This window comes from Microbulbifer maximicatervae (SeqCode), assembly GCF_052467305.1.
Genome location: NZ_CP174306.1, coordinates 4,573,761 through 4,631,431, shown reverse-complemented (window position 1 = coordinate 4,631,431; position 57,671 = coordinate 4,573,761). Strand labels below are relative to the sequence as shown.

56 protein-coding genes (2 of these 56 cut by a window edge) are annotated in these 57,671 nt (G+C 53.2%); 35 read left to right on the top strand and 21 right to left on the bottom strand.

The genetic code is table 11. The features are described from left to right. Positions 1–119, top strand: partial view of an amidohydrolase gene (locus ACJJI4_RS20220; RefSeq protein WP_444926273.1) — the 3' end only. The gene continues 1,474 nt to the left of window position 1, outside the view; only the last 119 of its 1,593 coding nucleotides appear in the window; its start codon lies off the left edge, out of view; its stop codon occupies positions 117–119. Between the two features lie 46 nt (positions 120–165). Here the strand turns inward: ACJJI4_RS20220 and ggt are convergent, their stop codons facing one another. The 3 genes from ggt to rsmD all read right to left on the bottom strand — a co-directional run bounded on the left by ggt (position 166) and on the right by rsmD (position 3,106). Further along, a complete protein-coding gene (gene ggt, locus ACJJI4_RS20215) occupies positions 166–1,890 on the bottom strand; it encodes a gamma-glutamyltransferase (protein WP_444926272.1) in 1,725 nt (574 codons plus the stop codon). 62 nt (positions 1,891–1,952) lie between these two features. Further along, positions 1,953–2,429, bottom strand: coding sequence for a pantetheine-phosphate adenylyltransferase (coaD, locus tag ACJJI4_RS20210; RefSeq protein WP_282930647.1), 477 nt, complete (start codon positions 2,427–2,429; stop codon positions 1,953–1,955). A gap of 86 nt (positions 2,430–2,515) precedes the next feature. Then, a complete protein-coding gene (gene rsmD, locus ACJJI4_RS20205; protein WP_444926271.1) occupies positions 2,516–3,106 on the bottom strand; it encodes a 16S rRNA (guanine(966)-N(2))-methyltransferase RsmD in 591 nt (196 codons plus the stop codon). A gap of 265 nt (positions 3,107–3,371) precedes the next feature. Between rsmD and ftsY the strand changes: the two genes are divergently transcribed. The 6 genes from ftsY to trmB all read left to right on the top strand — a co-directional run bounded on the left by ftsY (position 3,372) and on the right by trmB (position 8,739). Next, positions 3,372–4,586, top strand: coding sequence for a signal recognition particle-docking protein FtsY (gene ftsY, locus ACJJI4_RS20200; RefSeq protein WP_444928249.1), 1,215 nt, complete (start codon positions 3,372–3,374; stop codon positions 4,584–4,586). A 36-nt stretch (positions 4,587–4,622) separates the two neighbouring features. After that, positions 4,623–5,309: a cell division ATP-binding protein FtsE gene (gene ftsE / locus ACJJI4_RS20195; protein ID WP_282930649.1), complete on the top strand. Its 687-nt coding sequence runs from the start codon at positions 4,623–4,625 to the stop codon at positions 5,307–5,309. Next, positions 5,290–6,306, top strand: coding sequence for a permease-like cell division protein FtsX (gene ftsX, locus ACJJI4_RS20190; protein WP_444915170.1), 1,017 nt, complete (start codon positions 5,290–5,292; stop codon positions 6,304–6,306). The genes ftsE and ftsX overlap by 20 nt, the downstream gene beginning before the upstream one ends. Before the next feature lie 222 nt (positions 6,307–6,528). After that, entirely contained in the window at positions 6,529–7,383 is an 855-nt protein-coding gene (rpoH, locus tag ACJJI4_RS20185) for an RNA polymerase sigma factor RpoH (protein WP_282930650.1), read from the top strand. Between the two features lie 108 nt (positions 7,384–7,491). After that, complete coding sequence (locus tag ACJJI4_RS20180; protein ID WP_444915171.1) at positions 7,492–7,869, top strand: DUF423 domain-containing protein; 378 nt, start codon at positions 7,492–7,494, stop codon at positions 7,867–7,869. An 84-nt stretch (positions 7,870–7,953) separates the two neighbouring features. Further along, the gene (trmB, locus tag ACJJI4_RS20175; RefSeq protein ID WP_444915172.1) at positions 7,954–8,739 is read left to right on the top strand and encodes a tRNA (guanosine(46)-N7)-methyltransferase TrmB; all 786 of its coding nucleotides are present in this window, start codon (positions 7,954–7,956) and stop codon (positions 8,737–8,739) included. A gap of 73 nt (positions 8,740–8,812) precedes the next feature. Here trmB and ACJJI4_RS20170 read toward each other — a convergent pair whose 3' ends face one another. Continuing rightward, positions 8,813–9,823, bottom strand: coding sequence for a hypothetical protein (locus ACJJI4_RS20170; protein WP_444926270.1), 1,011 nt, complete (start codon positions 9,821–9,823; stop codon positions 8,813–8,815). Between the two features lie 203 nt (positions 9,824–10,026). Here ACJJI4_RS20170 and ACJJI4_RS20165 point away from each other — a divergent pair, with 203 nt between their 5' ends. Next, complete coding sequence (locus ACJJI4_RS20165; RefSeq protein WP_282930654.1) at positions 10,027–10,965, top strand: outer membrane beta-barrel protein; 939 nt, start codon at positions 10,027–10,029, stop codon at positions 10,963–10,965. 86 nt (positions 10,966–11,051) lie between these two features. On the opposite strand, the gene ACJJI4_RS20160 is transcribed toward ACJJI4_RS20165, so the two are convergent. Beyond that, complete coding sequence (locus ACJJI4_RS20160) at positions 11,052–12,971, bottom strand: ABC-F family ATP-binding cassette domain-containing protein (RefSeq protein WP_444906861.1); 1,920 nt, start codon at positions 12,969–12,971, stop codon at positions 11,052–11,054. Between the two features lie 108 nt (positions 12,972–13,079). On the opposite strand from ACJJI4_RS20160, the gene ACJJI4_RS20155 reads away from it, so the two are divergent. Continuing rightward, positions 13,080–13,574, top strand: a complete 495-nt coding sequence (locus ACJJI4_RS20155; RefSeq protein ID WP_413663807.1) for a TIGR02444 family protein — start codon at positions 13,080–13,082, stop codon at positions 13,572–13,574. A gap of 115 nt (positions 13,575–13,689) precedes the next feature. On the opposite strand, the gene ACJJI4_RS20150 is transcribed toward ACJJI4_RS20155, so the two are convergent. Continuing rightward, positions 13,690–14,652 carry a histidine kinase gene (locus ACJJI4_RS20150; RefSeq protein WP_444926269.1) on the bottom strand — a complete coding sequence of 321 codons (963 nt, stop codon included), beginning with the start codon at positions 14,650–14,652 and terminating at the stop codon, positions 13,690–13,692. A gap of 457 nt (positions 14,653–15,109) precedes the next feature. Between ACJJI4_RS20150 and bamJ the strand changes: the two genes are divergently transcribed. Beyond that, a complete protein-coding gene (gene bamJ / locus ACJJI4_RS20145) occupies positions 15,110–15,898 on the top strand; it encodes an FKBP-type peptidyl-prolyl cis-trans isomerase (protein ID WP_444906864.1) in 789 nt (262 codons plus the stop codon). Positions 15,899–16,032: 134 nt separating this feature from the next. Here the strand turns inward: bamJ and rsd are convergent, their stop codons facing one another. The 9 genes from rsd to rpmE form a co-directional block, all read right to left on the bottom strand. Then, complete coding sequence (gene rsd, locus ACJJI4_RS20140) at positions 16,033–16,500, bottom strand: sigma D regulator (RefSeq protein ID WP_413663804.1); 468 nt, start codon at positions 16,498–16,500, stop codon at positions 16,033–16,035. A gap of 169 nt (positions 16,501–16,669) precedes the next feature. Further along, positions 16,670–17,356, bottom strand: coding sequence for an LrgB family protein (locus ACJJI4_RS20135; RefSeq protein ID WP_444926268.1), 687 nt, complete (start codon positions 17,354–17,356; stop codon positions 16,670–16,672). After that, positions 17,353–17,739: a CidA/LrgA family protein gene (locus tag ACJJI4_RS20130; RefSeq protein WP_444926267.1), complete on the bottom strand. Its 387-nt coding sequence runs from the start codon at positions 17,737–17,739 to the stop codon at positions 17,353–17,355. Before ACJJI4_RS20130 ends, ACJJI4_RS20135 begins: the two co-directional genes overlap by 4 nt. Before the next feature lie 36 nt (positions 17,740–17,775). Beyond that, positions 17,776–18,267 carry a disulfide bond formation protein B gene (locus ACJJI4_RS20125; protein WP_282930663.1) on the bottom strand — a complete coding sequence of 164 codons (492 nt, stop codon included), beginning with the start codon at positions 18,265–18,267 and terminating at the stop codon, positions 17,776–17,778. Then, a complete protein-coding gene (locus ACJJI4_RS20120) occupies positions 18,264–18,866 on the bottom strand; it encodes an acyl carrier protein phosphodiesterase (protein ID WP_444892361.1) in 603 nt (200 codons plus the stop codon). The genes ACJJI4_RS20125 and ACJJI4_RS20120 overlap by 4 nt, the downstream gene beginning before the upstream one ends. Before the next feature lie 34 nt (positions 18,867–18,900). Next, positions 18,901–20,529, bottom strand: coding sequence for a glutamate--cysteine ligase (gene gshA / locus ACJJI4_RS20115; RefSeq protein ID WP_444926266.1), 1,629 nt, complete (start codon positions 20,527–20,529; stop codon positions 18,901–18,903). 40 nt (positions 20,530–20,569) lie between these two features. After that, entirely contained in the window at positions 20,570–21,001 is a 432-nt protein-coding gene (locus ACJJI4_RS20110) for a hypothetical protein (protein ID WP_413663799.1), read from the bottom strand. Between the two features lie 130 nt (positions 21,002–21,131). Further along, positions 21,132–22,385, bottom strand: coding sequence for a malic enzyme-like NAD(P)-binding protein (locus tag ACJJI4_RS20105; RefSeq protein ID WP_108734997.1), 1,254 nt, complete (start codon positions 22,383–22,385; stop codon positions 21,132–21,134). A 382-nt stretch (positions 22,386–22,767) separates the two neighbouring features. Further along, the gene (rpmE, locus tag ACJJI4_RS20100; protein ID WP_108734996.1) at positions 22,768–22,980 is read right to left on the bottom strand and encodes a 50S ribosomal protein L31; all 213 of its coding nucleotides are present in this window, start codon (positions 22,978–22,980) and stop codon (positions 22,768–22,770) included. A 330-nt stretch (positions 22,981–23,310) separates the two neighbouring features. Between rpmE and ACJJI4_RS20095 the strand changes: the two genes are divergently transcribed. The 7 genes from ACJJI4_RS20095 (at position 23,311) to ACJJI4_RS20065 (ending at position 32,039) form a co-directional block, all read left to right on the top strand. Further along, entirely contained in the window at positions 23,311–25,524 is a 2,214-nt protein-coding gene (locus tag ACJJI4_RS20095; RefSeq protein WP_444926265.1) for a primosomal protein N', read from the top strand. Between the two features lie 82 nt (positions 25,525–25,606). Then, positions 25,607–26,185 (top strand): SPOR domain-containing protein, encoded by a 579-nt coding sequence (locus ACJJI4_RS20090; protein WP_444926264.1) that lies wholly within the window; start codon positions 25,607–25,609, stop codon positions 26,183–26,185. 165 nt (positions 26,186–26,350) lie between these two features. Further along, a complete protein-coding gene (hslV, locus tag ACJJI4_RS20085; RefSeq protein ID WP_108734993.1) occupies positions 26,351–26,890 on the top strand; it encodes an ATP-dependent protease subunit HslV in 540 nt (179 codons plus the stop codon). A gap of 73 nt (positions 26,891–26,963) precedes the next feature. Continuing rightward, the gene (hslU, locus tag ACJJI4_RS20080; RefSeq protein ID WP_282930670.1) at positions 26,964–28,280 is read left to right on the top strand and encodes an ATP-dependent protease ATPase subunit HslU; all 1,317 of its coding nucleotides are present in this window, start codon (positions 26,964–26,966) and stop codon (positions 28,278–28,280) included. 4 nt (positions 28,281–28,284) lie between these two features. Continuing rightward, a complete protein-coding gene (locus ACJJI4_RS20075; RefSeq protein ID WP_444926263.1) occupies positions 28,285–28,659 on the top strand; it encodes a gamma-butyrobetaine hydroxylase family protein in 375 nt (124 codons plus the stop codon). A 265-nt stretch (positions 28,660–28,924) separates the two neighbouring features. Then, entirely contained in the window at positions 28,925–30,460 is a 1,536-nt protein-coding gene (locus ACJJI4_RS20070) for an alkaline phosphatase (protein WP_444926262.1), read from the top strand. A gap of 16 nt (positions 30,461–30,476) precedes the next feature. Then, positions 30,477–32,039 (top strand): alkaline phosphatase, encoded by a 1,563-nt coding sequence (locus ACJJI4_RS20065; protein ID WP_444926261.1) that lies wholly within the window; start codon positions 30,477–30,479, stop codon positions 32,037–32,039. Positions 32,040–32,094: 55 nt separating this feature from the next. On the opposite strand, the gene ACJJI4_RS20060 is transcribed toward ACJJI4_RS20065, so the two are convergent. Next, entirely contained in the window at positions 32,095–32,907 is an 813-nt protein-coding gene (locus ACJJI4_RS20060; RefSeq protein WP_444926260.1) for a CHAD domain-containing protein, read from the bottom strand. Between the two features lie 123 nt (positions 32,908–33,030). Between ACJJI4_RS20060 and ubiE the strand changes: the two genes are divergently transcribed. The 8 genes from ubiE to tatC all read left to right on the top strand — a co-directional run bounded on the left by ubiE (position 33,031) and on the right by tatC (position 38,583). Then, positions 33,031–33,780 (top strand): bifunctional demethylmenaquinone methyltransferase/2-methoxy-6-polyprenyl-1,4-benzoquinol methylase UbiE, encoded by a 750-nt coding sequence (ubiE, locus tag ACJJI4_RS20055; RefSeq protein ID WP_108734987.1) that lies wholly within the window; start codon positions 33,031–33,033, stop codon positions 33,778–33,780. Between the two features lie 55 nt (positions 33,781–33,835). Then, positions 33,836–34,465 carry a ubiquinone biosynthesis accessory factor UbiJ gene (locus ACJJI4_RS20050; RefSeq protein WP_413663791.1) on the top strand — a complete coding sequence of 210 codons (630 nt, stop codon included), beginning with the start codon at positions 33,836–33,838 and terminating at the stop codon, positions 34,463–34,465. A gap of 2 nt (positions 34,466–34,467) precedes the next feature. Then, positions 34,468–36,078, top strand: coding sequence for a ubiquinone biosynthesis regulatory protein kinase UbiB (gene ubiB / locus ACJJI4_RS20045; protein ID WP_444911796.1), 1,611 nt, complete (start codon positions 34,468–34,470; stop codon positions 36,076–36,078). Positions 36,079–36,129: 51 nt separating this feature from the next. Further along, positions 36,130–36,522, top strand: coding sequence for a phosphoribosyl-AMP cyclohydrolase (gene hisI, locus ACJJI4_RS20040; RefSeq protein ID WP_282934621.1), 393 nt, complete (start codon positions 36,130–36,132; stop codon positions 36,520–36,522). Between the two features lie 7 nt (positions 36,523–36,529). After that, complete coding sequence (locus tag ACJJI4_RS20035) at positions 36,530–36,862, top strand: phosphoribosyl-ATP diphosphatase (RefSeq protein ID WP_282930677.1); 333 nt, start codon at positions 36,530–36,532, stop codon at positions 36,860–36,862. 88 nt (positions 36,863–36,950) lie between these two features. Beyond that, on the top strand, positions 36,951–37,214 hold the full coding sequence (tatA, locus tag ACJJI4_RS20030) for a Sec-independent protein translocase subunit TatA (RefSeq protein ID WP_282930678.1): 264 nt from the start codon (positions 36,951–36,953) through the stop codon (positions 37,212–37,214). 29 nt (positions 37,215–37,243) lie between these two features. Beyond that, a complete protein-coding gene (gene tatB, locus ACJJI4_RS20025; protein ID WP_282930679.1) occupies positions 37,244–37,837 on the top strand; it encodes a Sec-independent protein translocase protein TatB in 594 nt (197 codons plus the stop codon). Next, positions 37,834–38,583 (top strand): twin-arginine translocase subunit TatC, encoded by a 750-nt coding sequence (gene tatC / locus ACJJI4_RS20020; RefSeq protein ID WP_444926259.1) that lies wholly within the window; start codon positions 37,834–37,836, stop codon positions 38,581–38,583. Before tatB ends, tatC begins: the two co-directional genes overlap by 4 nt. Before the next feature lie 311 nt (positions 38,584–38,894). Here the strand turns inward: tatC and ACJJI4_RS20015 are convergent, their stop codons facing one another. Both ACJJI4_RS20015 and ACJJI4_RS20010 read right to left on the bottom strand, forming a co-directional pair. Beyond that, positions 38,895–39,068: a DUF3149 domain-containing protein gene (locus ACJJI4_RS20015; RefSeq protein WP_282930681.1), complete on the bottom strand. Its 174-nt coding sequence runs from the start codon at positions 39,066–39,068 to the stop codon at positions 38,895–38,897. Positions 39,069–39,178: 110 nt separating this feature from the next. Next, a complete protein-coding gene (locus ACJJI4_RS20010) occupies positions 39,179–39,412 on the bottom strand; it encodes a hypothetical protein (protein ID WP_444926258.1) in 234 nt (77 codons plus the stop codon). A gap of 71 nt (positions 39,413–39,483) precedes the next feature. On the opposite strand from ACJJI4_RS20010, the gene ACJJI4_RS20005 reads away from it, so the two are divergent. After that, positions 39,484–40,620: an aminopeptidase gene (locus ACJJI4_RS20005; protein ID WP_444926257.1), complete on the top strand. Its 1,137-nt coding sequence runs from the start codon at positions 39,484–39,486 to the stop codon at positions 40,618–40,620. A 143-nt stretch (positions 40,621–40,763) separates the two neighbouring features. Here ACJJI4_RS20005 and gap read toward each other — a convergent pair whose 3' ends face one another. Together gap and tkt are read right to left on the bottom strand one after the other, a co-directional pair. Beyond that, positions 40,764–41,774, bottom strand: coding sequence for a type I glyceraldehyde-3-phosphate dehydrogenase (gene gap, locus ACJJI4_RS20000; RefSeq protein WP_444926256.1), 1,011 nt, complete (start codon positions 41,772–41,774; stop codon positions 40,764–40,766). A gap of 109 nt (positions 41,775–41,883) precedes the next feature. After that, positions 41,884–43,884, bottom strand: a complete 2,001-nt coding sequence (gene tkt, locus ACJJI4_RS19995; protein WP_444926255.1) for a transketolase — start codon at positions 43,882–43,884, stop codon at positions 41,884–41,886. A 258-nt stretch (positions 43,885–44,142) separates the two neighbouring features. Here tkt and ACJJI4_RS19990 point away from each other — a divergent pair, with 258 nt between their 5' ends. From ACJJI4_RS19990 to ACJJI4_RS19970, 5 genes are all read left to right on the top strand, one after another. Beyond that, a complete protein-coding gene (locus ACJJI4_RS19990; RefSeq protein ID WP_108734975.1) occupies positions 44,143–45,099 on the top strand; it encodes a metalloregulator ArsR/SmtB family transcription factor in 957 nt (318 codons plus the stop codon). A 72-nt stretch (positions 45,100–45,171) separates the two neighbouring features. After that, a complete protein-coding gene (gene metK, locus ACJJI4_RS19985; RefSeq protein ID WP_282930687.1) occupies positions 45,172–46,392 on the top strand; it encodes a methionine adenosyltransferase in 1,221 nt (406 codons plus the stop codon). Positions 46,393–46,499: 107 nt separating this feature from the next. Further along, a complete protein-coding gene (gene ahcY, locus ACJJI4_RS19980; protein WP_369974263.1) occupies positions 46,500–47,876 on the top strand; it encodes an adenosylhomocysteinase in 1,377 nt (458 codons plus the stop codon). Positions 47,877–47,940: 64 nt separating this feature from the next. Further along, positions 47,941–48,771 carry a methylenetetrahydrofolate reductase [NAD(P)H] gene (metF, locus tag ACJJI4_RS19975; RefSeq protein WP_108734972.1) on the top strand — a complete coding sequence of 277 codons (831 nt, stop codon included), beginning with the start codon at positions 47,941–47,943 and terminating at the stop codon, positions 48,769–48,771. 151 nt (positions 48,772–48,922) lie between these two features. Further along, on the top strand, positions 48,923–49,588 hold the full coding sequence (locus ACJJI4_RS19970; protein ID WP_444926254.1) for an RluA family pseudouridine synthase: 666 nt from the start codon (positions 48,923–48,925) through the stop codon (positions 49,586–49,588). 64 nt (positions 49,589–49,652) lie between these two features. Here the strand turns inward: ACJJI4_RS19970 and ACJJI4_RS19965 are convergent, their stop codons facing one another. After that, positions 49,653–52,007: a Tex family protein gene (locus tag ACJJI4_RS19965; protein WP_444928248.1), complete on the bottom strand. Its 2,355-nt coding sequence runs from the start codon at positions 52,005–52,007 to the stop codon at positions 49,653–49,655. A gap of 294 nt (positions 52,008–52,301) precedes the next feature. Between ACJJI4_RS19965 and ACJJI4_RS19960 the strand changes: the two genes are divergently transcribed. The 4 genes from ACJJI4_RS19960 to ACJJI4_RS19945 form a co-directional block, all read left to right on the top strand. Next, positions 52,302–53,552 carry an efflux RND transporter periplasmic adaptor subunit gene (locus tag ACJJI4_RS19960; protein WP_444911788.1) on the top strand — a complete coding sequence of 417 codons (1,251 nt, stop codon included), beginning with the start codon at positions 52,302–52,304 and terminating at the stop codon, positions 53,550–53,552. Then, entirely contained in the window at positions 53,552–56,683 is a 3,132-nt protein-coding gene (locus ACJJI4_RS19955) for an efflux RND transporter permease subunit (protein ID WP_444926253.1), read from the top strand. Before ACJJI4_RS19960 ends, ACJJI4_RS19955 begins: the two co-directional genes overlap by 1 nt. A gap of 131 nt (positions 56,684–56,814) precedes the next feature. Beyond that, positions 56,815–57,561 carry a 16S rRNA (uracil(1498)-N(3))-methyltransferase gene (locus ACJJI4_RS19950; protein ID WP_444926252.1) on the top strand — a complete coding sequence of 249 codons (747 nt, stop codon included), beginning with the start codon at positions 56,815–56,817 and terminating at the stop codon, positions 57,559–57,561. A gap of 43 nt (positions 57,562–57,604) precedes the next feature. Then, positions 57,605–57,671, top strand: partial view of a hypothetical protein gene (locus ACJJI4_RS19945; protein WP_282930692.1) — the 5' portion only. 299 nt of this gene lie beyond the right edge of the window; 67 of the gene's 366 nt are visible here — the first part of the coding sequence; its start codon is at positions 57,605–57,607; the stop codon falls past the right edge of the window.

Below are 57,671 nucleotides of genomic sequence, written 5' to 3'. Positions count from 1 at the left end.
GGGCGGACTTTATTGTTTTGGACAAAAACCTGTTTTTAATTCCGCAGCGAGATATTGGTAGTGTCCGGGTGATACAGACTTATTACAAAGGTCAGAAAGTCTATGACCGCAGGCGCTAAGGAGAGGAAGAAACCGAGGGGAAGTGCGCCCCTCGGTTGATCAATGTTAACGCCCTTGGGCGCTGCCCTCGCGGCGGGGGTCGGCTCCCCCGTACAGCTTGTTATTTTGCAAAGCAATGGCATGGATACCACTGTTGAGGCCCCTTTCGATAACCTCGTGCCCACGGGCTTCGAGTTTCTCGATAGTATCGGGGCTGAAAAAGCCGGGCTCCAATTCGACCCTCTTACCGATTGCACCGATATTTCCCGCAGAAATCGCTTCGGCAATCGGCATATTCAAGCCCAGGTGGTAGAGAATGGTGCGCGCGGTGTAGTCAATAATTCGTGAGCCGCCGGGGGAACCCACCAGAAGGCGCATGCTGCCATCTTTGTTGAAAACGATGGTGGGGGACATGGAAGAGCGTGGTCTCTTGCGCGCTTGAATGCGATTGGCCACTCGCTCCCCACTACTGTTTTTTGGAGTGAAGGAAAAATCGGTGAGCTGGTTGTTGAGCAGGAAGCCCTTCACCATCAGGCGCGACCCGAAGCCGGTTTCAATACTGGTCGTCATACTGACACCATTACCGTAGCGGTCGACAATCACTAAATGACTGGTGTTGGGCAACTCTGGCGACTGGGCCATCACCCTCTTCACCCCGAGTTCGACTGGGGTACCCGGAGTCGCAGCTGTGGCGGAGTCCGGGTCGATTAACTGCGCGCGGCGAGCCAAATAATCCCTGGACACCAGTGATTTACTGGGTACTTGGACAAAGTCGGAATCACCGGAGTAGGTGTTGCGATCGGCAAATGCCAGTTCCGAAGCTTCGATAAATAAGTGGGTGAGCAGATCACTGCCAGGCTCGAAGCGCTCCAGTGGGAATTGTTGCAGCATGCCCAGAATGCCGCCTACTGTGGTACCTCCGGACGACGGGGCATCGGCACCGCACACACGATATTCGAGAAACTCCGAACACAGGGGCTGGCGCTCCTTGGCCCGGTAGCTAACCATATCTTCGAGGCTCAGGAGCCCTGGGTTGGCACTGTCATAGCGCACAGCTTTGACGATAGCCTTGGCAATGTCGCCGTGATAGAAGGCATCCGCACCGCCCTGGGCAATGGCCTCCAGAGTTTCCGCGTAAGCCAGGTTCTTCAAGTTGTGACCCACCGGCAGGGGCTTGCCATCACTGTTGAAGAAGTAGCTGGCAATTTCCGGTCGAGCAGCCACCTTCGGCATGCGCAGTAACAGCTGGTGAAGGCGCGGTGATATCTGAAAGCCGGATTTGGCCAGGTGTATGGCCGGCTGAAATAACTGCTCCCAGGGTAGCTTGCCATCGCGCTCGTGAGCCATTTCCAGCATTCGCACAACACCGGGAACGCCGACCGAGTAGCCGCCGATTACAGACTCAAAAAATGAACGCGGCTTGTTGTCGCGGATAAAGTAATTTTCGTCTACCTGAGAGGGGGCTGTCTCGCGCCCGTCGTAGTACTTGAGCTTCTTTGCCGCAGCGTCATAGCTGAGCATAAATGCCCCGCCACCAATCCCGGAGGATTGTGGTTCTACCAATCCCAATACCATCTGAGCGGCAATGGCGGCGTCCACAGCGCTGCCGCCCCGGGCGAGAATCTGCTCGGCAGCCCGGCTGGCGTGGGGGTTGGCAGTGACTGCCATATAGAAGTTGGCCGTTGAGGACTTAACGGCAGTGCGACCGGTATCAAACTCCGGTTGTGGTTCATCGGCAAAAGCGAAAGCGGGACTCAGAACCAGTGCAAAGGCGGCGAGAAAGTTGCGCACGTAACACTCCGCGGATTGTGGATAAATCCGCTCGAGTGTATCAGAAATAGCCAGATTCAGGCTTAACGAAATTTCTCTTCCAGCGCGCTTTGTACAGCAGCCGGAACAAACTTGGTGACATCGCCGCCCAGGGAGGCAATTTCACGTACTAAAGAGGATGAAATGTAGGACAAATGTTCCGCCGGTGTCAGAAACAGGCTTTCCATATTGGGCGCTAACTGGCGGTTCATATTGGCCAGCTGGAACTCATATTCAAAGTCGGACACCGCGCGCAGACCGCGCAGTACGCCATAAGCATCTACCTGGCGCACCAGGTCGGCGAGCAGGATATCAAACCCAATGACTTCGACATTGGGCAGGTGACCGAGAACTTTTTGTGAAAGTTCTACCCGCTCCTCTAAGGTGAACAGGGGGTTTTTGCGATTGCTGGCAGCCACAGCCACGATAACGTGGTCAAACAAGCGGCATGCGCGCTCCACCAAGTCCAAGTGACCATTGGTGATGGGATCGAAGGTTCCGGGATAGACGACTTTTTTCATACGCCAAGGCTTAAATGCGGGCCGAATGGGATGCGAATGGTAAACAATTTACGGCTAAGGTCAAAACCGAATCTTTTTATTCTTCCCTAACCTGCCGGGCCAGCGCGACGAAACAAGCGCATACACACCTGTCCCGCACGTTTTTCTTTTTCCTGATCCCAGCCAGGTATTGATGCAACCACTGTGTCTCGCGGTGTTTCCACATAGATTAATGCATCCTGCGAAAGATGGCCGGACAGGGCGCCTAGAGTTGCCTGCCAAAGATTGTCGGCAAAAGGGGGATCGATAAATACGAGGTCGTATTTACTTCCATTACTTCCGAGGAACTCTTCTGCACTACAGTTATGGACTTTGGCTTCCCGGGCGTTTAACTGTTTTAACTGTTCCGCCAGGGTTCGCGCAGCGCGAGTATTCAGCTCGACAAAATCTACCGAGCCGGCGCCTCGGGATAGCGCCTCCAGACCCAGGGCTCCTGAACCGGCAAAGAGGTCCAGGCAGCGGGCGTCGGGCAGGTAGAACTGTAGCCAGTTAAACAGAACCTCCCGCAGTCGGTCGCCGGTAGGTCTCAAGCCCTCCACTGGGGCAAACTGTAATTTTCGCCCGCGCCACTGTCCGCCGATAATGCGTAATTGTGAAAGGTTTTGCGGGCTTTGCTTTCGGGATGAACTTCTGGCCAAGGTAACTCTCTACTGGGGGCTTAGCGATGCTAAGATTAGCGTCTTTCTGCAAGCGGTACATCCGGACATACGAATGATTTTTGACTTCCTGCGCAAAAAGAAGAAGCGCAAGCCCGAACAAAGTGAGCCCCAGCAATCCCAGGCGGAGGTCACTGCTGCGTCTGAAGAGGAATCATCGGCGCAGAGCCCAGAGCCTTCAGCGCTAGAGAAAGAGCCTTCAGCTCTAGATAAAGAGCCCTCAGCGCTGGACAAAACGCCCTCAGACATGGAGGAAAAGTCGCCTGCCCAGGGAGAAACTTCCGCTCTGGAGGAGGCAAAGGCCCCTATCGATGAACCCACTACCCCAGCTTCTGTCCCCCAAGAGGAAAGTGCCGGCTGGGCGCAGCATACTGATGCGACGGGCGAGCCGGAGGCCGTTGTCGAAGCCCCCCAGGTGGTTGCAGCAGCAGAGCCTGTAATAAAAGAAGAGGCCGAGAAGCCAGACCCGATTCAGCCCGAGCCAGCTCCAAAACCCAGAGCCAAAGAGCAGCCGAAACCGGAAGCCAAAAAGAAAGAGGGCTTCTTTGCGCGTATTCGTCGCGGCCTCAGCCGCACCAGCAACCAGTTTGTCGAGGGGATGGGAAATCTGTTCCTCGGGGCCAAGGAAATCGATGAAGATCTGCTGGAAGAACTTGAAACACAGCTGTTAATGGCAGATGTGGGAGTTGAGGCCACCAGCGAGATCGTCGAGCGCCTGACAGAACGGGTATCCCGTCGGGAACTGGCCGATGGCGATGCACTTTACAAGGCATTGCAGCAGGAGCTGGCAGACTTACTCGATAGTGTTGATGCTCCCCTGGAAATCGATATCAGCAAAAAGCCTTACGTCATCCTGGTAGTGGGCGTAAACGGTGTGGGTAAAACCACAACAATCGGCAAGCTGGCCCACCGCTTTCTCGGTGAAGGCAAGTCGGTGATGTTGGCTGCCGGTGATACATTCCGTGCCGCAGCAGTTGAGCAGCTGCAGGTTTGGGGGCAGCGCCACGATGTACCGGTTGTAGCGCAGCATACCGGTGCCGATAGTGCGTCAGTTATTTTCGATGCGGTTCAGTCTGCCCAGGCGCGCGGCGTCGATGTGGTAATTGCCGATACCGCCGGGCGCCTGCACACCAAATCCAACTTGATGGAGGAGTTGTCCAAGGTGCGCCGGGTGATGGGCAAATTGGACCCCAGTGCGCCCCACGAGGTGCTGTTGGTACTGGATGCTGGCACTGGTCAAAATGCGATTAACCAGGCCTCTCAGTTCCGTGAGGCGGCCGGCGTTACTGGCTTGGTGCTGACCAAATTGGATGGTACTGCCAAAGGCGGCGTTATCTTTGCCCTGGCTCGTCGTTTCGGCATCCCGGTGCGTTTTATCGGTGTGGGTGAGCAGGCGGAAGATCTACAGCCATTCCGCGCTCGTGAGTTCGTATCCGCCCTGTTTGGCCGCGATAAGGCCTGATAATTCGCCTAGGAAATAACAAGAACAACAGAAGCCGTGATCACTTTCGATAATGTGAACAAGCGTTACGCATCGGGGCAGGATGCCCTGGTGCGAGTCAGCCTGGAAATCCCCCGTGGCGATATGGTGTTTCTCACCGGTCACTCCGGTGCGGGTAAAAGTACTTTACTGAGACTCCTGACCGCGATTGAGCGCCCTACTAAGGGCAGTATTCTTGTCGCCGGACAGAATCTCAACCGCCTGCGCAATGGCCAGATCCCCTACTACCGCCGCAATCTGGGTATTGTCTTCCAGAATCACCAGCTGCTATTTGACCGCAGCGTTTTTGACAATATTGCCCTGCCCTTGTCTGTTGCTGGTTGCAATAAGCGCGAGGTGGGGCGTCGGGTTCGCGCAGCCCTGGATAAGGTCGGCTTGCTGCACAAGGAAAAGCAAAATCCCATTATGTTGTCTGGTGGTGAGCAGCAGCGGGTTGGGATTGCCCGCGCAGTCGTTAACAAGCCCGCGATATTGGTTGCCGATGAGCCCACCGGCAACCTGGACCCAACACTCTCGCAGGAAATCATGCAGTTATTCGCCGACTTTAACGCAGTGGGAGTTACGGTGCTGGTGGCGAGCCACGACTTGGAACTGATTGCACGGATGCGCCGACGGGTATTGACCCTACAGGCTGGCCAACTGATATACGACGGAGTTCCGAGCCGTGAAGTACACCCAAGCTAAAGCGCAACGGCAGGCCAACCCTGCCGCAGACAAACGTGTGCGCAGCACCGGCGCTGTTGTTGCACAAACAGGGTTGGGCGATCGATGGAATAGCTGGTTGGGGCATCACCGTGAGATGGCCGCCGACTCTGTCAGTCGATTTTTTAGCGCACCCATGGCCAGTGCAATGACGGCGCTGGTGATTGCTATTGCCCTGGCCCTGCCGGCGGCATTGCAATTGGGCCTGTTGAATTTCCAGCGCGCGGTGGCTGGTTGGGATGGGCAGCCACAAATTTCTGTTTTTCTACACAAAGATGCGAGACAGGCTGCGGTTAATTCCCTGGCCGACAAATTGCGCAGTGACCCCGCTATCGCGGAAGTAACTTATGTCTCCCCGGAAGATGCCCTGGCAGAGTTTGAACAGGCCTCGGGGCTTGGGGATGTATTGGTTGGCCTGGATGCCAACCCCCTGCCGGCAGTGCTGTTGCTGCGGCCAAGGGATGCGAAGGACGGCGATAAACTACAGGCTTTGGTGGAGAATCTGAGAGCCCAGGCACTGACGGATTCAGTGGTCTTGGATCTTGCCTGGGTCCAGCGCCTCGCCCAGATCACCGAACTGGGACAGCGTCTCTCCGCAGGTCTAGCCCTGTTATTGGCGCTGGGAGTGGTATTGGTGGTGATCAATACCATACGACTGCATATCGAAAGTCGCCGGGAGGAGATCCTGGTAGTAAAGCTCGTTGGCGGCACTAATGCGTTTGTGCGACGGCCGTTCCTTTACAGTGGCATTTGTTATGGGCTATTTGGCGGGTTGTTGGCGTGGCTGTTGCTTACAGGTGGTGTGGCTATGTTGTCTGGGCCAGTTGAGAGTCTGTCATCAAGTTATGGCAGCAGCTTCGAACTGAGAGGGCCGGGCGCCAGTTACTTCTTTCAATTAACTTTGGGGGCCTCCTCGCTGGGCCTATTAGGGGCTTGGCTTGCGGTAGCGCGACACACTCGCAAGATAGAACCCCGCTGACCAGCGAGTCTGATCAAGAAGGGTAAAGTGTTCTGGCAAAGGGAACCTGAGGCGTAAAAAGCCCCTCTAATTCCGCGAAATACAACAGAATACGGTAGTTGTTGGCGGGCTTTCTTATCTGCCCGTGCAAGTGCTACACTGAGTCCAGCTTGTCGTCGGATACAGTATCCGACGGCAGCGGCCGGTAAGATCGGCCGACTAATAATGACAGGAGAGACCTGAATGGGAACCAGCCTACAGCCAGTGCATACGCTGTCTCCGGGCGCCAACCTGGGAGCTTATATCCAGACCGTCAGTGGTTTTGACGTACTGACCGCTGAACAGGAAAAGCACCTGGCAGAAGACCTCTATTACCGCGAAAATCTCGATGCTGCACGCCAGCTGGTCATGTCACACCTGCGCTTTGTAGTGCATATCGCCAAATCTTATTCCGGCTACGGGCTCAATGAAGCCGACCTGATTCAGGAAGGTAATGTCGGTTTGATGAAGGCCGTCAAACGCTTCAATCCCGAAAAGGGAGTGCGCCTGGTATCCTTTGCGGTACATTGGATTAAAGCTGAAATCCACGAATTTATTCTGCGTAACTGGCGTATTGTCAAAATTGCCACCACCAAGGCGCAGCGCAAATTATTCTTCAACCTGCGCGGTCAGAAGAAAAAACTCGCTTGGTTGACCAATGCAGAAGCTAAGGCCGTCGCCAAAGACCTGAATGTGGATGTCACCCAGGTCCATGAAATGGAAGGCCGCCTGGCTGCACACGATGCGGCTTTTGATGCGGGTGTCGATGACGATGACGATACCGCCTGGCAGGCACCGGCTCACTATCTGGAAGACCGCAGTTTTGATCCGGCCGCCCAGCTTGAGCGGGATAACTGGCAGGAAACCAACTTGACCAGCCTCGCCAGTGCCATGGCACAACTGGATGATCGCAGCCGCGATATTATTCAGGCCCGCTGGCTCAGTGAGGAGAAATCCACATTGCATGAGTTGGCTGATAAGTATGGTGTTTCCGCTGAGCGAATTCGCCAGCTGGAAAAAAATGCCATGAAGAAAGTGCGTGCTGCTATGGAAGCCTAAATCGGCGTTCTGGTACACGGGTAGAAAACCGCGCAGTAGCGCGGTTTTTTTTGTCCCGCCTGTTACAGGCATACCTGTCACCACTGGGTAAAACAAAAAGGGAAGGTAATGGCCAAACTCTATCTGCTGCTGTGCGCACTCTTTGGCGCTAGTGGTGTGGCTCTGGGGGCGTTTGGGGCTCACGGCCTGCGCGGTAAAGTGGCAGAGAATCTGCTAGAGGCCTATAAAACCGGAGTCCAGTACCAGATGATTCATGCCCTGGCGCTGTTTGGTGTGGTGCTGCTAATGCAAAACTGGGGAAACCGTTTATCGCTGACCCTGAGCGGTGCTCTTTTTACTTTCGGTATTATCTTCTTCTCCGGCAGTCTCTATGCCCTGGCACTGGGAGGCCCCCGATGGCTAGGTCCAATCACCCCTCTCGGCGGGCTGATGATGATAGCCGGTTGGGTAGTCCTGTTTTTTGCCGCATGTAATTTCTCTAAGTAGCCACCTTTACTGGGCTTACACTCAGATACCGAGCCCGAACAAAACATCAAGATATAATCCGTTTCGCATAAGAGGTCGCGAACAATGCAAGACGAATCTGCGGAAGATTTTCCCTACCGCACAGAATTTAAGAAGAAATCTATCCGCAGCTATGTGATTCGCGCGGGGCGAATGACAGAGGGGCAGCGCAATGCCTTTGACAATTATTGGGGGCAGTATGGGCTCTCCCTATTTGATGGACCTCTGGATCGCCAACAGGTCTTTGGCCGCGAGGCGCCACTGGCGTTAGAGATCGGTTTCGGTATGGGGGATTCCCTGCTGGCCATGGCTGAAGCCGAGCCAGATAAGGATTTTATTGGTATTGAAGTACACCCGCCGGGGGTTGGCCGGTTGATCAATAATGCAGGCAAGGCAGGTATCAAAAACCTGCGTGTTTACATGGCTGATGCGATCGATGTCCTAAACGATTGTATTGCCGATGGGAGCCTGGATCGTTTCCAGCTGTACTTCCCTGACCCTTGGCACAAGAAGAAGCACCACAAGCGCCGGATAGTGCAGCCGGAATTTGTTCGCCTGATTTGCAGCAAGTTAAAAACTGGCGGTCTTATGCATATGGCGACAGATTGGGAGAATTATGCCGAGCATATGCTGGAAGTATTGCAGGGTGAAAACCTGCTAGAAAATACCGCCAGTGAGGGTGATTATGTTGCCCGGCCAGAATGGCGCCCAGAGACCAAGTTTGAGCGTCGAGGGCAGAGACTGGGGCACGGTGTTTGGGATCTGGTATACCGCAGGTTACCTGGTGAAGCGCTGCCGCTAACTACCACTGACGTAGATGCGTCAACTGTTGAAGAGTCCAAAGGCGAATAATTCGCACTGACGATCGATGTTTGCCACCGGTGCTAACATGGCACCAGTGGCATGCAACAGCCCACCTCTATTGTTAGAAAAACTCATTCCAGTTTTTCTTGGCGGCTTCCCATCGGCGCTTGTCTTCTACAACATTCAGGTTGCGGATGGTGTTACTGTCATAGGACATCCAGTCCGACAGTTCAATATTATTTTGGGTGCCCGCAAAATAACGCATGCGAAAGCGGCGAATAAATTGGTTGGGAATAGCCATAAAGGCAACTTCATGTCCCTGGGTGACAGTGGAAACCTCTACGCATTGGTGGTTTCTTTTATCGAGCTCATAGATAAAACCGGTAGTGGCTAAGTCACCCTCATTTGTTCCATGCACAAAATAATACCTTTTTGGGCAATAAGTTTTGTTGTGCCAGGCAAAGCGCGCAACAATATTTGCATTGGTAGTGGTTGAGATGACTTGGTTAGATGCTCCGGTACCCAGGTGCGGATCAAAGCGGCCATTTTGATTCATCCAGGGAAAGAATCCCCCGGCTTGCCACAGCTTCTGTGGTGGGCGGGTATCGCCACGGTATAACAGCGTTGTCACTGTGTGCAGATTAAAACCACTGCGGCTAAATCGGTAATTAAATAGTGAGAAAGGGACGTCCAAATGGGCTTCGATGTTGGATATTGCTCTCCTCTCAGAGCTGAAAGCTTCACTGGCTTGTCGATACCAGCAGTAAGCTCCACCGAGTAAAGCTAAAACGGCATCTTTACGGCGTGTTATTCCATCGCTATCGAGTAGCTTGGTGGGTGTGGAGGGATCAAATCCAGTAAGCCAGGTATATAGGGTTTCCACTAGTACTTTGGCGACACGGGTAATCCTTCCGTAATCATTTGTTTGAATTTGTACTGCCTGGCTCACTAATTGGTCGATCCGGGTTAGTCCATCACTACTGCGCTTGTGATACCACTTACTGTTGCTATTGGAATTATTTTGGAAGTCCTGTGCGTACTCACGGATACTTTTGGGGACATAGCAGGTGGTTTGTATGTTTTGTGGGTGAACCAAGTTCCTAACATAGTTATCGATATTGGGTGCCAGCAAGGGTTAACTCTCCTGTCTTTATTACTGTTTTTCGCCACTAGCCGTCTATGCTTCTAGTGGTGCTGTGATTATCGAATTTTATTTCCAATAAGAACCGGATTCAGGAAGCATCGCGAAAACAAAACCGAATTATTTTTATTAATAGATATTGATGTTAATAATAATTTGGGGGGTTGATCAAGGAAGGAATCTTGGTGTTTCTAATGAGAAGGCGTGACCCTCTGCTTTCATTTCTCTATAGCCTGCCGTTTATCTTACTCTTTACAGTTTCTGAAGTCCGTGCTGATTTTGTTGGAACTTTAAACCTCTATGTTAATGGGGGTAAGCATTGGTTTGATGGTGACCGCCTACAAGGCACGCCATTTCGCGGTTTTGAAATGCGAGATACCTCAGGTGTCGGTGCCGGTTTTGGCTTTAACATGACAAATCATTGGGCGATGGAAGGGGTTGTCGACTATTTCGTCGTGAGTGTTGCGGATACGCCCGAGAAAGTAGATGTGTATAACTACCGCATAGATCTCCTATATCAATTTGGAGGGCAGTTCTGCGGTAATTTTTGTTGGCAGCCCTATGTCGCGTTTGGCCTGGGTGAAATGCGTATTAATTACGACCGGCGTTACCGTAAAAAACACTGGCATCCAGATGACCCAAAGTATGTCTATGATCCGGATCATCCCTACGACCCATACTATCCCTATCCTTGGGATTGTCGTAAGAAATTCTATGTCCCTGAGGATCGGCCAGACGGCCACCATTATCCCTACCCGCCTTACCATTGTGACTGGCATGACCGGCAAAATATGGTGAATGTGGGAATGGGAATTAAATATCACCTGGGGCCCCGTTGGCAGGCCCGCGCAGATATACGTCTTTTCCAGGGGGTCGAAGAAGGTGGTGTCGATGGTTTTGCCAGCTTGGCGGTCGGCTATCAATGGCTTGAATATCCGGATTTTTGGTATGACGAAGATGCCGATGGTGTTATTGATGCCACTGATCAATGTCCGCAGACCCCAGTGGGAATCGATGTGCAATTAGATGGCTGCCCGCTGGATACAGATTTTGATGGTGTACCCAGCTATATCGATCAATGCCCAAATACACCGATTGGTATTGCAGTGGATGAATACGGTTGTATTCGTTAAGGGCAACTAAAATCGATTTCTTCAGCGGGCGGCAGAAAAGTTCTGAAGCCCGCTGAAGATATTGTTTAAAATGATTTTCTATAAAATTACTCGCTGCGAATTTCTTCGAGCTTCTCAGAAATTTCCAGCCATTCCATTTCCAGTTCTTCCATTAATTCCTGCTGCTCCGACTGCTCTTTATTAAGTCGAGCTATTTCCTCCTGCTGGCCACCGCTATATAGCGCTTCATCGGCAAGTTTTTCCTGTACTGCGACCAATGCCTTTTCTGCCGAAGCCATCTGTCGCTCAATATTCTTGAGTTTGTTGGTCAGGGGTTTCAGTTGTTCGCGTAGAGCGGCGGCGGCGCGCCTTTGGGCCTTCTTATCCTCAGGGGCTTTTTCCTCTGTGCTTGTAACAGTGGAGGCGCTCTCTTCTTTGCGTTTCTTTTCCCGGTTAAAGCCGAGCAGCCACTGTTTGTAGTCATCAAGGTCACCGCTATAGGGTTCGGCGCGGCCATTGGCCACCAGAATAAATTCGTCGGCAGTATTGGCCAGTAGATGACGATCGTGGGAAACCAATATGACGGCACCGGGAAACTCCGCCAGCGCCAGGGTCAGGGCGTGGCGCATTTCCAAATCAAGGTGGTTTGTCGGTTCATCGAGAAGCAACAGGTTAGGTTTTTGCCAGGCCAGTAGTGCCAGGGCTAAACGGGCTTTTTCACCGCCGGAAAAGCCCCCTACCGTTTCGAAAACCCGATCGCCGATAAAACCGTAGCCGCCGAGAAAATCCCGCAGCGATTGCTCCGAGGCATCGGGGCTCAGCCTTTGCAGGTGCAGCAACGGGGAACCGTTGCTATCCAGTGCTTCCAGCTGATGCTGGGCGAAGTAGCCGATGGCCAAGTGTTCGCCACATTGGCGCTCGCCTCTGAGGGGGGCGAGTGTGCCAGCCAGGGTTTTGATTAGAGAGGACTTGCCCGCACCATTGGGGCCGAGCAGGCCGATACGGCGTCCCGGTTGAATGCCCAGCTGAACGTTCTTCACCACTATTTTTTCGGCATAGCCAATATCCGCCTCGCGCAGGTCGATTAACGGATTAGAGGTTTTCTCTGAGGATGGCAAAGTAAAATGAAAAGGGGAATCCACATGGGCTGGGGCAATCAGAGCCATCCGGTCCAGGGCTTTCAGGCGGCTTTGTGCCTGCTTGGCCTTGCTCGCTTTGGCGCGAAAGCGCCGCACAAAGTCTTCCATATGTGCGCGTTCGGCTTGCTGTTTTTCAAACTGTATTTGCTGCTGGGCCAGGCGCTCAGCGCGAGCGCGCTCGAAGGCACTGTAATTGCCGCTGTACAAGACCAGTTTTTGCTGTTCAAAACTGACAATGCCGTCGACCACTGCATCGAGAAAGTCGCGGTCGTGGGAAATAATCAGCAGGGTACCGGGGAAGCGTTGCAGCCACTGTTCCAGCCAAAGGGTGGCATCCAGATCCAAGTGGTTGGTGGGCTCGTCCAATAGCATAAGATCTGCGGGGCACATCAGGGCACGGCCCAAATTGAGGCGAATACGCCAGCCACCTGAGAAGCTGCGAACGGGGCGCTGTTGCTCTTCGTGGGAAAAGCCGAGCCCGTCGAGAAGTTGCGCGGCGCGCGCCGGGCCACTATAGCCATCAATACTGGCCATGCGCTCGTGCAGTTCTGCCAGTTTGTGACCGTCGGTATCGCCGCTCGCTTCGGCCTCTGCCAGTTGCTTTTGCAATAGCCGCAACTCGCTATCGCCGTCTAAAACGTAATCCAGTGCTGACTGCTCACTAGCTTCTACCTCTTGAGCCATATGGGAGATACGCCAGGTGCTGGGGAGGTCTACCCGCCCTGCATCGGTTTCCAGTTGTCCAAGCAGCAGTTTGAACAGAGTTGACTTGCCACAGCCGTTGGCACCGATAATTCCGACTTTGTGGCCGGGGAAGATTCTGCAATCTGCGCTGTCAAGCAAGTCGCGCTCACCTCGGTGCAGAGAAACCCCTTGTAAATTGATCACTGGAAAAACCTCATATGAATAGGCCGATGAATGCTAGGCTATTGAACAGACCCGGACTCCACAGAGACTGGGGCACTATGCCGATCAGCAAAGGGTCGGGATTTTAACGTGACAAATACTTCACCTCCATCTTCCCCCAAGGAAAACCCCCTCTGGCAGTTCAGCTTGGACTTTTATGCCTACCAGGATGTTGAGAAGTTCCTACTCGACTGCCAAGACAGAAATGGCGCTGACGTGTGTCTTCTGCTGTGGGCGAGCTATACAGCCGTTTGTGGCAAGGAAATCAGTGAAGAGGGATGGAGAGTCGCAGATCGAGGCGTTGCGCCGCGCAGGCGAATGATTCGCAGTGTGCGACACCTGCGTCGTTGGTTGGGGAGTTTGCGCCCCCATACCCAGCGGGCCTACGCACTGTGTAAACGCTATGAATTGAAGCTGGAGCAGTTGCAGTTGGCTGCGCTGTGGAAAATTTATGCTGAAGACTGGCCGGGGGATCGTTCTGCACTGGAGCTAGCATCCCAGCAATATGGTTTGCAGCAAAAAGATCAGGCTCGCTGGGCGGGCCTGATCGAAAGCTACTTGGCTCACAGGGGGGCAGCGGGTTAAGCCATTGTGACACCCCTCTGGGCACCGTACTTTTCTGGGGTCGCCGGTAATACAGTCGTGAAAAGTACAGTGCTCAATTAAGCAGCACTATATTTGGCTGCGAGGAGTCCCGAGACTACTCGCCGCTGGGTTGCTCCGAAGAAAACAGGCTGTTTGCCGGAGTGCTAGGAGTAATCGTTGCTGCTGGGCGCGGAGTATCCATCGGTTTCTGCTGCTCAGCTGGAGCCATGGTTTTTGAATCGTCTTTGGGCTTCTCTACGGTTTCTGGCTTGCTGGCAGCCTTAACCTTTGGAGTTTCTGCGCTTGGCTTGACTGTTGCAGGCTTGGCTTCCGTAGAGGGTTTGCTCGCCGCTGGTTTTTTGGCAGCAGCAGTTTTAGCTGGAGCTTTCTTCGCTGGAGTTTTTTTCTCGGCAGTAGAAGCTTTCTTGGCTGGCGCTTTTTTCGCAGCAGTGGAGGCTTTCTTTGCGGGAGTTTTCTTTACAGCTTTAGTGGTAGCGGCGGTTTTTGCCGGTGCTTTCTTGGCACTAGTTTTCTTTTCTGTGGCTTTTTTTGCCACTGTCTTTTTTGCTGTTTTGGTGGTGCTGGTAGTGCTTGCTTTAGTGCGGCTCTTTGCTGCGGTTGCTTTAGGAGCAGCTACTTTTTTTGAGGTGGTAGCTTTACGGGCTTTTGGCTTGGATTTGTTCAGCAGTTTTTCTGCTTTTACACCGGCCTTACGTACAGCTTCGGCAGCTTTCAGCTCGGCTTTTGCCTGGGACTCAGTACCCTTTGCTTCGGCGTGTGATGCCTTTGCTTGCTGGAGTACTTCGTTATGCTTTTCTACATTGGCCTTGGCGGTTTCTACACGCTTTTGAGTGGCAGCTGTCTTTCGTGTCTTGGCTGCAGTTCTAGCGTCTACTAGTTTGGTTTTCGCTTTAGCTAATTTTTCTTTTGCGGAAGTCAGTGCTTTTCCGGCTTTTAAAACACTTTTGCCGGCATCGGTAACTTTCTTGTTGCGGGCTTTGTCCAGCTTGACGGTTAGCTTGGAAATTTGTGCTTCCAGTTCTGCGACTGAATTGACAGCTCTTTGTTTGGCAGCCATGAGTAAATGTCCTGACGTTTATTATCAATTGGAACATCCGGACAGTGTACGGATCAGATCTATATGTAATAGACATATTTAAATCGGGGATCTGAACACTGTAAATTGTTCTGAAACTGAAAAGCACCTCAAACAGTCCGGAACAATAACCGGCGACTGGTCGATAATAGCGCTGTTTTTAAAAAAAATGTATGCCGTAAGCAGCGAAAATAGTGCTGTAAATGTATTTTTTTCTCGCTGGTCCCTGGAACCTTAAGGTGGAATGTGGTGTCCTGCACAGTGTGCGCGTCATCGGTATGCACTTGCAGTCGCCTTAGGTTAGACTTGAGCGGACTGGCGGAAAAGGTGCGCCTGGAGGCTAAGGGCCGAATCAGGATTACTTGATAAGCCGCCGCAGGCATTGACCCAGGGTCAAGCGCGAATCATTCAACGCAATACGGACAAAGAGACAACACCCATGAATAAATACCCTTTGGCTGCAGCAATTGCCCTTGGCCTGGCGCTGACCGGCTGTAACGAACAGGGATCTAAGCAGGAAAAAGAAGTTGCCCTGGACACCCAGGAGAAGAAGGTCAGCTACATCATTGCCGAAGATATGGCGAAGCGCCTTGAAGCTCAGGATGTGAAATTAGATCCCCAAGTGGTGATGATGGCTCTTAAGGATGTCTCCAGCGGCCATGAATCCCGTTTGACTGAAGAAGAAAAGCAGCAAACTATCGCTGCCTTCCAAGAGCAAATGCAGAAGAAGCAGCAGGAAATGCTGGCTCAGCAAGAGAAAGAATTCAAAGAGACTGCTGATAAAAACCTGCAGGAAGGAAAGGCCTTCCTCGAAGAGAATGCCAAGAAAGATGGTGTTGTTACCACTGATTCCGGTCTGCAGTACAAAGTGATTACTGAGGGTTCCGGCGGCCAGCCCAGTGAGAACAGCACTGTTGAAGTGGACTACAAGGGTACCCTGATTAATGGTGAAGAGTTTGATAGCTCTTACGCCCGTGGTGAGCCGGTCCAGTTCCCGGTTAATGGTGTTATCAAGGGTTGGACCGAAGCGTTGCAACTGATGAAAGAGGGTTCCAAGTGGGAGCTTTACATCCCCTCCGAGCTGGCATATGGCCCGGGTGGTGCAGGCGGTAAGATCGGCCCTAACGCAACGCTGATTTTTGAAGTGGAGCTGCACAAAGCCAATGTTGGCAAGGAAGATGGCGCCGAGAAAAAAGAAGAGAAAAAAGAAGAGCCCAAAAGCGAGTAATTAAATTTACTACTTTGGATTCAATAAAGGCGCCCAATGGGCGCCTTTATTTTTTACCATGAAAAATCAACAGCAAAAATATTCGATTAAAGGCGCCGGCTTCCCATCGCCTTTACAGAGATGAATTCAGTTTTTTAGACCAGCTGGTTTTTATGGGCTGTGTGCAAAAGTGCGATCATTCGATCCTCGGAACTAAAGCGGGTTTCCAGTGCTTCCCCCAGCTGTGACAAATCTGGGTTCAGGCTGGATAGATCGTCGGTTTCCTGGTACTTATCATTGAAATCGACAGCGACATCAGTGGTCACATCAATATCCCGATAGAGTTCCCGCGCTTGTTGCAGCCCCTGTTTATCATCAAAAGCCTGGCCTTCAAGTATGAGCTGTTCGTATACCTCAAAGTGTCCCGCAGAGACGTAGTCCACCAGCAACTGGCAAAGATGACGAACACCGTTCTCGGTCTCCGAATCCCCATCGTTAAACTCTTTCTTCTCAGATAGATGGTAGTAACTTACCAGCAGGATTTGTCGGGACTGTAGCCAGCGGTCAATGATTTCACTGACGCCACCCCAGCGCTCGCGCGCAGATTTACAATTTTCCAGCATCTCCAAGAATCCTTTGGTTACTGTTGCCGTGATAGCTAGCTTTATTGCTGATCCCGAAGGCCCTAAGAAGATAGGAGATTCCCCCGCCGACGGCAAGGTGCAGAGTGTGATCTACGCCAGAATACAACGATGCCTGCGGCGATCTTCGGTGGAGCAAATCTAGGGTGTTTTATCCACTGATAATGAGCGGCAAAATCAGCGCTGTGAGCGCACCGCAGGTACCCATCGCCAATGCTGCACAGGCGCCGCACAGGGCGCTGATTTCTAATGCTCGTGCGGTCCCCACCGCGTGGGCATTGATGCCGAGTACGATACCAATAATGCGCTCATCGTGAATATTGAGCCTGCTCATTAAAGCTGGGCCAGCGATAGCACCGACCACCCCGGTCAAGACCACAATAGCTGCAGTGAGGCTGAGAGAAGCGTGGATTGTTTCCGCCAGGGCCAATGCGATGGGTGTGGTAATAGATTTGCCACTCAACGCCAGTAGTACTGACTTGCCTGCGCCAAATACCAAGGCGATTAATACCGCTATAACCGGGGCCAAAATCGCACCCACAAAAATAGTGACAAGTAGCGGCCAACCGGCTTTGCGGATAATCACTAGGTTTTGTTTGAGAGGGACAGCTAGGGCAACAACTGCTGGACCTAACAAACTGTACAGTAATGCACTGGAGCCCTGATAACTCTCATAGGGGATATGGAGAACACTCAATGTTATTGCGGTCAAAATGCTAGCGCTGATGATAGGGTGCAGCAGAACAGTCTTGTAGCGCCGGTAAAGGGTAACGCCGACAAGAAAAGCGATGACATTCAAGGGCAATACAAAGATTGGGCTCGCCAGAAATTCATTCACTCCCCATTACCCCCAGAACGAATCAGCAATTTCTTTAGTAGCTGTGCGCAAATAGCGATACTGATCAGTGTGCCAATCACAATAGCGGCGATTAAGGCTAGCCAGTCGGATAGAGTCAGGCCCTGGAAAAAAAATACCCCGACAGCCGCCGGTAGCAATAACAGCGGCAGTAGATAAAGCAGTTGTGAGCTGACTTTGGCAAGGCCTGCGGGAGCACCACCATTGAACACGAGAATCACCAGTAGCATCAGCATCCCTATGACAGATCCCGGAATGGGTAGTGACAGGCTTGAGCTGGTGAAATTGCCCAGCCAGGTACAGGCAACCAGAATGGCAGCTCCCCCCAGCCAGCGGAGTATGTTGTGCAGCGTGGATTTTGACATGTAGGAAATGGCGGCCGGTAAAGCCGCCGGAGATTGTTAAGCTCTGCGGAATGCTTGCCAGCCACCGAACAGGATCAGACCGGCAAAACCGATAGCGGCCCAACCGGGGATACTCAGGCCCATCATGGTCCACTGTACTTCAGCACAATTGCCATCGCCGCTCAGCAGTGCCTTGAGCACATCGGCCATCGGGAAAACTTCAATCATATAGCTGACGCTTGGACCACAGGCCGGCACTTGGTCTTCCGGCAGGCTTTGCAGCCACAGTTGGCGACCGGCAAAGTAGAGACCGCCCATTGCCCACAGGGATACCAGCAGGCCGTAGACACGACGGCCAATGGTGGCAGGGTTGTGCAGGAATGCGATCAACGAAACTACACCAACACCCAATAGCATTACCCGCTGGGTAATACACAATTTGCAAGGCTCCAGCCCCTGCACGTACTCGAGATAAAAGGCGGAGCCGAGTAAAAAGGCCACCATTAGGAAGACCAGAAGAAAAGTGATGCGCGGGTTGGGTAAGGTCATGGTAATTCGGGTCCTGAATAGTGCTGTCGAAAGCGGTTCGCTTCGAGATTCAAGTCGGTTAATAGTTTATTGAAATTGCTTTCCAGTTTGTTCCGCCCGGCGATAAGTTCAGGCAGTAGCTCCTGCAGTGCTACCGGGCGGCGCAACCGCTGTCCAACCCGCTCCAGGGTCAGCTCGATTACCCGCTCCTCGCGGTAACTTTGCAGCAGTTTAATTTGCTCGGCGCGCTCAATAAATGCCATTGCGCGTGGCGGAATATACCGGCTGTCGAAATGAAAGTCTCTCCAACAGCGCCGGCAAAACTCATCCAGCGCTTCAGGGTGCCACTGCTGCCAGTTTTCTGCCAACAGGTGATCAAACCATATATCCAGTGCGATACCGGCATAGCGACGCCAGCGCGGGTCCAGTTGTGACAGGGCATCCCGGTAGGCCGGGTGAGCATCGGTGATGGCATCGATGCGACGGTGCAGGCGAATACCATGCTCAATATCCGTTGGCCAACTGTCATCCAGGGGACCTTTAACAAAGTCCCCCAGGAGCCCGCCCAGTCGCCAGCGCGGATTGGGCCCGGACAGTAACAGGTGTGCCAGATAGTTCATAAGCCTCGCTCAGGCTGCGGCACTGTATCAGCCGCTAGTCCTGGCAGCAGTTGTATTGGGCATAGTAACGGCTCAGGAATGTTTCAAAAGTACCGCTATCCTGCGCTTCAATTTCTTTTTGCTTGAGCAGTGAGGTTTCTGCCTGTTGTAAGAAGTCTTGCAGATAGTCGCTGTCCAGAGGGCGCTCCAGGAAGTAGCGGCGGTGCTGTTCGGCTTTATCCATAGCCCACTGGGAAAAGGTAATGTTTTGTTCGCGCATCTCTGCCAGTATCTGCTGTGCCGGTGTGAGGATATCCCCTTTCACCTTGGCCTTCTGCACGCCCACTGAGCCGCGGTATTGCGAGCCGCCCCAGGCGTTATCCAGCAGTTCTGCCACTGAGTCGACCTCTTCCAATAATTGGGTGGCCCAGTCGCTCAGTTTACGCTCGCCACCGTTATCCAGCAGTGTTAGTTCCGGTTCGTGACCCCGGTAGACGATACGCTGTTGGTTCTCCTGGGTACTGCGGTAATCGGCATCACTGGTTTTGGGGCTGTCAGTGAGCAGGCAGTGCAGCAGGAAGCTATCGAGAAAGCGCATCTGCTGGGCGTCAATTCCCAGGGGGGCGAAGGGGTTCAGGTCGAGACAGCGCACTTCAACATATTCAACACCGCGATTATCCAGGGCAGACAGCGCTGTTTCGCCGCGTTTGGCGGGGTTTTTGGGACGGATCGGTGAGTAAAACTCATTCTCGATTTGCAGTATGCCTGTGGACAATTGCTGGTAGTCGCCGCCTTTATTTTTAACCCCCATTTCCTGGTAGGGACCGTAGGAACTGCTGATCGCTGAACAGAGCGTGGATAAATAGCTGCGCAGGTCGTTGTAGCAAACCACTAGTGACTGCTGCACGTTGCTGTTGTAGCCCAGGTCGCCCATACGCAGGGACGTAGCGTGGGGCACGTGCAGAGTGTGGTCATCCCCATTGAAGGGCTCAAGACTGTGCTCGCGGCCATCGACAAAAGAAGCGCATACCGCAGGTGCGGCGCCAAACAGGTAAATCAGCAACCAGTAATTGCGGCGGAAATTACGAATTAGATCGAAGTAGCGACGGGTTTTAAAACTTTTTAAATCCTCACTGCTGCCTTCGATTTCATGCAGCCACAGCCAGAACTCTTCAGGAAGCGAAAAGTTGTAGTGGATACCGGCGATAGTCTGCATGGCGCGGCCGTAGCGCAACCCCAGGCCCAGCCGGTAAATAGTTTTCATTGTGCCGCTGTGAGAGCTGCCGTAGCGGGCAACGGGAATATCTTTATCTTCGCCAATCGCACAGGGCATGCTGTTAACCCACAGGCGCTCGTCACCGATTTGGTTGTAGGTGTAGCGGTGGATACGGTCCAAGACCTGTAACGCTTCCTCTGGGGTCGCTACTGGCGGCGTAATAAATTCCAGTAGGGCCTCAGAGAAGTCGGTAGTAATACTTTCATGGGTAAGTGCGGAGCCCAGTGCTGTGGTATGCGGCGTTTGCGCAAGGGCGCCATCGGGAGCGACACGCAGGCTCTCTTTCTCGACACCGCGGAGGATGCCTTTGAGCAGTTGGGCTGGTTTGGCTTGCGATAGCGCGGCCAGGTGGGAAATGGGCACTCGAATCTCCTTGGTACTACCGGAACGCTTCTTTATCGCTGCCATCTCGGGCGACTCTCTGTGCCGGTGCTGAATGTTCTGGCGCTCAGGCGGCGGATTCAGATTTGTTTTCGTCAGGCTGTGCGGGCGTTTCAGCGGGCGCTGGTTCCGGGGCAACCTCAGGCGCTTCTTCCGGTGCGGCTTCAGGCGCAGGCTGGGGTTCTATCTCCGGGTTGGCCTGCTCTGGCAGTTCCTCAGGTGTTGAGGGGGTGATTTCAGGGTCACCCTGACTCACATCACTGGATACCGGTGCCAGAGCTTCCTCGGGGATCTGGGGCTGCCCCTTAATGCTGAGTTCGCACAGTAGCAATTCAATGCGTAGGCTCACATTGCGAGTATTAGCCTCGAACATCTGGTTGATAGCGACGTCTTTATGCTCGCTGCGAAACAGTTTGTTCGGCTCGCGGCCATCGGTCCATTCGCCGCTTTTACTCAGGAACTGCTGGTGCTGATTGGTCAGCACGTACACATGACTCATTATGTTGGGCAACTTTGATGCTGTGACAGAAAGGCAGTTTAGCGACGGGGGCTTTATGGCTCAAGAACTCCGTTAGAGCGAAAGCGGTAAATGCCTGCTCTAACGGGTTAAGTGAGGAAATCTGTGATCTTTACAGGGTTTCCAGGGGATAGTTGTCCGGGTAGGGCAGGCGCGCACAGCCACTGTCTACGGCTGCTCGAGCTACGGCCGAAGCCACCTCAGGCAGTAAACGCGGGTCGGTTGGCTTGGGCAGGATATAGTTGGGCCCGAAGCTGAGCTCGATACCGCCATAACCTTCGCGCACTGAATCCGGTACCGGCAGGTGGGCAATTTTGCGGATCGCCTCGATCGCTGCCAGCTTCATCTCTTCATTAATGCGCGCAGCGCGAACATCCAGGGCACCCCGGAAAATAAACGGGAAGCAGAGGACGTTGTTAACCTGGTTTGGGTAGTCGGAACGGCCTGTGGCCATAATCAGGTCGTCGCGCACACTGTGAGCCAGCTCGGGTTTAATCTCCGGGTTGGGGTTAGAGCAGGCGAAGACCACCGGTTTTGGGGCCATGCGCTGTAGCTGCTCGGCGGAGAGCAGGTCCGGGCCGGACACACCAAGGAATACATCCGCACCGGCGATGGCATCGTCGAGGGTGCGCATATCGGTATCCCGTGCCCACTCACCTTTGTAGGCGTTGATATCCGTTCGACCCGAGTGGATAACCCCACGGCTGTCGAGCATGGTGATCTGCTCTTTGCGCGCTCCGGCAGCCAGCAGCAGTTTGCAGCAGGCGGTCGCAGCGGCACCTGCGCCCAGGCAGACCATATGCACTTCACTAATTTTCTTACCCTGAATCTCCAGAGCATTGAGCATACCGGCAACGGTCACAATGGCGGTGCCGTGCTGATCGTCGTGGAAAACCGGTACCGGGCAGCGCTCGATTAGGGTCTCTTCAATATGGAAGCACTCTGGCGCCTTAATATCTTCGAGGTTGATACCGCCGAAGGTGTTGGCGATCGAGGCCACGGTCTGAATAAACTGCTCCGGGCTGCTGGCATCAACTTCGATATCTACTGAGTTGATATCGGCAAAGCGTTTAAACAGCAGTGACTTGCCTTCCATCACGGGTTTTGAGGCTAGCGGCCCCAGATTGCCGAGGCCGAGAATGGCACTGCCATTGGAAATGACTGCTACCAGATTACCTTTGCCGGTGTATCGATAAGCTGCTTCTGGGTCCTTGGCGATTTCTCGCACTGGTTCGGCGACGCCGGGACTGTAAGCCAGGGACAGGTCTTCCTGGGTTTCGGCAGGGGTCGTCAGTTCTACTGAAAGTTTGCCGGGACTGGGGAGCGCGTGGTAATCGAGCGCTGCCTGGCGCAATGAATCCGTCATTTGGGGGCTTATCTCTCGAATACTGTGGGCAACACTTAAGTGTTATCCCGGTTACTGCGGGGGCCAGAGAATAACCGAGGGAAGCTTGGCGCTACAAGCGTGAAAATCTGCAATAAGTGGTACGGACTTCTATTTTTATCGTGCCTATCGACGATTTTCAGGATAAATAGCCGCATTAATCTGATTTATAAGGATAAAGTTATCGCCATTGGCGGAAAGGTTAAGCGATTCAAGTCGATTTTGATTTTACATACAGAGGATTACAGCAGCGGGGTATGAAACGCTGAGAATAGATACAAAAAAGGCACCATCGCAGTGCGAGGTGCCTTTTTGGAATGGACCCTGCCGCAAGCGGCGGGTCCATTCGAGCGAAGAGCCCGGATTATTTGCCGATACGGCTGCCGAAACGCTTCTTGAAACGGTCAACACGACCACCAGTGGTAGCCTGCTTCTGCTTGCCAGTGTAGAAAGGGTGACACTGCGAGCAAACGTCGATTTGCAGGTCTTTGCCCAGAGTGGAGCGGGTTTTTACAACATTGCCGCAGGAACAGGTAGCGGAGATGTCGGTGTAGTTAGGATGGATATCTGCTTTCATGATTGCCTCTTTTCGAAACCGCCACTCGATCTTTTGCCGAGCACGGCATCGTCATTGGTGCAGGAACCAGTATGGTTCCAGGCTGTTTAAAAAGTCGGCGCATACTATCAGATTAATGTCGCGGTTCAAGCACAAATGGGTGGCGAAATGACTGAGGATGGCCACTTGTTAGCATTGCACAACAGCTTTGATAGCAATTGACCTCACTAATTCCTCTGTGACGCCTAAGTTGCCAATTCGGTCATAACAACCATTATCCCCGACGAAGCCCTGCAACTTGCCACATCTGCCATTACACTAGCGCCTTTTGCTTGAGTGAGTGGGGGCCAGGTGCAGGAGTCAGTCCAACAAAGAGTCATTTTAAGGCTGGCAGTGCCCGTGCCCCTGAGGCGCTTGTTTGACTATTTGCCGCCAGAGGGACTGTCGCCGGAGTCACTGCGGCCCGGCCAGCGCCTCTGGGTGCCCTTTGCCGGGCGCAAGTTAGTGGCAGTACTATTGGATATAGTGCAGGAGTCGCCGCACAGCAGTTTGAAGCCAGCGCTGGAACTGGTGGATTCGGAGGTTCTGTTTGGTGATGGCAGCCGCAAGCTGCTGTCCTGGATTGCTGACTATTACCAGGCGCCCCTCGGCGAGGTCTACGCCGCTGCCCTGCCCGTCGCACTGCGCAAAGGTAAGCCGTCTGATCATTGGGCGGAGCAGTGGCTTCAGCTCACGACAGAGGGAAAGGGCTTACCGAAAACTGCACTGGCACGCGCGCCCAAGCAGCAGGCTCTGTTCCAGTTGCTGTTGAGTGATGGCAAGCAGAGCCGAACCCACCTTAAGACCCTCGGCCACAATACCCCCGTGATCCGCGCCCTGCAGGATCGTGGCCTGGTGGAGTGGATTCCAGGCCCTACTGTACCGGCGCCGCTACCCGCAGCAGAGAGTACACCGGCTCCGGAGCTGAACAGCGAACAGCAACAGGTGCTCGATAGTATCGATTGCAGCGGCTTTTCTGCCTCACTACTGGAGGGCACCACCGGCAGTGGCAAGACCGAAGTTTATTTGCGCCTGATGCAGCGGGTTATGGATAGCGGTCGCCAGGCACTGCTACTGGTGCCGGAGATTGGACTTACGCCGCAAACGCTGAGGCGTATTGCCGCACGATTTCCCAAGCACAGTATTGCAGCGCTGCACTCTGGCTTGGCCGACGGTGAGCGCGCTCAATCCTGGTTGGCGGCCGCAGGTGGGCAGGCAGATATTGTGATCGGCACCCGCTCAGCCATTATGACTCCCCTGCCCAGGCTCGGCGTTGTGATTGTCGATGAAGAGCACGATGCCTCTTTTAAACAGCAGGACGGTGTGCGCTATTCGGCCCGGGATTTGGCTGTGGTTTTGGGCCGGAACAATAATGTACCGGTGGTTTTGGGTTCGGCCACGCCCTCTCTGGAAACCCTGCACAACGCTCTGAATGGGCGCTATCAACACCTGCGTATGCGCTATCGCGCCGGTGATGCCAAGCCACCGCAAATTCACGTAGTGCCGACACTGCGAGAGCCTCTGGAAGAGGGATTTTCTCCCCAGGTGCTGCGCCATATCGGTGATACCCTCGAGCGAGGTGAGCAGGCTCTGGTGTTTATCAACCGGCGCGGCTTTGCCCCCGCTTTGACTTGTGATGATTGCGGCTGGCTGGCGGATTGCCCGCACTGCTCTAGCAAGCTGACTATGCACCGGCGGCAACGCCAGTTGCGCTGCCACCACTGCGATTACCGCCGCCCGCTGGTTGATAGCTGCCCACAATGTCACAGCCGTTCGATCTCGGCCCTGGGTGCCGGCACGGAACGCAGCGAGGAACTGCTGGCCCGTCGCTTTGCTGACTACCCGGTGATACGTGTGGACCGGGATACCACTGCGAGCAAACAGGCGCTGGATAAATTGTTAGCACCGGCGCGAGAGGGCGAGCCCTGCCTGTTGCTGGGAACCCAGATGCTGGCCAAGGGGCACCATTTGCCCAAGGTCACTTTGGTAGTGATCCAGGATGCCGATGGCGGCTTGTTCAGTGCAGATTTCCGCGCGCCAGAGCGTACCGGCCAGTTATTGGAACAGGTGGCGGGTCGTGCGGGGCGCGGCAGTCTCAGTGGGCGGGTATTGGTTCAGAGCCGCTTTCCCGAGCACCCGCTTTTACAATTGCTGTTGGAAAAAGGCTATGGCGCTTTTGCGCGCCAGTTGCTGAGGGATCGCACAGTTGCACAGTTGCCTCCCGCGAGTGCTATGGCATTGGTGAGAGCGGAGTGTGAAGAGCCTGGTTGGGCCGAAGAGTTTCTACAAAATGCGCGACTCTTTATGCAGTCCCTGGCACCCCCATCGCCGCAGATCCAATATCTGGGGCCGGTGCCGGCACTACTGGAGCGCAAATCCGGGCGCTTCCGATTTTATATTCAGGTCACCGCACAAAACCGAGCCCACTTACAGCCGTTGCTGGCGCGAGTGTGTGCCTGGGCGGAGGGCAATAAAAATCGCCGCCTGCGCTGGGCTGTGGATATGGATGCGCAGGAATTATCGTGAATATGCGCTGGGTTACGCGCCTGGCACTAAATTGGCGGTACAATTCACAAACCGTTAAAACCTTGCAGGGAAGAAATTTTCGATGAGCCGTCGCACCAGTAATCGCCGCAGTAAAAAAGCCGTAGGCAAACCCGCATGGGTTTGGTTTGTCCTGGGGAATTTTGTCGGTGGCTTTGCGGTGGCCGTACTGTTTCTCCAGGGCATGGATAAGGACAGCCGGGCAATAAGCAGCACTAAGCCAAAGGCGGTCCAGCAGCGAGAGGAAACATCGCCTCAACCGCGTTTTGATTTTTATACAAAATTAAAAGAAAACGAAGTCACGGTACCCCCGCCCAAAGTGGCACAACCGGCGCGCCGCAGTGACTCCACCAACAGTTCCCAGAACAGTAGCTCATCGGAACCCGATCGCAGCACCCCGGCACAGGTATATATCCTGCAGGCGGCATCGTTTCGCGATGCCTCTGAAGCGGAGCGCCTGCGCGTTGAGCTGACCCTGGCCAACCTGGATGTTAAAGTGGAATCAGCCACCGATAACCGGGGTACCTGGCACCGGGTACTGGTGGGCCCTTACAGCAACCGCTCCCGGATGGCCAAAGCGCGCCAGACACTGGCTGAGCATCGCCTGATGCCGCTGGTGCTGAAACGCCCGGCGACCCAGTGACCATCAATTCCGTTTATTAAGGTGTGTTGCCCCACTCAGTAATTGTGACCTCTCTTATTGAAATCGGCGCGCACCGTCCTCACTTACCTAGTCTGAAGACAATTCCCCGGCGCGGGCACTTCGATGCCCGATGCCAGAGTACACGCGCAATCCGAGAGGTCTCCATTGGAACAGTATCGCGGAACTACTATTTTATCCTGTCGCCGCAACGGCAAAGTTGTGATTGGCGGCGACGGCCAGGTGTCCATGGGCAACACCGTTATGAAAGGCAATGCGCGCAAGGTGCGTCGCCTGTACAAAGATAAGGTTATTGCCGGTTTTGCCGGTGGTACTGCAGACGCTTTCACCCTGTTCGAACGTTTTGAAGCCAAGCTTGAGGCCCACGGTGGCCAGCTGACCCGCGCCGCTGTGGAGTTGGCCAAAGATTGGCGTACCGACCGCGCCCTGCGCCGCTTGGAGGCCCTGCTGGCGGTTGCCGATTCCACTGCCAGTTTGATTGTGACCGGTAATGGCGACGTGATTCAGCCGGAAGACGACCTGATTGCTATCGGTTCCGGTGGCCCCTTCGCCCAGTCGGCAGCCCGCGCGCTGCTGGACAATACCGATATGGATGCCCGCTCTATTGTGGAGCAGGGACTGAAGATCGCTGGCGATATCTGTGTTTACACCAACCAGAACCACACCATCGAAGAACTGGCTTATTGATTACCGGGTACACCCTAGAGTGACCGGCTGGCGGGCTATTTAGGCCCCCGCAAGAATTTTTGCAGGAATTTGTATGTCCCAGATGACACCCAGAGAAATTGTCCACGAACTCGACCGCCATATTGTCGGCCAGCAGGAGGCCAAGCGTGCAGTAGCCATTGCGCTGCGCAACCGCTGGCGCCGTATGCAGGTTAGTGAAGACCTGCGCGCTGAGATCACGCCGAAAAATATTTTGATGATCGGCCCTACCGGCGTGGGCAAGACGGAAATTGCCCGCCGCCTGGCCAAACTGGCGAACGCGCCCTTTATCAAGGTAGAGGCGACTAAATTTACCGAAGTGGGCTATGTCGGTCGGGATGTAGAGTCGATTGTCCGCGATCTTGTCGAGATGGCAGTGAAGCAGGAACGCGAGCAGGCCATGGCTGGTGTTGAGCAGCGCGCCATGGACGCCGCAGAAGAGCGCATCCTCGATGCCCTGCTGCCGCCGGCGCGCTCCACCGAGCCCACCGATAAGGATTCCAGCACTCGCCAGCTGTTCCGCAAGAAGTTGCGCGAAGGTGATCTCGATGACAAAGAGGTTGAGGTGGATCTGGCCGCTGCGCCCATGGGCGTTGAGATTATGGCCCCTCCCGGAATGGAGGAGATGACTAACCAGCTTCAGGGCATGTTCTCGAATATGTCCCAGGGCAAGACCCGCAAGAGCAAGCTGCCGGTGAAACAGGCCCTCAAGCAGCTTACCGACGAGGAAGCGGCCAAGCTGGTCAATGACGAAGACGTGAAGACCCGTGCGATCCGCGCTGCCGAGCAGAATGGCATCGTATTTATCGATGAAATCGATAAGGTTGCCAAGCGCCAGGAGAGCGGCGGTGCCGATGTTTCCCGCGAAGGGGTACAGCGCGATCTGCTGCCACTGATTGAAGGCAGCACGGTTAATACCAAGTACGGCATGATCAAAACCGATCACATCCTGTTTATTGCCTCTGGCGCCTTCCACCTGTCCAAGCCCTCGGACCTGATTCCCGAGTTGCAGGGTCGTCTGCCCATTCGCGTGGAATTGAATTCGCTGAGCTCCGCAGATTTCGAGCGCATCCTCACCGAGCCGTCCGCTTCCCTTACCGAGCAGCAAAAAGCATTGCTGGCCACTGAGGGGCTGGAACTGCAATTTAGTGAAGACGGTATTCGCCGAATCGCGGAAGTGGCCTTCGAGGTGAATGAGCGCACCGAGAATATCGGTGCACGCCGTCTGCACACGGTATTGGAGCGCTTGCTGGAGGAAATTTCCTTTGATGCGGGCGATGGCAATACTTCGCTGAACATTGATGCCGCCTATGTGGACAGCCATTTGGGCGAGTTGAGCCAGAACGAAGACCTGTCGCGTTTTATTTTGTAAATCAATGAAACCGCAAAAAATCCGATTAAATCGCGCAGAGAAAAGCCTGCATCTGGTATTTGGCGATGCTGAATTTACTTTGCCGGCAGAGTACCTGCGCGTCTACTCCCCCAGCGCCGAAGTGCGTGGCCACGGTGCCAGCGAACCGGTGCTGGTCAGTGGCAAAATGCATGTGGGTATCGATACGGTGGAGGCGGCTGGCCGCTATGCGCTAAAAATCGATTTTGACGATGGCCACGACACCGGTATTTTTACCTGGGAGTATTTGCACGAACTAGCTGAAAACTATTCGTCCAAATGGGAGGCTTACCTTCAGCGCCTGCGCGATGCCGGCCAGGGCCGCGACCCGGATGAGAGTGTGGTGAAGTTTATCGGCTAGTGGCAAATTGATCGGGAATGACAACCGCTCCCCAGGGGGCGGTTCCACCCTTCTCTCTCTTAATATCTCCCCACTCTTCTCAATAATTTATTACCGAAATAATTTATTTTTGGTACGTCTTTGCCAAATATTGCCAAGTTTACGTAATTCTTTGATCTTCATTGATTTTCAGAGCAAAGATATTAACAACGTAACCGGCGCGTAATTCTTTTGTCACATTTTGGAACTCTAATGCTCGCCAAATTAACGAGTTTCGGAGGCCCCCATGGCAAAAACAATTGTCCGCGCACTGAGCGCCTTTTGTCTGATTCCTCTCGCTTCCGCTGTTTCAGCGGCAACCCTGCCCGACTACCAAACCAATAGTGCCTGGTACACGGAAAGTGCTGACCGATTGGAAGAGCGCGCTTCGCTTTCCCGCGAGGCAAAAACTGCGAAGAATGTAATTTTGTTCGTCGGTGATGGAATGGGCATTTCCACACTAACCGCTGCCCGTATCCTTGAAGGCCAGCTAGTCGGTGAGAGCGGCGAAGAAAATGCGCTCTCTTTTGAAGAGTTTCCGTATACCGCACTGATCAAAACCTACAACACCAATCAGCAGACCCCGGATTCTGCCGGTACCATGACCGCTATGATGACCGGTGTAAAAACCCGCGCCGGTGTAATTAATATAAACGGCGATGCACTGCGAGCTGATTGCGCCAGCACTGAGGGTAAGGAATTAAATACCTTCCTGGAAATGGTGGAGAGCCGTGGCAAGGCCACCGGTATTGTTTCCACTGCGCGCCTGACCCATGCCACGCCCGCAGCCACTTACTCGCGCAGCCCGGAGCGCAACTGGGAGTATTCCGCCGAGGGTGATTGTTCCGATATCGCCTCGCAGATGGTTGAGGTATCTGCCGGCGACGGTATCGATGTCATGCTCGGCGGTGGCCGCCGCAACTTTGTTACCACCGACAACGATGGCAAGCGAGAAGATGGCCGCGATCTGACCAGTGAATGGCTGGAGCGCTATGACGGCGAGCAGACTGCTGTGTACGTGGAGAGTGGCTCCGAGCTGGAAGGCGTCGATATTGCCTCCACCGATAAGTTATTGGGGCTCTTCACCAGCAGCCACATGAGTTACGATGCGGACCGCATCGCCAAGGACAGCGATGAGCCGAGCATTGCCGAGATGACTGATACCGCCATCGAGCTGTTGGAAAAAGACAGCGATGGCTACTTCCTGATGGTAGAGTCCGGGCGTATCGACCACGGCCACCATGCCGGTAATGCCTATAACGCCTTACACGATGCTATCGCCTTTGCGGATGCGGTACAGGTTGCTTTGGATAAAGTGGATCTTGAAGACACCTTGATCCTGGTGACCGCCGACCACAGCCATGTGATGACTATCGCCGGCTATCCGACTCGCGGTAACCCGATACTCGGTAAAGTGGTTGAGAATGACAGCAGCGGTGCCGCAGAAGCGGAAGAAGGTCTTGCTGCGGACGGTAAACCTTACACCACCCTGAGCTATGCCAATGGCTTGGGTTATGCCGATTTAGGTGAAAATACCGACGCGGATGAGCGCTACGATATCGCCGCCGATACCGGACGCAAGGATCTCTCCGGCGTGGATACCGAAGCGCCGGGCTTCCACCAGGAAGCAATGGTGCACCTGGAGTCTGAGAGCCATGCGGGCGAGGATATCAGCTTGCACGCTATCGGCGCCGGCGCCGAGCGGGTACAAGGTAGCCTGGAGCAGAGTGCAGTCTTCCACGTGATGACTGCTGCGACCGACCTGTCGCTGACAGAAGAATAACTGGGGGTAATTCACCATGAGACATTTTAAGAAAACAGTACTGGCTTTCTCTGTCGCCCTACTGGCCACCGCCTGTAGCAACGACAACTCAAACTCTGACGACGTAGTGGAATTACCCGAAGAGGAGCATGTCGGTGTTTCCTCTGCGCAGAGCAACAGCAGCTGGTTCCAGGAAGCCCAGCAGGCGATCGAAGAAGCGAGCGCTGTAGAAATCAACAACACCCCCGGTGCCGCCAAGAACATTATCCTGTTCGTTGGCGATGGTATGGGCATCTCCACAGTGACCGCCGCCCGTATCCTGGCCGGTCAGCAGCAGGGCCTCGATGGTGAGGAACACCAGCTGAGCTTTGAGAAAATGCCGTTTGCCGGTCTGGTCAAAACCTACAACACCAACCAGCAAACCCCGGATTCTGCCGGCACTATGACCGCACTGGTAACCGGGGTTAAAACCAAGGCTGGTGTATTGAGTGTTGCCGAAAATGTTGCGCGTGGCGATTGTGCCGCCAGCCTCGAGTACCCGCTGACGACGGCAATTGAGCTGGCTGAAGACCTGGGCAAGAGCACCGGTATTATTAGCACTGCGCGTATCACCCACGCTACCCCGGCGGCTACTTATGCCAAGGTGCCTGAGCGCGGCTGGGAGGAAGCAGCCCCGGATGGCTGCACCGATATCGCCGCTCAACTGATAGAGTTTGAAGCCGGTGATGGTATCGATGTGGTGATGGGCGGTGGCCGTCGCAACTTCCTGCCCAGCGATATTACCGATATCGAAGGTGAAGCGGGGCGCCGTGAAGATGGGCGCAACCTGGTGGATGAGTGGAAGGCCCGTTACGACGACGGTGTAAATAATATTGCCTACGTTGAAGACACTACCGCTTTTGAAGCCGTAGACGCCTCCGCAACTGACAAGTTGTTCGGCCTGTTTAATTCCTCACATATGGAATTCGAGGCTGTTCGCGAGGACGATAAAGCCGGTGAGCCCTCCCTGTCAGAGATGACCGCTAAAGGTCTCGAGATGCTGCAGAAAAATGAGGATGGCTACTTCCTGATGGTGGAATCCGGTCGTATCGACCACGGTCACCACGCCGGCAACGCCTATCGCGCCCTGACCGATGCGGTGGAATTTGCCGAAGCGATTCAGTACGCCATGGATAATACCAGTGCAGAAGACACCCTGATTGTTGTTACTGCGGACCACAGCCACGTGATGACTATCGCCGGCTACCCCACTCGCGGTAACCCGATTCTCGGAAAAGTGATTGGCAATGACGGCAGTGGCGAAGCGGAAACCTCCCATGCCCTGGCGGAAGATGGCCTGCCCTACACGACTCTGAGCTATGCCAATGGCCCGGGCTACAGTGCCGGTGATAGCGGAGCGCGTCCGAGCCTGGTGAGCACAGATACTGCCGCCCTGGATTACCAGCAGGATGCCCTGATTCCCATGAGCAGTGAATCCCACGCCGGTGAGGATGTGGGTGTTTGGGCGCGCGGACCGGGTGCACACCTGGTGAGCGGTACCAACGAACAAAACTTCCTGTTTCACGTAATGGCGCGCGCTGGCGGATTATTGGAACAGTAATTCCATCCGCTGTCGGTGTGGATGGCATGTTCATCCACACCATCACTTTCCCCGGTCAGATCTTGAATTGAGGCTTGGAGAAAAGCGCCCCACAGAGTGCTTCGGTCTTTTTCATTAGTAGGCTTTGTCGGTGCCGGATAATTTTTAGCACCGTGCCAAACTCACTTTGCAGCTTGTCTCCCTGAGTGATTACCAGCCGGGCCAGCAAATGGAGATCACGCCAGTCACCCAGAACTTCTCCCAACTCCTTTAGTGACTTACAGCGCTCGCCCACAGTGAGCGGATAACGCTTCCTCAATAAGCGGCTCTGGTACCAGTGATCCTTGGCTCTTTTACGCAATAGATGTAGGCGGTTTGCATTTTTGTGCCTGCGCACTTTACGCCATGCGCTTGCGGCTTTTCGGTAGCCGCGCAGGTAACCGGCTTCGGCATCATGCCAGCTGAGCAGTTCAAGCGGCCACGATGGAATTCTTATTTGACCTTTATCGAGGAGTTTCAATGCCGCTTGAACCGCTGAGTGGTTTTGCTCTGCCTGGATTAGTTCGTCGAGGAGATGGTGTAACCGGTGAAAGTGATGTGGCGGTGCCAATCCCAGTAAAGCGATGCGCAGTGCTGTGAGGTCGCGGGTGTGGGCGAGAGTGTTTGCCAATTTTCTGTAGTGGGTATTTTCACGCTGAAAAGTGCTACTGATTTGTGGGCGGACCAGGCGCAGTAGCGCGCGAATTTTCTTGCAGCGTTTGCGCAGTTCGTGGACAGCAGTTTCCCCTCCGTTGCGGAGCAAGTATCCGTTTGCCGCCGTTACTTCTGCCTGGGCGATAGATTTGATTTGCTCGGGAAAAGGAGAGTCACATTGGAATTGGTAGCTCATAGAACAGTCCCGGGTGATCCCATTAAATTTTAGTGGTTTCCGCTCTGCTTGATTTCAAGCGGTGCCCCACTGGCTCCGGCAATGTACAATGGCCTTTTAAAGTTTTCGCTCAGCAGGCATAGCATGAAGGATCGCAAGACCACCCACTTCGGCTACCAGGAAGTGCCGGTGGAAGAAAAGGCCGGTCGTGTGGCAGAAGTGTTCCACTCTGTAGCAGCCCGTTACGATGTAATGAACGACTTGATGTCTGGAGGTGTTCACCGCCTCTGGAAGCGCTTCACCATCGAATTGTCCGGGGCCCGACGGGGCCAAAGTATTCTCGATATCGCCGGGGGTACCGGTGACCTCACCGCGCGCTTCTCCCGTATTGTGGGTGCCAGCGGCCAGGTAGTATTGGCGGACATCAATGAATCGATGTTGCGAGTGGGTCGCGATCGCCTGCTCGACCGGGGAATCGCCGGCAACGTGGTGCCGGTGCAGGCGGATGCCCAGTACCTGCCCTTCCCAGACAATACCTTTGATTGCATCACGATCGCTTTTGGCCTGCGCAATGTCACCGATAAGGACCTGGCACTGCGCTCCATGTTGCGCGTGTTGAAACCCGGTGGCCGATTGTTAGTGCTGGAGTTTTCCAAGCCCCAGTCGAAGCTGTTGGAGAAAGTCTACGATCAGTACTCTTTCCGCCTGTTGCCATTTATGGGCAAACTGGTTGCCAATGATGCGGACAGCTATCGCTACCTGGCGGAGAGTATCCGCATGCATCCAGATCAGGAAACCCTCAAGGGGATGATGGCGGATGCCGGTTTTGTCGATTGTGAATTCCACAATATGACCGGCGGAATTGTCGCCTTGCACCGGGGCATCAAGCCCTGAAAAACTGCATAAGCCTATATTTTCTCTGAGCGCAGGCACGAGGCCGTAAACCGCCATGAGCGACCCCACTTTTCGCGCGGGCTTTGATGCCGCGCTGGAAACCACAATTAATGCTGCCCTCCAGTATGACCCGGCGACACGCGAGCGCCTTTCCGCACTGGATGGGAAAACCATGGCGCTGGATTTAACCGCCCCGCAACTACAGTTTTGCCTGTGTATCGAGGGTGACCAGGTGCGGGTGCGCCAGCACTGGGAGGGGGAAGTCACCACCCAGTTAAGCGGTTCAGCGCTGTCTTTTGTACGCCTGATCAAAGACCCGGATGCAACTCCTGCCGGATTGGGGGTGTCAGTGAGCGGCTCCAGTGCCCTGCTGGCAGAACTGCAATGGATCTTGAGTGACTTGGATATCGATTGGGAAGCGCCGCTGGCACAAGTGGTTGGCGATATTCCCGCCCACTCAATTGGCAATGTCCTGCGCGATGCTGCCCGCTGGTTGGGAGGCAACCTGAATCGGGCGCCTGAAGTGGCGGCGGAGGCTATCAGTGAGGAGTGGCAGCTGACCCCGCCCCAGGCCCAGTTCGAAGCATTTGTCGAAGACCTGGCCGAGGCCTCTCTAGCTGCTGAACGGCTCGAGGCGCGCGTACGCTTGCTGGAAGAAAAGTTTTCCCGCAGGGAGGCCGAGTAGTTTTGCCTGTTCGTCGAAGTCTCACAATCGCGCGGGTTTTTCTGCGCTATCGTCTCGATCAATTATTGCCAGCCGAGGAGCGCCCACTGTGGTTGCGGGGATTGCTACTTCCGGTGAAGTTGCTGCCGCAGTCCAAGATGCCACGGGGCGAAAGGCTGCGCCGAGCCTTGGAAGAGCTGGGCCCCATTTTCGTTAAATTCGGCCAACTTCTCTCCACTCGTCCCGACCTGCTGCCGCCAGATATTGTCGAGCAATTAGATTATTTACAGGACAAGGTGCCGCCCTTCCCCAGTGACCAGTGCACGGCTCTGATCGAAGAGGCCCTTGGTGCCAAGGTGGATGAGGTCTTCGCCAAATTTGATCAGCAGCCACTGGCAGCGGCTTCAGTTGCACAGGTGCATGCGGCTGAATTAAAGAGCGGCGAATCAGTGGTTGTCAAAGTACTGCGCCCGGGCATTGATGAGGTAATCCAGGAAGACTTGAAACTTCTGGGGGTGATCGCCCGTGGAATTGAACGCTTTGTGCCCGAAGGGCGCCGCATGCGCCCGGTGGAGGTGGTTGAGGACTATCGGCACACGATCGAAGGTGAACTGGACCTAACTCGTGAAGCGGCCAACGGCACCCAGCTCCGCCGCAACTTTACCAACTCCCCGCTGTTGTATATCCCCGAAGTGCACTGGGATTACACTCGCGAAAATGTCCTGGTGTTGGAGCGTATCGACGGTATCCCCGTCACCGACCTGGCCCAGCTTCGCGCCCAGGACACCAATATGCAGCTGCTGGCTGAGCGCGGTGTTGAGATCTTCTTTAAGCAGGTCTTCGAGTACAACTTCTTCCATGCGGATATGCACCCGGGCAACATTTTCGTTTCCAGGGAGCACCCACAGCGCCCGCAATATATTGCGATTGATACCGCAATCGTCGGCAGCCTGACACGGGAAGACCAGTACTATTTGGCGCGCAATCTCCTGGCGATGTTCCGCCGCGATTACCGTATGGTGGCGGAGCTGCACGTGCAAAGTGGTTGGGTTCGCTCCGATACGCCGATCAATGCCTTTGAGTCTGCTATTCGCTCGGTCTGTGAGCCCATTTTTGAAAAACCCCTGGGAGAGATTTCCTTCGCTCGGGTGTTGATCAGTCTGTTCCAGACTGCGCGTCGATTCGATATGGCGGTACAGCCACAGCTGGTACTGTTACAAAAGACCCTGTTGAATATCGAAGGTTTGGGTCGACAGCTTTATCCGCAGCTGGATCTGTGGAAGACTGCTCATCCATTTTTAGAGCGCTGGATGCGCGATCGAATCCACCCCAAAACAATTGTGGGTGAGATAAAGCGCTATGGTCCAGAGTGGCTTGAGAAATTCCCGCAGATGCCACAGCTGGTGTACTCAGCTCTGGAGCAGTCGCGGGAACTGGCGCCCAAGTTAGAGGTAATTGGCGAGCAGTTGGCGGGCTCGCAACGCCGAGGCTTGCGCCAATATATTCGGCGGGTCGCCGGAGTTGTGTTGGGTGTTGGCGCCATCGCTGTCAGTAAGCCGGAATGGCTGGCTCAGTTGCCGCCGACCGGTTGGGTACTGGGCGTTGCTGCACTAGTGCTACTGCTGTGGCCCTAGGGCGCTTCGGCCTACACTGGAACTTCTAAGGATTGTTAGACATTGACTCAAATTCAAGCAAAGGCCGGTTTTCTCGATAAAGTCAGCTGGAACAGTGATGGCCTGGTTCCTGCGATTGCCCAGGATTTCAAAACCGGGCGGGTGTTGATGATGGCCTGGATGAACCGGGAATCGCTGGCGCTCACTGCCAGTGAGGGTTACGCAGTCTACTGGTCCCGATCCCGCAAGGGCCTGTGGCGCAAGGGCGAAACCTCTGGTTTCCTGCAGAAGGTGCGTGAATTGCGTCTGGATTGTGATGGTGACACCGTATTAATGTTGGTCGAGCAGGAAGGTGGAATCGCCTGTCATACCGGACGCAGTAGTTGTTTCTATCACCTCCTTCAAGATGAAGAGTGGCAGGTGAATCAGCCGGTGATTCAGGACCCGAAGTCCATTTATAAGTGAAACAATTATGAAAGATGTGCTGCAACAGCTCGATGCGGTGTTGGAAAGCCGTAAAAATAGCAGTGATGCTTCTGAATCCTATGTGGCCAGTCTACATAGCAAAGGCCTGAACAAGATTTTGGAAAAAGTCGGTGAAGAAGCCACTGAAGCTATTCTTGCAGCAAAAGACGCACAGAGTAGTGGCGATAATCGAGACCTGGTTGCCGAGACAGCGGACCTATGGTTTCACTCGCTGGTCATGCTATCTCACTTGGGCGCTGATTCTCAGGACGTGGTTCGAGAGCTTGGGCGCCGATTTGGTCTTTCTGGTCTGGAAGAGAAAGCTGCGCGAACTAAGTAAAATTTGAATCACTTGTGGCACCACCCCTGATGGCGGGAGTGCCCGGTAAGAAACTCAAGCCATCCTATTGAATGTAATGGAGACAATTATGGGATTCGGTGGAATTAGTATCTGGCAGTTATTGATTGTCCTGGTCATAGTCTTGCTACTGTTCGGAACCAAGCGTTTGAAAAACCTCGGAGGCGATCTGGGTGGCGCAATTAAGGGTTTCCGCAAAGCGGTTAAGGATGAAGACAAATCCAAGGATGCTGATGAAGACAAAGATGTCGAGCGTCTCAAGCACGACGAGGAAGAGAAGCCAGGCCAAGACACTACTGTCAAAAATAAAGATAAACAGTCTCAGGACAAATAATCGGCAACGACTAAGGCGAGTGTCACTCTGTGTTTGATATCGGCTTTTTAGAACTATTGGTAGTTGCTGCCGTGGCCCTGTTGGTGGTTGGCCCTGAGCGACTGCCCGATGCGGTGCGTACCACTTCCCGCTGGTGGTCCGGTTTGAAGCGGACCTTGCACAGTGCTCGTGAAGAATTGGAGCGAGAGGTTGGAGCCGATGATATACGGCGTGAACTACACAACGAGCGCATTATGCGTGAGATTGAGGAGAGTCGTCGTGAGATGGAGCAAACCTTTAGCGAAGCCAATAAGGAAGTTCACGACGCACTTAATCAGCCTGAAAAACCACAAGTTGCAGGGACACCAGTAGAAAAACAGGCAGCTGGAGTCAACCATCCTGAGGCACCAAAGCCTGAAAAGGCGATAGAGGAACCTGCTCATCCTCGTGCGGAGCAGGAGGATTATTTGCCAGAACAGGATGAAACTGCCGAGGAGTTACAGGACCCCGAATACCCGGAGCATTGGCATGACTTTGGGGACCCGGATTTAAATCCGGACCATCCTGAAAACATCGATGAAGATGAAGAAGAAAAACAGGGCGAAAAGAAAACATCGCAACAGGAAAAAGACAGCCAGTCATGAGCGATCAGTCCCAAGATAAACATCAGCCTTTTATCGACCACCTGATCGAACTGCGTGATCGCCTACTGCGAATCCTCTTAGTCGTATTGGTCTTATTTGTCTGCTTGATGCCGTTTGCGTCTGAAATTTATAATTTTATTGCCTACCCACTACAGGAGCGTTTGGCGGGTGATGTTGGAATGATCGCTACAGAGGTGACTTCCACGTTCCTTACTCCGTTCAAAACGACCTTTATAGTTTCTTTTTTTATTGCAATCCCTTTTGTGCTTTACCAAGTTTGGTCATTTATTGCCCCGGGACTGTATAAAAATGAAAAACGTATTGCTATTCCATTATTAATTAGTAGCGTCGCACTTTTTTATATCGGCATTGCATTTGCGTATTTTGTGGTCTTTCCCCTTCTTTTTGATTTCTTTGTTGGAACTGCTCCAGAAGATATTAAGGTAATGCCAGATATGCGCAGTTATCTGGATCTGGTGCTGAAGCTTTTCTTTGCTTTTGGTTTTGCTTTTGAAATTCCTATCGCGACAGTCCTACTGATCTGGAGTGGCGTAGTGGATGCCAAGACCCTGGCAAGTAAGCGCCCTTATGTGATTGTGGGATGCTTTTTAATTGGGATGCTACTGACACCGCCGGATATAATTTCCCAATCCTTATTGGCCTTCCCCATGTGGCTATTGTTTGAGATTGGCATTTTATTTGGGCGTTGGATGAAGTCTTCACCCAAAGATAAGCCTGCTACCTGAGATATAAAAAAGTCACCACTGGGTTTTCAGCGGTTAGCTTCACAGGCAGCGCTTGAGGTATTGCAGTTGCGCTCTCGATAGGGTTACTCACCTGAGAGCGCTAGCTATACGGGTACAACGCCGCACTCTCTTCTCAGTAGCATCAACTCCATCTCTTCCATGACAAGAAGCTTGATGACACGGTTATCTCCCAGCTGCAGGGAGGTTGACCACCCTACCGGCTGTAGAAAGCCCGCTATTAGATACCAGATCGAGAGATAAACGCTAAACTAGCTTGTGCTTGGTTGCTTATAACAACGATGGAAGCCTAGCTATTTATTTGAACCGGTTGCTTGTGCTGCGATGCGTTCCTGCTCGGCAACAGCTTTTTCAACATTGTTGCGAACCAAGCGAACGAAAAACGCTGCCATCAGGAATATAAAGGCAATAACGGCCAAGCTGAGAAGGCCAGAAAAGCTGGTAAACAGGTCAATTAAAGCATCCATTTTTCTCTCCAGATAGGCTAATGCTTCACCTATGCAGTCTAGGGAGCTGTAATGGAAATCTCTTGACCTAAATCAAGCTGGATTGACTTATTGTAAGAACGACGGATTGGTCAACGCAGGGTCAGGGCTGCTAGCAGGCAGAGTAAGGACGCGCCACATAAAGAATAAAGATCACTATTTTCTCGCCTGTCAGGCAGAAGCAGCAAAAGCGCCAAAGGTGGCATAAATAGTGCTATCAGCCCAGACAAGGGGTCGCGACTAAAACCAATAAATAGCAGTCGCAACCAGGTAACAGCACCTAAAACCAGCGCAAATACTGTTAAGACGGCTGCCACTGGTGACATGGAATAACCTTTTGCACATGGAATCGTTTGACTGGTGGGTTTCTCTAAGAAAAATACTAATAGGAAAAAGAGTGTATATCAGTATTTCTGATCTTAGGTTTTTAGCGCGCCCCAGAGTTTGGCTGCTCGTATTAGTATTGTTAGGGCTCTACGGGTGCGAGACTGCGGGCTATTACTTCCAGGCTGCAAGCGGTCAATTGCGGATACTCTCTGCCCGGCAGCCGATTGAAGAGTTGGTTCAAGACGGCAATGCCAGTGATCAACTCCAGAAGCAATTACAGCTCGTTCAGGAAATCCGTGCCTATGCAGCACAGGAGTTAAAACTACCAGTGGGGCAAGCCTATAGCTCCTATGTTCAGCTCGATGATGAGTACCCGATATGGAATGTCTTGGCCGCACCAGAGTTTTCCCTGAGCCCCAAACGATGGTGTTACCCCATAGCTGGTTGCGCTAGCTATAGGGGCTACTTCCGCAAATCAGCGGCTATGGCCAAAGCAAATAGCCTGCGGAACCAGGGTTACGATGTCTACCTGGGAGCCGTTCCGGCCTACAGCACCCTGGGTTGGTTTAATGACCCTGTGTTATCAAGCTTTGTGAATTGGACACCGGAGAGACTGGCCGGACTCTTATTTCATGAGTTGGCCCACAGAAGAGTTTATGTGCCGGGTGATACCCGCTTTAATGAGAGCTTTGCTACAGCAGTGTCCGAAATTGCTTTACCTGATTGGCTTCGTAGCCAAGGTCTCTCGAGTTCTGCTGAGGAGACTAAGGCTCAGGCACTGGCGGTACGGCAGTTAATGACAGCGACGCGTAAAGAGCTTCAACCAGTTTACCAATCCAACTTGCCGGATGAGGAAAAGCGCCAAGAAAAGGAGGAAATTCTGAGTCGATTGAGGCGTTGCTATTGGCGTATGGCAGCAGAGTGGTCTTACCCCGCGCGCTACCAGGCTTATATAGAGAAAACCAATAATGCTACTTTGGCTTTGGCTGCAGAATATGAATCTTTGGTTCCAGCTTTTCGTCAGCTTTATATTGATAGTAATGGTTGGGAGGATTTTTATCATGCAGCTGAAAGATTGGGTGAACTCGATAAGGAAGATAGAGAGCAGAGCTTGTTGAGGCTGGCGACTCAGTACAGAAGGGAAAATAATACATCTAATAAGTTAATTATTTTTGATGCACAAGCTTGTATGCATGGTAATTCTTAATGGTTACCTCTAGCTAGAAGGAGAGCCATAATTATTACCGGAGAAGCTCAATTGTTACTGTTTTATTTATTATAAAATAGCAGATACTTTTTTGTTTTAATTATTGCACTTGATTCTGTTTTTTTTGCTTATTTAGAACTGTATTATTTAAACAGTTTCTTCGCCACATCCAGCATCCGATTGGCAAATCCCCATTCATTATCAAACCAAATCAAAATCTTGGCTAAGCGATTCCCTGCTACACGAGTTTGGCCTGCATCAATAATTCCCGAACGAGGGTCGTGATTAAAATCACAGGATGCGAGGGGTTCTTGGGTAAAGCCAAGTACACCATTAAACTCAGACTCAGAAGCTGATTTTAATAGGGCATTAATATTTTCCCGGCTCACTTCTTTTTGTAGTGAGACTGATAAATCGATAGCAGAAACATTGACAGTGGGAACTCGTAGGGCTTGCGCCTCAAATTTACCTGCCAGGTTGGGTAGTATTCTCTCAATACCTCTTGCCAAAGCAGTATCAACCGGGATAACAGAGGTTATCGCTGAACGTGTTTTTCTCAAATCAGTATGATGATAGGCATCACTTACCGGTTGATCATTCATCGCAGAGTGAATAGTGGTAATGACTCCAGCCTCAATACCGAAGGCTTTATCCAGGGCGGCGATAACTGGAACACTGCAATTAGTTGTGCAGGAGGCTGCCGAAATTACCCGTTCCTTACCCGTCAAAATATGGTCGTTCACCCCGTAAACAATCGTGGCATCGACATCCCGGCTGGCAGGTTGGGAAAATAGTACTTTCTTGGCTCCTGCGGCAAGGTGCAACTCTGCGCCTTGTCGCTGCTTAAAGCTGCCGGTGCATTCCAGTACGATATCTACTTGATCCCGTCGCCAATCCAGATCTTCTAACCGCTCGCAATGAGTTACGGCAATAGAATCTCCGTTAACCACAAGGATATCTTTATGCACAGAAACTTCGCCTGAGAAGCGGCCGTGGACGGAGTCGTATTTTGTTAGGTGTGCAATGGTGTCGCAGTCAGCCAGTTCATTGATGGCGACTATTTGTAAGCTATCGCGGGCGCCAGACTCATAGAGTGCGCGTAAAACGGAGCGGCCGATACGGCCGTAGCCATTGATGGCAATTCTAGTGGTCATAGCACAACTTTAGGCAGGAGAAAAAATGTCAGCTAAGCGTCCCCGCGCGGCGCTGAGCCAGTGCCGCACGGGGTTGATACCTAAATGATATTCAGTGGAGAGAACAGTATTACTTCAGCAGTTTTTCTACCGCTTCAGCCACATTGTCCACAGTGAAACCAAAGTAGCGCATCAAGTCGCCGGCAGGGGCAGATTCGCCAAAGGTTTCCATACCGATAATAGCGCCATCGAAACCGACAAACTTATACCAGTAGTCTTTGTGACTCGCTTCTACCGCTACTCGTGCACGTACAGAAGAAGGCAGTACGGACTCACGATAAGCCTCTTCCTGCTCCATAAACAACTCGGCACAGGGCATGGAAACAACGCGAACTTTCTTGCCAACCAGTTTTTCCTGGGCCGCCATCGCCAGCTCTACCTCGGAGCCAGTGGCAATAATAATGGCCTCAGGAGTACCCTCGCAGTCGGACAGTACATATCCACCGCGCTCAATCTGAGCCAGCTGTGCGCTGTCGCGATCTTGAGGAGCCAGGCCCTGACGGCTAAAGACCATGGTGCTGGGGCCTTCTTTGCGCGCGATAGCCATCTTCCAGCTCACTGCGGATTCAGTGGCATCACAGGGGCGCCAAGTGTGCAGGTTCGGAGTGGCGCGCAAGGCGCTGAGCTGTTCTACTGGCTGGTGAGTCGGGCCGTCTTCGCCCAGGCCAATAGAGTCGTGGGTGTAGACAAAGACCACACGCTGCTTCATCAGTGCGGCCATGCGCACAGCGTTGCGGGCGTATTCCATAAACATCAGGAAGGTAGCGCCGTAGGGCACGAAACCACCGTGCAGAGCGATACCATTCATAATGGCGCTCATGCCGAATTCGCGCACACCGTAATAGATGTAGTTGCCGGAGGCATCCTTGGCGCTGACACCTTTGGAGCCTGACCAGATAGTGAGGTTGGAGCCAGCCAGGTCGGCGGAGCCGCCGAGGAATTCGGGCAGCAGCGGGCCGTAGGCGTTCAGAGCGTTTTGGCTGGCTTTACGAGAGGCGATCTTCTCTGCATTTTCCTGGCAGGCTTTGATGTACTCATCTGCTTTGCTGAGGAAATCTGCGGGCAATTCACCGCTCATGCGGCGCTCAAATTCGGCTGCCAGCTCCGGGAATTCTTCGCGGTAATCGGCCAGGATATCTTTCCACTCGTCTTCCTGGGCTTCACCTTTGGCTTTGGCATCCCAGCCAGCGTAAATATCTTCGGGGATTTCAAATGGGCCGTGGGCCCAACCGAGGGTTTCGCGAACCAGGGCGATCTCTTCGTCACCCAGCGGTGCACCGTGACACTCTTCGCGCCCCTGTTTGTTCGGGGAGCCGAAGCCGATCACGGTTTTGCAGCAAATAATGGTGGGCTTATCGGTAACAGAGCGAGCTTCTTCAATAGCGGCTTTGATAGCGGCGGAATCGTGGCCATCCACATTGGGGATTACGTGCCAGCCGTAGGATTCAAAGCGCTTGGGCGTGTCGTCGGTGAACCAGCCTTCCACTTCACCATCGATGGAGATGCCGTTGTCGTCATAGAAGGCGACCAGCTTGCCCAGGCCCAGAGTCCCGGCCAGAGAGCAGGCTTCGTGGGAGATGCCTTCCATCAGGCAGCCATCGCCGAGGAATACATAGGTGTGATGGTCTACCAGCTCGTAGCCGGGGCGATTGAACTGGGCACCCATTATCTTTTCTGCCATTGCCATACCAACAGCGTTGGTGATGCCTTGGCCCAGTGGGCCGGTGGTGGTTTCTACACCAGGGGCATAACCGTATTCGGGGTGGCCCGGGGTTTTGGAATGCAGTTGGCGGAAGTTCTGCAGCTCTTCAATCGGCAGGTCATAGCCGGACAGGTGCAGCAGGGAATAAAGCAGCATGGAGCCGTGACCATTGGACAGTACAAAGCGGTCGCGATCGGCCCAGCTGGGGTTGGCCGGGTTGTGCTTTAAGTAGTCATTCCACAGCACCTCGGCGATATCCGCCATACCCATGGGCGCACCGGGGTGGCCGCTTTTGGCTTTTTGGACCGCGTCCATGGACAGGGCGCGAATGGCGTTGGCCTTTTCAGCGCGAGAGGGAGTAGAAGACATAAGAAGAGCTCTCTGGTTTCTTAGCTAGGGTGCGGCGCTGCTCTGCCGGCAGATTCCCGCAACAACAAAATGGTGGCGTATTTTCCCGTAAAGGGCGGCCCCGCGCAAAGCTTTGGTTGGGGATTTGTTGTTGAGTGCAGCAACAAACCTCTAATTCTATGCATTAGGCGGCGCCATTAACATCTATATCAAAAATATTTAATAAAGCTATATCAAAACATTTTGATATAGGTGTGCTCCCCTGCTAGACTTCGCCCCATGTCTGAAAATGAGCCAGCACCCGAACTGAGTCCAGCCGAGGCAATTCCTCAGCTGGCCTTGACCCTGAAAGCCGCCGGAGATCCCCTGCGGCTCGAAATATTGCGCCTGCTTAGCCAGGATTCTTACAGTGTCTTAGAGCTGTGCCGAATCTTTGATTTGCGCCAACCGGCCCTGAGTCATCACTTGAAAGTGCTCGCCCAGGCAGGTCTGGTAAACAAGCACCGCGAAGGTAATAACCTTTTCTACCGGCGCACTGCAGCTACTCCACTGCTGGCACAGCTATTTACAAACCTGGATCATTTGCCTCTGGCCGATGTGCGGGTGCAGGCGGTATCCCGGATTTCTGAGGAGAGAGCGGAAGCATCGCGACGTTTCTTTGCCGATTACGGCAACCGCTTTCGCGAGCAGCAGGAATTGATTGCCAGCTATGACGTATACGGACCACAGGTGGCTCAGCTGCTCAAACCTGGTCGTCATGCCTTGGAAGTTGGGCCTGGAGAAGGTGAATTTCTACAGGAGTTGGCTCAGCGTTTCGCGACAGTGACAGCACTGGATCTGTCTTCTGCAATGTTGGAGCGGGCCCAATCTTTTGCCGATGAACAGGGTATTAAAAATATCGAGTTTGTCTGTAGCGATACTCGCGCTGCTGCGGCACGGCCGGCCAGTGCCGACACCATCGTGGTGAACATGGTGCTCCACCACACTCCTGACCCGGCACAAATTTTTCATGATTTGCACGGCGCCCTAAAAAAGGGCGGGCAGCTTTTAATTGCAGAATTGCAGGAACACAGTCAGGACTGGGCCAGAGAGGCCTGCGGAGATTTATGGCTGGGTTTTGCTCCAGAGCAGTTGAGTGACTGGGCCGCGACTGCCGGCTTGCAAGATGGGCGCAGTATTTACAGCGCCCTGCGCAATGGCTTTCAGATCCAGATAAGAGAGTTTATTAAGCCCTGACGGGGGTTTGTCAGGCACAGCCTGAAGTTAAAAGATATTCAACCGCTGCGGCGGGACAATGGAGACCTCAAAATGAGTGAATACAGACTGTTTACCTCAGAATCCGTATCTGAGGGGCACCCGGATAAAATTGCCGACCAGATTTCCGATGCTGTATTGGATGCTCTACTGGCCCGTGACAAGCAGGCGCGGGTAGCCTGTGAAACCCTGGTGAAAACCGGTATTGCAGTTATTGCCGGCGAGATTTCCACCTCTGCCTGGGTAGACCTGGAAGAGCTGGTGCGTAAAGTTATCACCGATATCGGCTACACCTCCTCTGACGTGGGTTATGACGGTGAGACCTGTGGCGTTATCAATGTGATCGGTAAACAATCTGTGGATATTGCACAGGGTGTAGACCGCGCTAAGCCGGAAGATCAGGGTGCTGGGGACCAGGGGTTAATGTTTGGTTATGCGACCAACGAAACCCCCACCTTTATGCCTGCGCCAATCTACTATTCCCATCGTCTGGTTGAGCGCCAGGCTGAAGTGCGTAAATCCGGTCTGCTTCCCTGGTTGCGCCCCGATGCAAAAAGCCAGCTGACCTTCCGTTACGACGAACAGGGTCGCCCCTGCGCGATCGATGCGGTTGTTCTTTCAACCCAGCACAACCCGGATGTCAGCCAAAAAGATCTGCGCGATGCAGTGATGGAGCTGATTGTTCACAACACCTTGCCGCTGGAGTGGCTGCATAAAGACACCAAGTTCCATATCAACCCGACGGGCAACTTTGTTATTGGCGGGCCAGTTGGGGACTGCGGTCTCACCGGGCGCAAGATTATCGTCGATACTTACGGTGGCTCCGCTCGCCATGGCGGCGGTGCGTTTTCCGGTAAGGATCCCTCCAAGGTTGATCGCTCTGCCGCTTATGCGGGTCGTTATGTGGCCAAGAACATTGTCGCGGCAGGCTTGGCCAAGCGTTGTGAGATTCAGGTTTCCTACGCCATCGGTGTCGCCGAGCCGACTTCCGTAGCAATTAATACTTTTGGAACCGGTTTGGTACCAGAGGATAAGCTGGTAGAGCTGGTGCGCGAAAACTTTGACCTGCGTCCTTACGCCATCTCCAAATCCCTCGACCTGCTGCACCCGATGTACCAGTTGACTGCAGCTTACGGTCACTTTGGTCGCGATCCGTTTACCCACACTTACAACTGGATCGACAGCAATGGCCAGGAACGCAGTGAGAGCTTTACTGCTTTCCCATGGGAAAAAACCGATAAAGCGGATGCGCTTCGCTCCCAAGCCGGTCTCTAAGTTTCAGAAATAAATATTCATGCCTGCGCCAAAAGCGCGGGCACACAAAATATGCTGGGTACCACTCGGCAAGCAGATAATTTTTGGACTCAAAAACGATGAATCAAATGAGCACTGAATTTAAAGATTACAAAATCGCGGATATTTCCCTGGCCGAGTGGGGGCGCCGTGAAATTGAAATTGCAGAAGGTGAAATGCCGGCACTGATGACTCTGCGTGAGAAATACCGCGCAGAGCAGCCGCTGGCGGGTGCCCGTATCATGGGTTGTATCCACATGACGATCCAGACTGCGGTGCTGATCGAAACTCTGGTCGCGCTGGGCGCTGAAGTTCGCTGGTCCTCCTGTAATATTTTCTCCACCCAGGATCACGCCGCTGCTGCCATTGCTGCGCGCGGAATCCCCGTATTTGCCTGGAAAGGTGAAACTGAAGAAGAATACGAGTGGTGCCTTGAGCGCACTATTGGTGCCGATGTTGCCGGCTGGCAACCCAATATTATTTTGGATGACGGTGGCGACCTCACCGAGTTGCTGCACCGCGAATACCCCCAACTTCTCGATGCTTGCCACGGTGTGAGTGAAGAGACCACTACCGGCGTACATCGCCTGCAGGATATGCTGCGCGAAGGCACCCTGAAGATTCCTGCGATCAACGTCAATGACGCTGTGACCAAGAGCAAGAACGACAACAAATACGGCTGTCGCCACAGCCTCAACGATGCCATCAAGCGCGCCACTGACCACTTGCTCTCTGGTAAGCGAGCGCTGGTTATTGGTTACGGCGACGTAGGTAAAGGTTCCGCAGCATCCCTGCGCCAGGAAGGCATGATCGTACGAGTTTCTGAAGTGGACCCGATCTGTGCGATGCAGGCTTGTATGGACGGCTTCGAGCTGGTTTCCCCCTACATCGACGGCGTTAATACTGGTACCGCTGAGGGTATTAACAAACAGCTGCTGGCCAATACAGACCTGATCGTTACTACAACTGGCAACGTAAACGTTTGCGATGCCCACATGCTTTCCGCCCTGAAGAGTGGTGCGGTGGTTTGTAATATTGGTCACTTCGATAATGAAATCGACACCGCCTTTATGCGTGAAAACTGGGAGTGGCAGGAAGTTAAGCCGCAGGTACATAAGGTGGTTCGCAATAGCGAAACCAATGATCACTTGCTGCTGCTGTCTGAAGGCCGCCTGGTAAACCTCGGCAACGCTACTGGCCATCCGAGTCGCATCATGGATGGCTCTTTTGCCAACCAGGTTCTCGCCCAGATCCATTTGTTCAAAGAAAAGTTTGCTGACTTACCGGCAGATCAAAAAACTTCAGCGCTGTATGTAAAAGTGCTGCCTAAGCACCTGGATGAAGAAGTTGCACGCTATATGGTTGAGGGTTTTAGTGGTGTTATTACCCGTATGACCGAGCAACAAGCTAACTATATCGGTGTTTCAGTTGAAGGTCCGTTCAAACCTGAAAGTTATAAGTACTAATAGCCCCTAACTAAAAGGTGCCGGCATCGCCGGCGCCTGAATTGTGCGGGGTTGGAGAAATATAATGAAAGACTCCATTCGCATAAGTTTCGAATTTTTCCCTCCCAAAACGCCGGAGGGTCGCGAAAAGCTATACAAAACTCGCGAAGCGCTCCAGGCATTTAATCCTGAATTCTTTTCTGTTACCTATGGTGCCGGTGGTACCACGAGAGAGACAACGTCGAGTATTGTGACCAATATGCGGCGAGATGGTATTTCAATTGCCCCTCATTTATCGTTTGGTGGTGATAATGAAGAGACAATACTGGGTTTGTTAAATGAATATAAAGAGGCGGGGATTAATCGAATAGTTGCACTGCGTGGTGATATGCCGTCGGGCATGGGTGCAGTGGCGCAACTGGTTTATGCGAATGAATTAGTCGCCTTTATTCGTCGACATACCGGTGATCAATTTCATCTTGAAGTAGCTGCTTATCCAGAGATCCACCCGGAGTCGAACAGCTATGATGATGATATTCGCTATTTAAAAGGTAAATTTGAGGCAGGTGCTAATAGCGCACTGACTCAATATTTCTATAACCCGGATTCCTATTTTTACTTTATTGATCAGTGTGAAAAGGCGGGTATCGATGCGCCCATTTATCCAGGTATTATGCCGATAGCTAATTTTGCCAACCTTGTGCGTTTCTCTCGCAATTGTGGTGCGGAAATTCCGAGGTGGTTGGTTAAACGCATGGAAAGCTTCCGTAATCCTGAAGACATTCGAAAGCTTGGATTAGAGGTTGTTACCGACCTCTGCGAGACCTTATTAGAGGGGGGTGCACCGGGTTTACATTTTTACACAATGAATCAGGATGCAATCGTTACTAAGATTTTGAAAAGCCTCAAGCTTTAATCGAAAACTCGAAAGCTATTGCTTTCAAGTTTTCTGTTTATGAAAGATTGACTGAAATTTGCATATTGTTTGTTCAGAGTTTACTGGCTGGAAATTTAGTATCTTTTCTGGGCCATCTGAAATATTTTTAAATTCCGGTAGGTTGGTATAAATGCGGAATTATAACCCCCCCCTGAAACCATTCCTCTCAATACTATATGAGGATGAAGCACTACTGGTTTTAGAAAAACCCAGCGGGCTTCTCAGTGTTCCGGGAAGAAGTGCTGATCATAAAGACAGCTTAGCTAGTCGAGCGCAATCAATATATCCAGATGCATTAACTGTCCATCGATTGGATATGGATACTTCAGGACTAATCGTAATGGCGCGCAGTGTTGAGGTACATAAGGCGCTGAGTACTCTATTTCAAAATCGTGAAGTTGAGAAAACCTACTATGCGCGAGTATGGGGTGTGCCTGAAAATGTAAGTGGTGAAGTGAATTTACCCCTTATTTGTGACTGGCCAAATAGGCCGAGACAAAAAGTAGATTTTGCCGAGGGCAAGCCATCTCTAACCCGCTGGGAGAAAGTCTCCAGCTCTGAAAACAGTAGCTTGATTCGACTTATGCCAGTTACTGGACGCTCTCACCAACTTCGCGTGCATATGCAGGTAATAGGATATCCAATATTTGGGGACCCCTTTTATGCCCACCCTGATGCGTTGAAGGGGGCTTCGAGGTTACTGTTACATGCCAGCGAGCTGAAATTTTCTCATCCTGTAAGTGGAGAAGCATTGCATTTTACTAGTGAGTTGCCCGGAGAGTTTTTAATTGAATAATATGCCAAGAGGGGTTGTCAGAGAGAGATAAAAAGGGCGACCATTTGGCCGCCCTTTTCATCGGTTATTTTTTATTCTTCATCGCCGCCATCAAAATATCACCCATGCTGCCACGGCCATTGCCTTGGCCCCCTTTCTGGGAGCGATTGCCCTGCTGCTTGTTGTAGCGTTGGGCTTGGCGATTTTCGCGCTGGTCCCCCTTTTTAATACCGCCACTACCCTGCTCTCCAGGCTCGTCAGATAAGCGCATGGAAAGGCCGATACGCTTGCGGGCAACGTCCACTTCCATCACTTTAACTTTGACAATATCACCGGCTTTTACGACTTCGTGAGGGTCTTTAACGAACTTCTCTGAGAGTGCAGAGATATGTACCAATCCATCCTGGTGAACACCGATATCCACAAAGGCACCGAAGTTGGTGACGTTGGTGACTGTCCCCTCGAGTACCATTGCTGGGCGCAGATCTTTTATTTCCTCTACGCCCTCTTCAAATTTGGCCGTGCGGAATTCCGGGCGTGGGTCGCGACCGGGTTTTTCCAGTTCGGCGATAATATCGGTAACGGTAGGTACACCAAATTTCTCGTCGGTATAGTCTGCCGGGTTCAGTCGGCGCAAGAAGCCGGAGTCGCCGATGAGGCTGTTAATTTCACGGCTATTTTTCTCGGCAATGCGTTTAACCACGATATAGGACTCGGGGTGCACACCGGATTTATCCAGCGGATTTTCTCCGTTATTAATACGCAGGAAGCCGGCGGCCTGTTCAAATGCCTTGGGCCCTAAACGCGGAACTTCCATCAGTTGTTTACGATTTTTGAAAGCGCCGTTCTGGTCGCGGTAGCTGACAATATTGTTGGCAATAGATGCAGTCAGGCCGGAAACCCGAGCCAGCAGCGGTGCAGAGGCGGAGTTTAGCTCAGCGCCGACACCGTTTACACAGTCCTCAACTACGGCGTCCAGTGAGCGGGCCAGTTGAGTCTGGGAAACGTCGTGCTGATACTGGCCAACACCAATGGATTTGGGTTCGATTTTCACCAATTCTGCCAGCGGGTCCTGCAGGCGGCGGGCGATGGAGATGGCTCCACGGATAGTAACGTCAAGATCCGGGAATTCCCGCGCAGCAAATTCAGAGGCGGAGTAAACGGAAGCACCGGCTTCGTTAACCACAACTTTTTGAGCTGTCAGCTTGTATTGTTTAATGGTTTCCCCGACGAATTTGTCGGTTTCGCGGCTGGCGGTGCCGTTGCCAATGGCGATCAGGCCCACATTGTATTTATTACACAGGGCGGCAATAACCGCTGCAGACTCCTGGTGACGATTCTGTGGCGGGTTGGGGAAGATGGCGGTGTGATCAAGTATCTTGCCGGTGGCATCGACTACGGCGACTTTGACCCCGGTGCGCAGACCCGGGTCCAGGCCGATGGTGGCTTTTTGTCCAGCCGGAGCTGCCAGTAGCAGGTCTTTCAGGTTTCGGGAAAATACCTTGATGGCTTCCTCTTCTGCCTTCTCGCGCAGTTCACCCATCAGGTCAGTTTCCAGTGCGGTCAGCAGCTTGATTCGCCAGGTCCAGCGCACTACTTCGCCGAGCCATTTGTCTGCAGGTCGTCCCTCGTCGGTGATATCCACATGGCGGGCGATCATGGCTTCGCAGGGGTGGCTGGCGGTTGGGGAAGCCCCCTCTTCTTCGGCGAGGCCCACGCTGATGGCGAGTACGCCCTCGTTGCGGCCGCGGAAAATCGCCAGGGCGCGGTGGGAGGGCACCCTGGACCAGTCTTCGGCGTATTCAAAATAGTCGCGGAACTTGGCCCCTTCCTCTTCTTTGCCTTCGAGCAGTTTGGATTTCACCTGTCCGTCGCGCTTGAGGAATTCACGCAGCTTGCCCAGTAGCTCGGCGTCTTCGGCAAAACGTTCCATCAGGATAAATTTGGCTCCATCCAGAGCGGCTTTGATGTCTTTGACGTGAAGGGAGGCGTCTTCGTTGTCGGTATTGAGGTATTGCTCTGCTTCGGCTGCGGGGTCAAGGGAGGGATTGTTGATCAGTGCATCGGCCAGCGGTTCCAGGCCAGCCTCGATGGCGATTTGCCCTTTGGTGCGGCGCTTGGGTTTGTAGGGGAGGTAGAGGTCTTCGAGGCGATTCTTGGTGTCGGCACTGTTGATTTGTTGTGACAACTCTGGGGTCAGTTTGCCCTGCTCATCGATGCTTTTCAGGATGGCAGCGCGGCGCTCTTCCAGTTCGCGCAGATAGCGCAGTCGGTCTTCCAAGGTGCGCAGCTGGGTGTCGTCCAGGGCCCCTGTCACTTCTTTCCGGTAGCGCGCAATAAATGGGACTGTGGCTCCTTCATCGAGCAGGGATACTGCGGCGGTAACCTGTTGTGGTCTGACATTGAGTTCTTCGGCGATGCGAACGTTGATATCCAGCATTTGATGTTTACATCCGTTTTCCGGGAAATTTCGTACCGTTAAGGGCGATGTTGGACCAGTAAGTAGCCTTTCAGTTTCCGTGGTATTTGGCGGGTAAACGAGAGGGCCCTTACAGGAGTAATTTTGGGTCGGCATTATGCGTTACCCGAGCGCAGCGAGGAAGGTTTGCGGCAGGACACAAACTTGTGCGGCAGTCTGCATCCAAATTGCCTCTTATGTGCGTCGAACTCCAGTAGAATGCGTACTAACTAAAATTTGACCAACTCAGGTCAGGGAACGGGGTAGAGGGTACCTGTGAAAGTCTCGAGTAAAAACAAGCTGTTATTCATTGTATTGTTAGTCGGGGTGGCTGTTATTGCTGCGGTGGTTGTATTGAAACCGAAGCCGGAGGAAAAACCGCCAGAGGTGGTGGTACCGCCAATGGCCGATGTTCTCTATATAGAACCCCGTCGCCAGACACTATTGGTGCCCAGCCAGGGAACCGTTCATGCTCGCCATGAAATCGATGTGATCGCGCGAGTCGGCGGTGTGATCGAAAGTGTGGATGAGGCATTTGTTCCCGGTGGCTTCTTCAATAAAGACGCCCGTTTATTACAGCTTGAGCAAGCAGACTATCGCTACCAGGTCACTCGCGCAGAATCGCAACTGGCAAATGCCAAGTCCGCCCTGGCTCAGGAGCAGGGCCATGCTAAGCAAGCTAAGCGCGAGTGGCGTGACCTGGGATCTGAAGCGGCCAATGCCCTGTTCCTGCGCAAACCCCATCTCGAAGCTGCCCAGGCCGCAGTGGAAGCCGCAAGGGCTGACCGCGACCAGGCAAAGCTGGATTTGGAGCGCACATCACTCAAAGCCCCCTTTGCAGGTCGTGTAGTTGAGACTTTTGTCGACCTGGGACAGTACATTACCCCTGGCACCCCTCTGGCAAAAATTCACAGCACCGGTATCGCTGAAGTCCGCCTCCCTCTGACCGACCAGCAACTGGCGTTGCTCGATCTTCCCCTGGGGAAAACTATTGAGAATGGCCCCGCTGTGCGTCTGAAAGCTGTTGTGGCTGGACGTGAGCACGAGTGGCGTGCGCAATTGGTGCGAACCGAAGCGAGTATCGATCCCAACAGCCGCTTTATTTTTGCTGTTGCCCAGGTGCAAAAGCCCTATGAAGGGGATGTTCCGCTGATGAATGGCCTGTTTGTTGAGGCGGATATTGCCGGCAGAACCTTTGATGATGTTGTGGAGTTGCCCCGTCAGGCACTGCATGAAGGGGATCACTTGTTGGTGCTGAATGACGAGAGTCAGCTGATCTACAAAACTGTTGAGCTGTTACAAACCATAGGTGACAGAATCTGGCTCCGTGGGGATATCGCTATGGGTGACCGAGTGATTGTTTCAAGCTTGGGCTACTCCCGTGAGGGTATGGTCCTTACCGCTAACCCCCTCAATGAGCGGCCAGCAGGCCTGGGGAGTCTTCCTGAGGATTCAGCAGATCCCTCTACAGTATCCGCTGCTGGTGATGCCGGTGGTGTTAGCAATGCTTCCCAGGGAGGCAAGTAATGAGCGGAATCATCCCGTGGTTTGCGCGCAATAGCAAAGCCGCAAACCTGCTGATGATTATGATAATCATCGGCGGAATCTCTGGTCTTATGAGTATCGACCGGGAGGTGTTTCCCACGCTGCAGCTGGGAATTGTAGAGGTTAACATCTCTTACCCCGGCGCCGGTCCGGCAGAGGTGGAGCAGCAGGTAACCGTTCGGGTTGAGGAGGCTATCTCCGAAGTAAAGGGTATTAAGGAGGTAAATTCTGCTTCCCGACGGGGTAGTGCCTCTATTGAAATCCAGGCGATGGATGGCTACGACGAGCTGCGATTGCTCAACGATATTAAGGTTCAGGTGGATAGTATCAACACCTTTCCCGACGGTATTGAGCGTCCCGTTATTCGCTTGATTGAAGCCAACGCCGAGTTAATGATGATCGCCATTGGTGGGCCAGTTTCTGAGCGTCAGCTCAAGGAAACCACCCTGGATTTGCGCGATAAGCTCAACCTGATTTCCGGTGTGCGCAGAGTTGATGTTTGGGGTGATCGACCAGACGAGTTATCCATTGAAGTTTCCGAGCTGGATTTACGCCGTTACAACCTGAGCTTTAACCAAGTTGCCGACGCAGTGCGCCGCTCCTCCCTGGATTTGCCTGCCGGCATGGTGCGCTCGGACCGCGGTGATATTCAGGTGCAAACTCGTGGCCAAGCCTATACCGCTGAAGACTTCGAGCGTATCCCCGTAGTTAGCCGTGCCGATGGCTCTGTATTGTTGCTGCGCGATGTAGCGACAGTGCGTGATGGCTTTGAGGAATACAACAACGTTATTCGCTTTAATGGCAATCCAGCCATGAACCTTCGCATTATTCAGGGCGAGCCCCTGGATGTGGTGAAAACCGCTGAGCGAATAAAAGCGTTCCTGGAGGAGACTCGCGAGCAATTGCCACCGGGCATGGAACTGGATGTCTGGTTCGACTTCTCCAAGGCATTTGAAGGCCGCATGAATCTGCTGACTACTAATGCCCTGAGCGGTTTTGCCATGGTGTTTGTCATGCTGATGCTGTTCCTGCGCCCGGCACTGGCCATGTGGGTAACCGTTGGCATTGTTGTCGCTTTCCTGGGTGCTTTCTGGCTGTTGCCGGTGACCGGCGTCAGCCTAAATATGCTGTCATTGTTCGCCTTCCTGTTAATACTCGGGATTGTGGTGGACGATGCCATCATTGTGGGGGAGGCAGTGCATGCTGCCCACGATAGAGGTGAATCTGGCTTAGCTGCAGCTGAGCAAGGGGTGAAGCAGGTAGCTTCCCCGGTAATTTTCGCCGTGACCTCCACCATGGTGTTCTTTATCCCCATGCTGTTTCTACCCGGCATTACCGCACAGATGATGCTGGCCTTGCCGGTGGTGGTACTGCTGTGTCTGGTCTTCTCCCTGGTGGAATCCCTGTTGATCCTGCCGGCTCACTTGGTGGGCATGAAGCCAGAGAAACCTGCCAAATCGACTTTGGGAATTAAATTACAAAACGTACGTAGAAGTTTTGCCGGTGCGATGAAGACGGCCGGAGATAAATACTACCTACCTTTGCTGCAAAAATCCCTTAGCAATAGCCGCACCACAGTGATGAGCTTTATGTTGGCACTGGGTTTGTCGATCGCTGTTTTCCAGAGTGGTTATGTGGGCTCTTCATTCTCACCCCAGGTCCCCTCTGATTTATTGCAATTGCGAATTTCTATGGCCTCAGGTGAACCCTTCAGTGAAGCTGAACGGGTAATGGAGCAGGTACTCACCGCCGCTGATAAGTTGGAAACCGATGAGGGAATGCTGGAGCAGAACAAGGGTGAGTCTTTCTTGCAGAACTCCCTGGTTTTCAATTGGCGTGGCAATATTTATGTAACCTTGCAGCTTACCGATGGAGAGATGCGCGATGTCACCTCCGAGTCTCTAGCGTTGCGCTGGCGCGAATTGATTGGCGAGCTGCCGGCTAGCGTCGAGGACATGAATATTGATGCGAGCATCAACAATAGCAGTAATGGTATGAGCCTGAACCTGAGCACTGCCTCAGGGGATATGGGTGAACTGCGTGCTGCTGCTGATTTGGTTAAGGAAAAACTGGATAGTTATGTCGGTGTTTATGATGTGCGGGATAACCTGACCAGTGCCCGTCGCGATATTGAGATCCAGCTGAAACCCTATGCCACTACGATGGGTATTAACTTGGCAGACGTGGCCAGGCAGGTTCGTCAGGGTTTCTACGGTGAGGAGGTTCAACGTATCCCACGTGGTCGTGAGGATGTTCGCGTAATGGTTCGCTACCCCATGGAGGAGCGCGCCAGCGAAGAGCAGATGGACCGAATCCGCATTCGCACCAACGATGGAGAGGTACCTTTCTCGGCGGTGGCCGAGGCAGTTTACGTGCCGGGCTATACCACGATTCGCCGCAACGATCGCGAGCGCACCGTGCGGGTATTTGCCGAAATAACGCCGAATACTTCCAGTGCGCAGGATATCCTTAAGGATATGCGCGAGACCCTGGTACCAGAGCTGGAGCGCCAGTTCCCCGGTTTCTCCCTGAGAACCGCTGGGGAAATGCAGGAAGAGGAAGAGTTTAACGGTGCTATCCTGGCCTTCTTCGTATTGTCCCTGTTCGGCATTTATGCGCTGCTGGCGATTGCTTTCCGCTCCTACTCTCAGCCGTTGCTGATCCTTACTGCTGTGCCGTTTGGGTTCTTCGGTGCTTTAGTTGGCCACCTGTTGATGGGACACAACATCAGCATTATGTCGATGCTCGGCTTCCTCGCAGCGGCGGGCGTGGTTGTGAACGATAACCTGGTATTGATGGATCGTATTAATCAGCTGCGCGCTCAGGGTATGGCGGTGATGGATGCGGTAGTACACGCGGGCCGGGATCGCTTCCGCCCGATTATCCTGACCTCGATTACTACCTTTATCGGTCTGGTACCGATTATGTTCGAGCGTTCAATCCAGGCCCAGTTCCTGATCCCGATGGTGATCAGCCTGGCATTCGGTGTACTGTTTGCAACGGCAGTGACTTTGATCTTGGTTCCCAACCTGTACAAAGTTATTGAGAAATTGCGCCCGAAGCACAAAGTTGCAGTAGAAGACGATACCCCGGTCTCATTGGAGACTGTGTAGCGCAGGTATTCAGGCGCAGTGGTGGGTCGCCTTCACCATTGCGCCTTTGGGGTATAAATGCCTAAACTAACTGCCAGCAAAACGCCGACATTCCTGTCGGCTTTTTTATGGTGTTTGAATAGGATTCTCCCATGCGCATCCCGCGTATTTTTTCCAAGCAGCCTCTGGCTTCCGATCAAGAAGTAGACCTGGATGAGCTGGCTTCCCGTCACCTGGTAAAAGTACTTCGCTTGAATTCGGGCCACCCTTTAGTTCTTTTTGACGGCAATGGCGGTGAGTACACGGCGGAGTTGATCGAGACCGGCAAACGGGCGCGCGCGCGCACGGGAGAGTACTGCGCAGGGGATCGCCAGTCACCGTTGGCACTGACCCTGGCGATCGGTATTTCCCGTGGCGATCGCTTCGATTGGGTGATTCAAAAAGCCACTGAGCTGGGAGTGGCGGCGATACAGCCGCTGTTTACCGAACGTTGTGAAGTGAAGCTGTCCGGGGACCGCTTACAGAAAAAACTGGGTCACTGGCGCCAGATTGCTATCAGTGCTTGTGAGCAGTGTGAGCGCAACCGGGTGCCGGAGATTGCCGAACCGATAAAGCTGGCGCAGTATTTACAGAGTGAATCTGCTGAAGCTGAGCCCCAAGCCAAGTTAGTACTGCATCACCGCACCGAGCTGGATCTGCGCCAATGGCAGGCGGAGCGCGGTACACCGGAGTCCGCCCTGCTACTGGTAGGTCCAGAAGGCGGGCTATCGCAGGTGGAAATCGATGCGGCACTGGCGCAGGATTTTATGCCTCTGCGCTTGGGACCAAGGGTGATGCGCACTGAGACAGCGCCGATAGCAGCATTGTCGGTATTGCAATTTCAATGGGGTGACTTGTAGTCGCTGAAGGAATGGACTCGAGAGTATTCAGGGAGAGAAGAGCATGATAAAAGCATTTATCTGGTTGTTGGGCATTGTCATCGTTGTGTTATCACTGGCGATTATTGCCA

Bases quoted from the DNA above. Each gene is read 5' to 3' on its own strand.
- ACJJI4_RS20105 (WP_108734997.1), bottom strand. From the start codon at position 22,385: ATGACGGATTCATTGCGCCAGGCAGCGCTCGATTACCACGCGCTCCCC.
- ACJJI4_RS20065 (WP_444926261.1), top strand. From the start codon at position 30,477: ATGAGACATTTTAAGAAAACAGTACTGGCTTTCTCTGTCGCCCTACTG.
- ACJJI4_RS20120 (WP_444892361.1), bottom strand. From the start codon at position 18,866: ATGAACTATCTGGCACACCTGTTACTGTCCGGGCCCAATCCGCGCTGG.
- trmB (WP_444915172.1), top strand. From the start codon at position 7,954: ATGCAAGACGAATCTGCGGAAGATTTTCCCTACCGCACAGAATTTAAG.
- tatC (WP_444926259.1), top strand. From the start codon at position 37,834: ATGAGCGATCAGTCCCAAGATAAACATCAGCCTTTTATCGACCACCTG.
- rsd (WP_413663804.1), bottom strand. From the start codon at position 16,500: ATGCTGGAAAATTGTAAATCTGCGCGCGAGCGCTGGGGTGGCGTCAGT.
- ACJJI4_RS20015 (WP_282930681.1), bottom strand. From the start codon at position 39,068: ATGGATGCTTTAATTGACCTGTTTACCAGCTTTTCTGGCCTTCTCAGC.
- rpoH (WP_282930650.1), top strand. From the start codon at position 6,529: ATGGGAACCAGCCTACAGCCAGTGCATACGCTGTCTCCGGGCGCCAAC.
- gap (WP_444926256.1), bottom strand. From the start codon at position 41,774: ATGACCACTAGAATTGCCATCAATGGCTACGGCCGTATCGGCCGCTCC.
- tatA (WP_282930678.1), top strand. From the start codon at position 36,951: ATGGGATTCGGTGGAATTAGTATCTGGCAGTTATTGATTGTCCTGGTC.
- ACJJI4_RS19955 (WP_444926253.1), top strand. From the start codon at position 53,552: ATGAGCGGAATCATCCCGTGGTTTGCGCGCAATAGCAAAGCCGCAAAC.
- coaD (WP_282930647.1), bottom strand. From the start codon at position 2,429: ATGAAAAAAGTCGTCTATCCCGGAACCTTCGATCCCATCACCAATGGT.
- hslU (WP_282930670.1), top strand. From the start codon at position 26,964: ATGTCCCAGATGACACCCAGAGAAATTGTCCACGAACTCGACCGCCAT.
- bamJ (WP_444906864.1), top strand. From the start codon at position 15,110: ATGAATAAATACCCTTTGGCTGCAGCAATTGCCCTTGGCCTGGCGCTG.
- ACJJI4_RS19990 (WP_108734975.1), top strand. From the start codon at position 44,143: ATGTCTGAAAATGAGCCAGCACCCGAACTGAGTCCAGCCGAGGCAATT.
- ACJJI4_RS20090 (WP_444926264.1), top strand. From the start codon at position 25,607: ATGAGCCGTCGCACCAGTAATCGCCGCAGTAAAAAAGCCGTAGGCAAA.
- ACJJI4_RS20165 (WP_282930654.1), top strand. From the start codon at position 10,027: ATGAGAAGGCGTGACCCTCTGCTTTCATTTCTCTATAGCCTGCCGTTT.
- ACJJI4_RS20150 (WP_444926269.1), bottom strand. From the start codon at position 14,652: ATGGCTGCCAAACAAAGAGCTGTCAATTCAGTCGCAGAACTGGAAGCA.
- ftsY (WP_444928249.1), top strand. From the start codon at position 3,372: ATGGAGGAAAAGTCGCCTGCCCAGGGAGAAACTTCCGCTCTGGAGGAG.
- ACJJI4_RS20180 (WP_444915171.1), top strand. From the start codon at position 7,492: ATGGCCAAACTCTATCTGCTGCTGTGCGCACTCTTTGGCGCTAGTGGT.
- ACJJI4_RS20130 (WP_444926267.1), bottom strand. From the start codon at position 17,739: ATGTCAAAATCCACGCTGCACAACATACTCCGCTGGCTGGGGGGAGCT.
- ACJJI4_RS20010 (WP_444926258.1), bottom strand. From the start codon at position 39,412: ATGTCACCAGTGGCAGCCGTCTTAACAGTATTTGCGCTGGTTTTAGGT.
- ubiE (WP_108734987.1), top strand. From the start codon at position 33,031: ATGAAGGATCGCAAGACCACCCACTTCGGCTACCAGGAAGTGCCGGTG.
- gshA (WP_444926266.1), bottom strand. From the start codon at position 20,529: ATGGCAGCGATAAAGAAGCGTTCCGGTAGTACCAAGGAGATTCGAGTG.
- tkt (WP_444926255.1), bottom strand. From the start codon at position 43,884: ATGTCTTCTACTCCCTCTCGCGCTGAAAAGGCCAACGCCATTCGCGCC.
- ACJJI4_RS20050 (WP_413663791.1), top strand. From the start codon at position 33,836: ATGAGCGACCCCACTTTTCGCGCGGGCTTTGATGCCGCGCTGGAAACC.
- ACJJI4_RS20070 (WP_444926262.1), top strand. From the start codon at position 28,925: ATGGCAAAAACAATTGTCCGCGCACTGAGCGCCTTTTGTCTGATTCCT.
- ahcY (WP_369974263.1), top strand. From the start codon at position 46,500: ATGAGCACTGAATTTAAAGATTACAAAATCGCGGATATTTCCCTGGCC.
- rpmE (WP_108734996.1), bottom strand. From the start codon at position 22,980: ATGAAAGCAGATATCCATCCTAACTACACCGACATCTCCGCTACCTGT.
- ACJJI4_RS19965 (WP_444928248.1), bottom strand. From the start codon at position 52,007: ATGCTGGATATCAACGTTCGCATCGCCGAAGAACTCAATGTCAGACCA.
- ACJJI4_RS20075 (WP_444926263.1), top strand. From the start codon at position 28,285: ATGAAACCGCAAAAAATCCGATTAAATCGCGCAGAGAAAAGCCTGCAT.
- ACJJI4_RS19970 (WP_444926254.1), top strand. From the start codon at position 48,923: ATGCGGAATTATAACCCCCCCCTGAAACCATTCCTCTCAATACTATAT.
- metK (WP_282930687.1), top strand. From the start codon at position 45,172: ATGAGTGAATACAGACTGTTTACCTCAGAATCCGTATCTGAGGGGCAC.
- ACJJI4_RS19950 (WP_444926252.1), top strand. From the start codon at position 56,815: ATGCGCATCCCGCGTATTTTTTCCAAGCAGCCTCTGGCTTCCGATCAA.
- ACJJI4_RS20125 (WP_282930663.1), bottom strand. From the start codon at position 18,267: ATGACCTTACCCAACCCGCGCATCACTTTTCTTCTGGTCTTCCTAATG.
- metF (WP_108734972.1), top strand. From the start codon at position 47,941: ATGAAAGACTCCATTCGCATAAGTTTCGAATTTTTCCCTCCCAAAACG.
- ACJJI4_RS20060 (WP_444926260.1), bottom strand. From the start codon at position 32,907: ATGAGCTACCAATTCCAATGTGACTCTCCTTTTCCCGAGCAAATCAAA.
- ACJJI4_RS20110 (WP_413663799.1), bottom strand. From the start codon at position 21,001: ATGAGTCATGTGTACGTGCTGACCAATCAGCACCAGCAGTTCCTGAGT.
- ACJJI4_RS20035 (WP_282930677.1), top strand. From the start codon at position 36,530: ATGAAAGATGTGCTGCAACAGCTCGATGCGGTGTTGGAAAGCCGTAAA.